Genomic DNA, 56850 nt, shown 5'->3' with positions numbered 1-56850 from the left:
ATGGCCATGAAATTCAAGGGATCGCTCATGGCAATATACAGGGTATTTCCACCCAGCTTTACCGGCACGATGCCATACTTTCGAGCAATGTTCTTCGGCAGCAGTTCCGCCAGCCGGGGCGGAATCTGTATTTGAGACAGATCCACACACTCCACACCCAGTTGCTTTTGCAGGGCGCTCATCAACTGCTGCTCAGTAATGATTTTCTCCTCAATCAGCTCGCTGCCCAAGCGGTTCTTGGTTTTTTTCTGGAACTCCAGAGCGTGCTCCAACTGTTCGGGCGAGATCAGCCCTACGGATACCAGCAAATCCCCCAAGCGGGTATAAGTCATACTTGTTTCTCCTTTATGCCCATTCATCAGCCGTTGAGTGCGCGAAATGTAAATTCAATCGGCTCCGACAACTTCGCCCCGGCAAAATCATACAGCCGATAGATCCCGGAAAAAACGCCGTCGGAATAGTGCAGCGCAAGCGGGCCGCCGATGCCATCGTCATCAGAGTCGAAGTCCTCCGGAACCACCGCCAGCCCCGAATAACCGGGATTGGTCAGCAGCGGTATTTTCTTTGCAGCGCCCGGCGCGTTCAGATAAATTACGCCCCGGTCCCCATCTTCATCCCCCGCGCCCACATAAATCCGCCCTGCCGTGATGCCGTAATTCACATTGGTAAATGCGCTCACCGCGCCTTCTCCGTCCGTCTCCACGTCAGTGGCATACCGCAGTACATCGGACAGCGCCGCTCCAATGGTGTCGGCAACCTGCTGGCTTCCGGAAATAAAGGTGCTTTGCGCCCGAATCCGGACCGCCGCCGCTATGCCTGCGGCGACCATTGTCGTCAGCAGCACCGCCATCAGAACCGCCACAAGCGTTTCCACCAGTGTCATTCCAGATCGGGCTCGCCATGAAAAAGCCGTTTGCTTCACCCGGCTCCACCTCCCCGGGTAGCGTAAGCCGTCAGCTCTCCGGACTGATAATAGCTAACTGAATAGTTCCACTTTTTTTCCGGACTGTCAAGCACAATCGAAATATCTTCTCCGTCAAAACTTCCTTCCCGCTGGCTTTCCACCGCGGACAGCGCGGTTTGGTAGTCCTCGTCCATCTGCCGCGCCTTTTCGTTGATTCGCACAGAAACCACCGTCATCTGCAAAAGCAGAATACTTGCCAGCGCGGCAATCAAAATCGCCGCCAACGTTTCCACCAGCGTCTCGCCGGAGGTCCATCTCTTCCTGCTCATGCCCCGGCCCCCTTTTTAATCACACCCGCACTCCACGAGGTGGTCCGGTAATCGTAGGTTTCGCCGTCCGTATTTTGCGCCGTCCGGGCACGAAACGTCACCGTCATGGTATAATCGCCGGCGGTGAGCACAACCGCAACGTCGCCCGTCTTCTTCATGGAAAGCGTCGCGTTCACGGCGGGCAGGCCCCCCCCCGCCGTGACGGTCAGCGTTCCGCTGTAAGATGCGTCGGTGTTGTAAACTTCGTTGTAAACGCCGGTCAGCAAGTCTGCGTCTGCATCGCTTTCCAGCAAAAACGGGCTCCACGTTCCAAAGGTAACCTCTCCTGTGTCCGGATCCGTTACATCGGGGCTTCGCGTCCTTCCCACAACATGGGCGCTTTTTCCCAGCTCGTCCCTCAGAAGGCGGGCGGCGGACGCCACCGCCAGATAGTTTTGCTGATCGGCATTGCGGCCCTCGCTTTTGGCGGCGCTGGCCGAGGCCCCGCCCAGAATCAAAGAACCCACAGTCAGACAGACCATGAAAAAAAGCAGTGAAATCAGCATGGACGCTCCGCGGCGGCTATGCAGTTTTTGAAAAATCATCCGCATGACCTCCTCCTGCCGCAAACCGGCTGCGTTTCCTGATTTTCTCAATGCCGCCAGTCTCCGTAGAAATCCAGCATCAGAATGCGTGGATACGGATAGGCGCTCCCCTTCAGGGTCTCGGAAAACGGATGCGTCTGTCCGGCGGAGGTATTCAGGGTCCAGCTTCCGCTGCCAGAGTCCCAGTTCCAACCTGAGAAGACGGTCTTGAGCGTCTCCAACTGCGTAAATGTAACAGAGACAACCTTGCCGCCGTCATTGGTCTCCTGAGACACGGCTTCGTTAAATCCGGGCTGCGACACCCAATAGCAATTTACGTACCGATCCTCTTTCGCCGCACCATTGATATAAGCCTTTACATCGTCGGCGGTAAAGCCCTCTGCCGTTCCGCCTGCGTCGACCAAAACCTCCACCGCGGAATAACTGTTCACCACAGACCGGCTGTTCCAAACATGCGCCGTTTTTATAAAGCCCACGGCCATTCCCTTTCCGGCGCTGGCCGTTCCCACAGCAAAGCAATCGGAAACGGTGCCGTTTGTGATGCTCCGGCAGAAGCCCGCCGCTGTTCCGCCTGCGGCTGTTACCGTACCGCTGTAATAGCAGGACGCCACGGTTCCGGATTGCATTAAATCCACAAATCCGACGGCATTGCCCCCTGAGCCGGAAGCCGTTACCGCGGACGCCGAATAGCTCAGACTGATGGTTCCCCGGTTGGTAATCACGCCACCCGACGCAGTCATTCCAGCCTTTTGCGCGGTCACAGGGCCTGTCGCGGAACAGCCGGAAATCAAAGCCGAATAGCCATTGGTGATCGCAAGACCCGCTGCATTCCCTCCCGAGGACAGAATTTTTGCGTCGACGGTGCAGTCTTTTATCCGGGAGTTGCTGTCAGCCAAATTCGTCACCGCCAGACCCGCTGCATCAGCGGCGGCTGTGACGGTTCCGGTGAAGGAGCAGTTGGTTACCGGCGCCTGACTTTTCACCATCAGCCCACCGGCACTGCCGTTTTCCGAAACAACATCGCAATTAGCGGTGCTGCCGTCCATGGACGTAATACTGCCGAGGCTTTCCGTGGAGACAATCAGCCCTGCCGCATCGCCGTATCCTTTAACCGTTCCGGCAAAGGAACAATCCGTAACCTTTGCCTGACTTTTCACCATCAGCCCACCGGCACTGCCATATTGGGAAGTGACGCCGCAGGGAACCGCTTTTCCAACGGAGCAGCTTTCAACAGTGATGCTGTTGCAATACGCGATCAACCCAGCGGCGGCGGTGGTGCTTCCGGTGGCAGATACGGCGGTGTTTTCCACCGTGGAATTTCTGATGCTTCCGGTGGTTGCCGTTGCCACAAGTCCGGCTGCATACTGACCTCCCGCGCGGACGGTCACCTTTTGTGCCGCATCCAAGCCGCCCACGGAACAGTCGATAACATCGGCTCCAATGTCGTTCAGTCCCCCAATCAGCCCGGCGGCATTGCCGCCCGTGCTGACAATGGAGCCGGAGATCAGATGGCAGTTCTGAACCGGCGCCTGACTGATAACCGCAAGCGCCGCAGCATCCCCCGGCTGATTGATGGAAACATCTTTTAAATAAAGATTTGCGATTACCCCAAGACTAGTTTGAAACAGCGGGTTTTTCAGACCGCTAATCAGATTTCCGGCGCCATCATATGTGCAGTTGGTATTATTGATGTAACTTCCTGTGTCCGCCTTTAAAACGGAGATATTATGAGTCTGCTTAAAATACCAGCTTGTCTCAGCAATCAGCCGCCGGTTTCGCAGTTGCTCCTCCGTGCGGATTTGCATGGGACCGGCTTCGTTTACCTTTAACGGTTCCATGGAAATTGCCGCCGCAAACAGCGGGTTTAAATAAACATTCCGATCAGTCTGCGCATCATACACCACACGCGCGGTCTGGTTGTTGTAATTCAGCAAATCACTTCCGCCGTTTCTCAAGGGGTACAAGTCCTGTTCAAGCGTCGAAAGCGCAGTCTTACCATCAAAAACGGCCACGCCCCAGTAAATATTGTTCTTGTCAAATCTCGGCACTTTTACATCTTCCGTCCCTTCCGGCACAAGAACGCCATAGCCGGTCAAGGAAATTGTTTTCGCATTGGCATAATCCAGAGAATCCGCCAAATTTCCGGCCTTGTCATATCCGTAAAAGCCCCACGCCCCATCACTATACTGTTCATAGTAGCATAATCCATACGGCGTCTCAATCTTCTGCGTCGGCTCATATCGAACCGGCCAGTCTCCGTAATACTCCTCCGTCACCATGAGGAAGGGATATGCCTGCTTCAAAAGGTCCTGCCGATACGGATGGCATTTCGCCGCTGCGTTTTTTACGCCTTTCGCAAGAGTGTCATACTCGTAGGCAGAGACGCCGTCAGGTGTTGCGCCTGCATCCGCCACAACCGTATTTCCACTCTGGCTGAGATATTTGCAGTCGGTATAAACCGCGCTGCCGCTGCCCACCAACGGGCCGTATGTTTCCGCAGTTCCGGTAACAACCGTTCCGCAGGCATAGCTGCCGTCAATGCTCAAAGAGCCGGAAGCGGCTCCCACCAGACCGCCGCAGGAGGATGCGCCGAATACGGCGGCTGCGGAAAAGCTGTCGTTCACCTTCACAACACCTGTAGACGCACCAATCAGGCCGCCCGCCGCGGCGCGGTACGCCCCGAATGTCCCCGCAGCGACACTGCCGCTGGCATAGCTGTTTTGAATCTTCACCGGTGCGCCGGACGTCCCTCCGCCGGCTCTTCCAATCAGGCCGCCTGTGGTCTGTTTGCTGTTTCCCACAGCCAGCGAGGAAAAGCAGTTTTGAATCAAAACAGCTTTCCCGCCCGCCTGCACCTCCCCGATCAGACCACCAGTGGGCGCTTCATCTCCGGAAACACCGGTTCCTCCGGTCACAAAGCCTTTCCCTGCGCCGGTGAGGTAGACGCCGCAATTCTCCACCGCAACGCCGCCCCCGGAGCCGATCAGCGAGCCGATCAACGCGCCGGCTCTGGTGCCGCCGGATACGGTCCAGTCCTTTAGCCGCAGGTTCTGCATTGTGGCGGAAACTGTGGTTTTACCGACGAGGCCGGCGTTTCCCGTTTGGAAAATTTTAAAATTGCTGAGAGTATGTATCGTTCCCGCGCCGTCCTGTCCATCAATGGTAATACCGCCCTGCTTTGTGGAATCCGTTAGGAGGATAGGGGTAAAGGTATCCGGCGCGGCGTCCCGGTGCGCCTTCGCAGGCAGCATATTCTCCTGCCGCAAGGTTTTTATAAAATCAATATCTCCCGATTGCACGGCGGCCGCTCTGCCCTGATGATAATACCGCAGATTGCTTAACTGCCGTGCGTAAGCAAACTCCACGCCCCTGCGATGCTTCATGCCGCCGACAGTAACGTCTTCGCCATACTTTTGGGCAAACAGGCTGTTGGCCGTGCCGATCAGGGCGTTCTGATACAGCGGCTTCCCTGCGTAAGAGAGCGTTGCCTTAACGGTAATGTCGTCCCCCGCCGCAAGGTCAGGAAACAGCTCCGTAAACGAGCCGCCCTCCACCATGCTGTCCAGCAAAACATATAGCGTATATGTATTGTCCGAATCGATGCTGCCCCAGAAATGGGAAGCGGAGGTCCCATTCGTATCCGGTGGCTGCCCGTCCACTGTCACCGAAGCCATATCGCCGTTCTCATCTGTCAGCGTAATCATGGCTTTCACCTTTTCGGGATTGGTGGCGGCTGACCCCAAATTCGGATACCTCAGTTCCACATAGAGATCTTCCTGATTGATCAGCTTCAGCATTTCGGTTCCATGAGGCTCTTCGATTTCTTCCTCGACAGACCCCCCAACGGTTTCACTGAGTGTTCCTCCGCCGTAATAACCGATTCCCTCTTTTGACCGAAGGTCGGGGTCATCGGTGCCATCCATCAGCTTTCGCAGCGCATCCACCGCGTCATACGTCAGCGTATCCTTGGAATAATACACATCGGTGATATCTCCCGTCCGGGGATTCAGATACAGCACATAGCTGCCGAACAGTGTAAAAAGAAGATCACCGGTTTTGGGCAGACTGTCTCCCGCCGTAGCTGAATCTATGTAATACAGCGTTTCGGTAACCCCGTCGCCGCTTGCCGTTTCCGGCTGTGCGCTTCCTCCGGCATCCGCCGTCAAGGTTCCCAGCGTACCGGAAACCTTCCGATCCATCAAATCACTCTGCGCCGACATATAGATTTCACGGGCGGTTCCATCCAGATCCGTCAGTTGCAGGCGTTTCCACTGCTGAAACAGAGACGAAGCGGCAAAAGACGCAAAAACCCCTACAATTACGACGACTGTCAAAGTTTCCATCAAGGTAAAGCCTTGAATATTCCTCGTTTTTTGTCTGCTTGTTCCCAGCATGGTCATCCTCCGAAAAGCATAAAAAGCTGCCGTGAGCACGACAGCTTTCAGCACTTTTCCAATGCACTGGTCGTGCATCTTGGCATGTGGCAGCTGGCTGCCGAATGGAAAACCCGCTCCTCTCGGGCAGGAGTTCCACATACGGCCCTATAGCTTTGCGTCGCCGGTTTTCACCGGGTATGCCTTTCATCTGCTTTCTCATCCTATTTTGGGTTTATGTTATCATATTACGCTTTTATTTGCAAGTAACAAAGTCACAAAAATTTGATTTCGGGGCGTTTTTGGAACTTTTTGCCTTGTCTTACTTCCGTGCCCTGAAGTCAATCTACGCCGTATGCGAAGCGATAACGTCTCCTTTGATTCTTTCATTATCCCGCTTGTTTACGGCGAAGGCGCCCGGCATCCGCCTTTTCCTGTGCAATGTCACGCCCCCCCAGCTTACTATAACGGCTTGGGCCTGTCCGAAAGCCGGGCAGGCGTGGACGCAAGCTTTCTCTAAAAAAGAGGCGGCCGGTCAAAAGACCGGCCGCCGAGAAGTAGCACGCGCCATGGAATGTGCGGAAATAGTAATTGTGTAACCGGAATTTGGGTTGCTTACAGCTGGAGCTTTTGTGACTGTTTTCCGTCCAAAGCCTCTTCCAGCGTATGCCACGCCAGCACGGCGCATTTCACCCGGGCGGGCATATGGGAAACTCCCTGCAAGGCAATGGCTTCCTCCAGCTTTTCCAGCCGGGCTTCGTCCGCCACCTCTCCCTTAATCATGCCGAAGAAGAGATGCAGCAGTTCTCTTGCGTCCTCCACCGCCCGGCCCTTGACCAGATCAATCATCAGCGAAGCGGATGCCTGAGAAATTGCACAGCCGTCTCCCGTAAAGCCGGCGTCTTCAATCACGCCCGCTTTTACCCGCAGCTCCAGAATAATATCATCCCCACAGCTTGGGTTCACGCCCTCTAAAGCGATGGTTGCGTCCTCCACCTTGCGGCGGTTTTGGGGCGCGCGGCTGTTTTCCACGATAATCTGATTATACAGGGCGTTAAGCTCCAAGACCCATCCACCTCCTCACCTGTTCCACACTGCTTAAAAAGGCATCCACGTCTTCTTCCGTGTTGTATACGGCGAAGCTAGCACGGGCGCAGGCGGTGATCCCCAGAAACTCCATCAGCGGCTGGGCGCAGTGATGCCCAGCCCGGACCGCAATGCCGTCCGCATCCAGAATCGTGGCGGTGTCATGGGGATGCACGCCGTCCACGTTGAAGGAAATCACGCCGCTCCGTCCCTCCGGGACCGGTTCGCCGTACACCGTCACATGGGGGATCGCGGACAGGCCCTTCAGCGCACGGGCCGTCAGGGCCTTTTCATGGGCTTGGATCTGTTCCCAGCCAAGAGCGTCCATAAACCGGATGGCGGCTTCCAATCCCACCTCGCCGCCCACATTGCGGGTTCCCGCCTCAAAGCAGCGGGGAATTTCGGCGTAAGAAACGCTTTGCTCATGGACCGAGGCAATCATGTCGCCGCCGCTGAGGAAGGGCGGCATTTTTTCCAGCAGCTCCTTCTTTCCGTACAGCGCGCCCACGCCCATAGGGGCGTAGAGTTTATGCCCTGAGAAGGCGGCGAAGTCCACGTCCAGCGCCTTCACATCCACGGGCAAATGGGGCGCGCTCTGGGCGCAGTCCAGCACCACCACCGCACCCACGGCGCGGGCTCTGCGGACAATGGAGGCCACCGGGGCTTCCAGCCCCAGAACGTTTGAAACCTGCGCAATCGCCACCAGCCGGGTGCGGTCCGTAATTTTCCGGTCCAGCTCCTCCTCGCTTAGGCGGCCGTCGGGTCCGGGATAGAAATACACCAGCTTCGCGCCGGTGGCCTTGGCCACCCGCTGCCACGGGACCAGATTGCTGTGGTGCTCCGCCACGGAGAGGGCGATTTCATCCCCCGCCTTCAAAAACTCCAAGCCATAGCTGTACGCCACCAGATTCAGACCCTCGGAGGTATTCTGGGTGAAAATAAGCTCCTCCGGCGTAGCGTGAAGAAAGCGGGCCACCGCCACTCTGGCGTTCTCATGGGCATCTGTGGCGCGAACGCCCAGCTCATACACGCCCCGGTGGGGATTGGCATTGTCCTGGCGGTAGTAATCCTCCACCGCCTTCAAAACAGACAGCGGCTTTTGTGTTGTGGCGGCGTTGTCGAGATAAATCAGGCGCTTCCCGTTTTCCGGCACAGTTAAGATAGGAAACTGTTTTTGCAGTTCGTTCATGGCTGACCCAGCCTCCTTCCAATATTTTCGAGAATTTCCGCCCGCAGCGCCTCGTCCGGGATTTGGTCCAGCACCGGGGCAAACCGGGCTTCGACCATCAGGTGCTTGGCCTGCGCGGGAGATAGGCCGCGTGAGCAAAGGTAGTAAAGCTGCTGCTCTTCAAACCGGCCCACGGTAGCGGCGTGCTGCCCCTCTACCAGCTCCTCCCCGCACAGAATCAACGGCGCGGTGCGGTTGCGGGCGGTGGGGCTGAGCAGCAGCACAGTTTCGTTCTCATGACCTACGGCGCGGACGGCCCCCTGACGAAAGTCAATGGTGCCCCGCAGGATTTTGCGGCTCCGGTCCCCCAGCACACCGGCGGTGCGCAGCTCGCTGTGGGTATCCTTGCCGGTATGAATCACCAGATCATTGAAGTCCAGCGACTGTTCCCCGTCTCCAAAATAGGCGGTGTCCAGACTGTATTCCGCAGCCCGGCCCTCCAGTTGAATCCGTGTTCCGCAGGCGGCCACGCCGCCGCCCAGCACGGCCCGGACTACCTCCACGCGTGCGCCCTCGGCAACCCGCGCACCCACGGCGCTCCAGCTTCGGCTGTCGGTTTCCAGCAGTTGAATCTGAATGATGCGTACCTCTGCGCCCGGCTCCGCGTCAATCTGGGTCAAATCCGCCGCCGCGCCGTGGTCCGCCCCTCCACGGAGCACCTGCACCACGGTGAGGGAGCTTCCCGCTCCGGCGGAAATGCCCCAGTGGGTGACGGCGGCGCTTTGTTTGGAGCTCAGCGTCCGGGTCAGGGTTAAGGGCGCGGCGGTTTTTCCGCCCTGCGCCCGCACATAGCAAACGGTGTCCGCGTGGTCTAAAACGAACCGGTCCACCGCCTCGCCCATACCGCTGGGAATGGACGCGACAGTATCCGGCAAAGCGGAAAGCAGCTCCACGCCCTCCGGCAATTCCCCGGCATAGGGCATGGGCGACAACTTGCGGACGGCCAGCTCCGGCAGCGCCGCGCTGTCCTCCGCCTGATTCACGCCGGTCCAGCTCCATGTTGGAACCGGCAAACGGTTGATTGCACTGTTCATGTTTCGGTTCCTCCTTTCAGCCGATGCTGCCCTTCATTTCAAGATGGATGAGATTGTTCATCTCCACCGCGTATTCCAAGGGCAGCTCCTTGGCAATAGGCTCGGCGAAGCCGCCCACGATCAGGGCGCGGGCGTCCTCCTCGGCAAGCCCTCGGCTCATCAGATAAAAAATGGCCTCTTCGCTGATGCGGCCGATTTTGGCCTCGTGTCCCACGTCCACCTGATCGCAGCGAATGTCCATCACCGGCACCGTGTCGGAGTGGGAACGGCTATCCAGCATCAGCGACTCGCAGGAGACGGAGGACTTGCTTCCCTCTGCCTCCGGGGCCACGGTGACGGCGCTGCGGAAGGTGGAAATCCCCCCATCCCGGGAAATGGACTTGGTGGTGATGTGCGAGGTGGTATTGGGCGCGGCGTGAAGCACCTTCACGCCCGTGTCTAGGTTTTGACCCGCGCCGGCAAAGGTAATGCCGGTAAATTCCATCCGGGAGCGCGCGCCCTTCAAAACGCTCATGGGGTAAAGATAGGACGTGTGGGACCCGAAGGAGCCGGACACCCACTCCACGGTGCCGCCCTCCTCCACCAGCGCCCGCTTGGTGTTCAGGTTGTACATGTTTTTGGACCAGTTTTCGATGGTGGAATACCGCATCCGGGCATTCTTTCCCACATACAGCTCCACGCATCCGGCGTGGAGGTTTGCCACGCTGTATTTGGGGGCGGAGCACCCCTCAATGAAGTGCAGATAGGCCCCCTCGCCCACGATAATGAGGGTATGCTCGAATTGGCCCGCCCCCGGCGCATTGAGCCGGAAGTAGGACTGAAGCGGAATGTCCACAGACACGCCGGGCGGCACATAGACGAAGGAGCCGCCGGACCAAACCGCCCCGTGCAGCGCGGCAAATTTATGGTCGGTGGGCGGAACCAGCCGCATGAAGTGCTTGCGGACCAGCTCGGCGTAGGGGCCGGTAAGGGCGCTTTCCATGTCGGTATAGACCACGCCTTGGGCGGCAACCTCCGCCCGGACATTGTGGTAAACCACCTCGGAGTCATACTGCGCGCCCACTCCCGCAAGGGACTTGCGCTCCGCCTCGGGAATGCCAAGGCGCTCAAAGGTATTTTTAATATCCTCTGGCACGTCGGCCCACTTGCCCTGCATGGCGGTTTTGGGCCGGACATAAGTGACAATATGCTCCATGTCCAACTCGTCCAAAGGAGGACCCCACGCGGGCAGAGACAGTTCGTTATATGTCCGCAGAGCCTTCAGGCGGAAAAGCCGCATCCACTCGGGGTCGTGCTTTTCCTCCGAAATTTTCTCCACGATTGCGGCCGTCAGGCCGGAATCCACTTCAAAGGATGGGTCCACCCGATCCTTAATGTCATAAACACTGCGGTCCATCGCTTCCACGCGGGTCTTTTCCTGATCAAAGCGGCTCATGAACCCCCGCCTCCTTTTTCAGCTCGCCAAAGCCCCCCGCCGTAATTTCGGAAACCAACTCAGCCCCGCCGGTGCGGGCAATTCGTCCGCCCTCCAGAATGTGAACCGCGTCGATGTCCAGTCCCTCCAGAATTTTGGCGCTGTGGGTGATAATCAGCAAGGCGTTTTGTTTAGAGCGGAAGGCCCTGATTCCCTTCGTCACGGTACGCACCGCATCCACGTCCAGACCGGAATCGGTTTCATCCAGCATGGCAAGCTTCGGGTGAAGCATCAGCATCTGCAAAATCTCCGCCTTCTTTTTCTCTCCGCCGGAAAAGCCCACGTTCAAGTACCGGTCGGCATAGGACGCGTTCATGTCCAGCGCGGCCATCTGCTCGCGCAGCTCCTTGCGGAACTGCAAAACCTTGGGCGGCTTTCCGTCCACCGCGCCCCGGGCGGTGCGCAGGAAGTTTTCCAATGTAACGCCGGGAATCTCCTCCGGCGCCTGGAAGGAAAGAAACGCGCCAGCCCGGGCGCGGGCGTCCGCCTTTTCCTCCGTAATGTCACGGCCCTCCAAAAGAATCCGGCCCCGCCGGACCTCATAGCGGGGATCCCCCATCACCGCGGAAACCAACGTGGATTTTCCCGTTCCGTTGGGGCCCATCAGCACATGAAGCTCACCCGGGCGAATCGTCAGATTGACGCCGTCCAGAATCACCTTGTCCTCCACGGACACACTCAGATCTTGCAATTCAAGCAACGGACTATTCATCTATTTCGACCTCCTTACCGCCTGTTGGGCGGTCAAATAGTTAGAAACGCTAACCTTTTCTCTATACTATACTAACTTACTATGAAATACAACTGGTTTGATTTAAAAATTTATCGAAAATTCCACAAAATTATTGAAAAAAGTCAATTGCGTCTTACCTGTTCTGATCAATCGCGGCTGTTTTCCCTGACTAGAATAGTCCGGGCCTGCCCGGTTTCCGGACAGGCCGGACGCATTTTTCCTGCGCTGATCGCCACAGTCCTCTCAATTGCAGAAAATAAATCAGGCGAAGAAACGACTCTCCTTGCGATTTTTCTTACCAGCGTATAAATTTATATGGTATCAAATTGCCGGTTTTCAGCTCCATCGTAAAAATAATTTTCGGGCAGCCCGAGTGTTTTCCGCTTTTTGCCCGTACTATAAGCGACCGGTTAATCAAAAGTCACGGAGGGATGGAAGTGAATGACGCGCAGATTGTTGCCGCCATTAAAAAGGGCGATGAAGCAGTAATCAATTACGCAATTGATCAATATTCCAAGCTGCTGTGGTCAATTGCAGGCACGATATTGAAAAACGTCGGAAGCACGGAGGATATCGAAGAATGTGTCGCTGATGTATTCATACATCTATGGCAAAAGCCCGAAAAATTTGAAGAACAGCGTGGAAAGCTGAAATCTTATCTTGTCGTCGTCGCCCGGAGCCGCGCAACGGACAGATATCGCCAACTCTCAAAACAAGCTGCAATCTCTTTGGATGAAACCCTGCTGCTTGAACATCTGGAGATCGTAGAGGATATCCCCTCGGCAGAAGCAAAGCACACGTTGCTTTCCGCCGTCAATTCTCTGGACGAGCCTGCACGCGAAATCATTGTGCGACGATACTACTACGAGCAAAAGCCAAAGGAAATTGCGTTTTGCCTTGATATGCCTGTCAAGCAGGTGGAAAACCACCTGTATCGTACAAAACAGAAATTGAGGAACATCATTGTGATTCAGGATGGAGGGTTTGACCTATGAAGCACACGGCCTTATCATTCAGCAAAACGAACCTTCAAAATATCAAGGGCATTTTTGAAGAAAAAACCGGGGTGGAGCTTCCCTCCCGCCGCACGCTGCGCCGCCCCGTCAGAGCGGCGGTAATTCTGGCTGCGGCGCTTGTCTGCTGCTTTTCGCTGACGGCTTTCGCAGTCAATCTATTTTCCTCCCTGTCCGGCGACGATGTGGGCTTTTCCGCAGCCTACGAGGGAAACGGCATTGTTTCCCTCGTGGTGGAAAACCGGTCGAATAAAGTCTTTGCCTTCCAGCCCAAGCTCAAGCTGATGCGATGGAGCACCGGGGAGGAAATCGCCCCCATTTCGGACGACGTTGTTTTTACCGGAACAAAAATTGCGGCAAATTCCAGCGGAACAATGACAATTGATCTCTCAAACGCCTATGACATCAACGCATTGGAGGAACCGCTGACCGACGACAATTACTACTTTGTTCTTACAAACAACAATTTCCTTTTTGGTCAGGACTGGATGTGTACCGTATGGTTTTCAAAGCCCATTGTCACTCCCGACGCTCCCACGCCGCCTGTTCAGGCGGATGAAACGATTCTCCGTGCCATTCCTGAAGATTTGCGGGGTTACTTCGAAAATATCACCTTTGATATTAATGAGCGGCGCGCGCTGAATGCGCAGTATGTGCAGAGCTATACCAACCTTTTCGCGCAGTTCGATGGAACCATTGTTCCTTCCGTTTCCCCCCTGCCCCTCTTGGCAGACGTTCCTTCCGACGTGATCTTTGACAGCTCTGTTTCTGAGAAAGACCAGCGCCTGCTGATCGGAGCACACTACTTAGGCAGTGACGTCAATTTTAAGCTGCTGGCCACGAAACCGGAAACCGCGCTTATTGTTTCGGCATTGCTTCCCCTCACAAACTACACGGATCCCGATATGGGAACTGATCTCCCGCTGTTTTATATCTTTATGTACGATAAAGAAAGCATCAATCCAGAACGTGATTACGCCTTTATCCACGGGCAGATAATTCGTTTTTCAGACCTTGCGCAATTTAAGGTTTACGAGGACGAGCAATATGTCTGTTACGAAGTAAGCCCATTGATTTACTCCGATTTGACCGAATATGTGCAGAACTTTGTCAGTCAAAACCCGGATATCCGGTATGACAGGCAGGCGCAAGCCCGTGTTGAGAACATCTACCGTTACTACAAGGAGCACCTTGGAAGCTTGCTTTTCACAAGATAAACCAAGCAATTCTCTTTTCCCTCAGCATATTAAAAGCTCCGCTGTAAAGCCTAAGCGGCGTACGCAAAATAACGGAGCAAAAGACAAACGACGGGTTTGATTTAAAATCAAACCCGCCGTTTTCTGTATTTTGGGCGTTTGGATTCATGCTTCCTTTTCAGGCATCCATCAAAGCCACAAATACTTCATCAGTTCTTTTGTCATTTCAAGGTGTCCGCTGCGGATTGTCCTGCGATGCCTTCAAAATTAGTCTCCGCCATCGGATACCGGGCTTGAAACGCCTCTTTTTTAAACTCGCTGTCCCGGACATGATCCGGGATTGCGTGATCGCTTTTCAGGAAATAATCCTCCGTCTCTAACAGAGCATCCCATGTAGCATCCAAATTGTAATATACTCCGTCCAGCTCCACCAGATTCCATGCGTGCCGCTCGGCGGTTTCGCCGTTGGCCACAGTCCCCGTGACGATGCGGCAATGAACGCCCGCCTCCCGCAGCAGCCGATAAACCGCCACACTGTATCCCTGACAGGTTGCGGCGCCATTTAAAAAGGCCGCATAGGCCGTTGTGTCGAGATGATAGCTTTCATTCTTCTTGTGGATGGTATCATAGGTGACGGTCCGAACCAGATAGTCGTGAACCCCACGGATTTTTTCATAATCCGAGGTACTGCGCTTGAAATCCAGCTCTGCAAGAATGCTTTTTACGGCCTCATCCACCTGCTGTTCCTGCTCCAGGGTTGTGTAATAGATCGGCTCAATCTGAATGGTATACCGGTATTGCACGCCAACCTGCTCATGGCTGTAAAAGAGCGTATAGCCCCCATATTGATATCGGATATAATCCCCATCCATGGGACCGTCGCCCATTGTCAGCGCATTTTTCATCAGGTCGCTCACCAGCACGCTGATATCCTCCATGTATTCCCCCTTGCCGGAAAAGGTCAGCGTGATACGGCGGTCATGCTTTTTCAGGGAAGCCTGAACCCTGCGGAGCACCTTCTCCTCGTTTTCAAATACGACGGAAAGGTTTTCGCTGTGAACATACGCAAGGGGCGAAGCATGCCGGGTAAACGCCGCCATTGCCGCGCCCAGAGCCAGAAAAAACAATACGCCCGCAATGGCAATTCGTCTACATTTTGTCATGCTTCCTCCGGAACATCTGCGCGTTGGTGCGCAGGAGCAGATGCTCTATGTCAATGCCCGCAGGGCAGATTTTGGCGCAGGAAAGAGACTTCCCGCAGCCTTCATAGGCGTGGGAAGCATAGGCCGCGCAAACTCTTTGCTGTTCTTCCCCTGTCATCGAAGCCAATAAACGGGAGGTGGGTACAAACCCCGCCGCGCCAAAAAAGTCGTCCCCCGGACAAAAATTCGGACACACCTCCAGACAACAGCCGCATTGCAGACAACGGGACGCGTCATAGGCTTCAACCGATGCCCGGTCCGTCATAACAATTTCTTTTTCGGCCCAAATTTTCATGAGGGCAAGATTTTCAAGCAGGATGCTCCGATCAACCATCAAGTCGGCAACCACGGGAAACTTCCGCAGAGGTTCCAACGTGACGATTCCCTTCTTCGCCACAGTCTTAAGTACGGTGTCGCAGGCAAGGCACGGCTTTCCGTTGATGACCATGGCGCAAGCCCCGCACTTTTTCTGAAGGCAGGCACAGTCCCAGCGAATCGGCTCCACCGGTTCGCCATGGATATCCCGAAAGCCGCCGCTGTTGAGTTCGTTCAGCGCGGCGGCAACCGTTGTGTTCTCCCGCTCCGTTTCAAACGGAACGCTTTGCCGCCAAGGCGGCGCTTCCGCTGTGGCCCTGCGGAGTATGTCAATCCTTATGTTCATGGTGCTGTCTCCAACGACGTTCGGTAGACGATTTTTACCAGCCCATTAAAATGCGCCACGGTTTGCCGCCGGTATTCTTCTTTTGTCTCGGGAAAGTCCACCCGGAAATGCGCGCCGCGGCTCTCCTCCCGAAACGTCGCCGAGCGGAGCATCGCCAGCGCCAGATATATTCGTCTGCGTTCCCGCTTATTGCGGGTGCGCTCCAGCAAATCTTCAAGGCTTTTTTGTGCGGATTGCAGGGTATTTCCGTCCCGGGCAATACCCAACGCGCTTAGCAGAAGTTCGCTGATCTGCAAAATTGTCTTGGGGTCTGCACAGTTATGGTCCGTCTGTGGTCCGGGAAGCGGTTCCAGCATTCCGGGCAGATGCCCCGCCAGATGCTCCGCCGCCGCCTGCCCGCCATACAGTGCGCCCAGCATGGAGTTTCCGCCCAGCCGGTTTGCCCCGTGATATTGGCAGCAGCACTCCCCCGCCGCATAGAGATTGCCCACATTGGTCCGGTGGAAAACATCCACATCAATGCCGCCCATGAAATAGTGGATTCCCGGCTCCACGGGAATCGGCGCTTTGGCCGGGTCAAGACCCAGATAGTGCTTTACCTCCCCACGCAAATCAGGCAAACGCTTTTTCCATGTCTCGTCGGACAGCTCCCGCAAATCAAGGAACACCTGACCGCCGCAGTCCGGGTCCCGCAGAACAAAGTACATCTCCCGTGAGATCACATCCCGGGGCATCAGATTCCCAAGATCCGGATATTTTTCCTCCATGAAATACCATGGCTTACCATTTCTCAGAGTGTAAAGCCTCCCCCCTTCACCCCTCGCGGCTTCACTGATTAAGCACCGCTTCCCCGGAATGCCGATGGTGGTGGGATGATACTGAAGCATTTCCAGATTTCCAAACCGGACGCCCTGTGCAAAAACCTGCGCCGCCGCATCTCCGGTGTTTGCCGTGGTGCCGGTGGTCATTCCCGGAAAAAAGCCGTTCAATCCGCCAAAGCACAAAATCACAGCTCCCGTAAAGTTAGTTTCCTTGCCAGTATACAAATCCTCCACCCGCACACCGGCACATTCGGATTCCTCCGCCCCGGAAAAAAGCAGGGTGGAAAAAGCATGATGAGAAAGCCGGACCACAAGACCCCGGCTTTCATATTTTCTGCACTCGTCAATCAGGGCGGACATCAGCACCTTTCCGGTGCTGGACTTTGCATATGCCGTCCGCTTTTTCTTCTGTCCGCCAAAATTGCGAAGCTGAATTACCCCGTCCTTCCGGTTAAAGGGAACGCCGATGCCGTCGAGAAAGCGAATGATTTCCGGCGCATACTCCGCAAGGCTCCTCACCGCCGCCGGGTCGGCCAGATAGCACCCGGCCCGCAGGGTATCCGCGCAGTGCGCTTCGGCAGAATCCTGCTCCCCCATGGTATCCAGCGCACCGTTGATGCCGCCCTCGGCCAGCACGGACTGCGCCCGCTCCGAGGGCTGCACAGAAATGAGCCGACAGGGAATTTCCAGCCGCGCCAGATGGATGGCGGCGGAAAGCCCCGCCAGTCCCGCCCCGATAATATTTACAACGCCCGCTTGCGTAGCGTTCACCTCCAAAGCACATTCCATCTGAGAAAGTAAATGACAAACGCCGCCCCGCAAAACAGCAGCACCACGGACAGCACAAGGAGCATGTCCTTTATAAAGGCGCCCACACCTTTCGCCCCGAAGGCGATCAGCAACGGCTTTAGGTTGCTTAGGATATGCACCGCAACCGATATGACTAGCAGCAAGCTTCCGGCAAGCTGAAGCACTCCAAAGGGCCGGAGGCGATAGGCTTCCCCCGTGATGCCGGTCAGAATCACAATATGAAAGGCAATGAAAAGCAGCATGGCAAAGCCGCTGATTCTTCTGGCCCAAAACAGCTTGTTTTCCCGAAAATAGGACACGCCGGACTTTTTGCAGGCCCGCAGTGTTTTCACCGTCAGGCACACGCCCAGAACCACATGGGCCGCAAGCAGCGCCATCATACTCCACGACAGGACCTTCAGCCAGGTCCTGCCGCCCGGCAGCACGCCCAGCAGTTGATATCCCCCCACAATGGCATGAATGAGAAGAAGCGCTATCACAAGCACGCTGATGATTGCATTCCATTTTCTCATGGATCGTCCAATCCTTCCGTCCCAGTCAATGGCAGCACCTGCACCTCATCGGAGCGGGCGCTCTCCGCACGGTAGACATCCGCATACTCTCTGGACAGAATGATGATGTCAAACAACCCGTTATCCGCTTGGGAGCACAGCAAGGATGCGTCTTCCGTATGCAATTTCATCTGATTTTCCGGCAGGCGGGACTGAAAGCTTCTTGCCATACTTACCGCGCCCTGATCTCCCTTTGGCACGGAGCAGGAGATATCCTCAAAGATATAGGCAATTTCACCGCCGGAAAAAAAGGTGATCCAGTCCGCAAGCTTTTCCGCATCCGGGTGCATGGCGGTATTTAACAAAACCACGTACTCACCGGACGGCTGCTCCAGCACCACTGTGGCGCTGGTAAGCGCATCGACGCCTTCCCCGCTCAACAGCTCTTGAAAGGTACCGGAGCGAAGAAACGGAAGCCCCAGCAGCAGAAAAATCGACGAAAGACAAACCGCCCCGTGCCTCAGCGCGTCGCCCGCTTTCATCCCGCCGCTTTTGCCCCGCTCAACGCGTCGTCAACCGCCTCAAGAAACAAATCATGGTTGATGGTCGCGCCGGTAATTGCGTCAACGTCCTTGGCGCTGCCGCTTTGGATGAGCTGGCTGGCATATTCCTCGCAGGCAGCCACAGCCTTCTGGGCTTTATTATAGTAATCCCGGTTGGCGATTTTTCCGCCCTCCATACCGTAGCTCTCGGCTTTCAAAGCCCCGTCCGGCTCGTAGGTCTGATAGGTACACGCGGTAATCGCGCCGTCTTTGATGATGATACTCACCTCTCCGTAGCCATTACCGTCGTCAGAGCCGTCCTCGCTGGTATATACGGAGCTTTTCCCTTCATAAGTACCGTCCTGATAGCTGACATTGCCGTCGCCGCAGGCGGTTAACCCGCCAAGGCTGGCAATCATCATCATCGCTGCAATCCACTGTTTTAACTTCATCACACTTCCACCTCACTCTGTGAATCGAATATGTCCGGTGAAATTTTGATTCACCGTCTGCCGTGCAATTCTGCCGTTGCGCAGAACAATCTGCCGCTGCGCCACATCGCCCACCTCGGGATCGTGGGTGACCACAATCAGGGTCGTCCCTTCTTCGTGCAGCTTGCGGAACAGGTCCACCACAATTTCCTCGTTTGCGTCGTCCAGATTGCCCGTGGGCTCATCCGCCAGAATGATTTCGGGGTGATTGATCAGCGCTCTTGCCACGCAGACGCGCTGCTGCTCACCGCCGGAAAGCTGGCTGGGCAGGTGCTTCGCGCGCGCTGCAAGGCCCACCCGCTCCAGCGCCTCCATGGCCTCCTGCTCATCGGGGATACTGTGGTAATACTGGGCCAGCATCACATTTTCCAGCGCGGTGAGATAATTGACCAGATGGAACTGCTGAAAGATCAGTCCAATTTTATCCCGGCGGATATCCGTCAGTTTTTTAGCAGGCTCCTTGGCAACGTCCACGCCGTCCAGCAGGATATGCCCCTTGGTGGGCTTGTCCATGCAGCCGATCATATTCATCATGGTGCTCTTGCCGGAACCGGAGGGCCCCATAATGGAAATCCACTCCCCCCGATCCACCGTGAAGCTCACATCATCCAAAGCGTGAAGGTCCCCGTAAATTTTAAATACGTTTTGAAACTCTAACAGGCTCATGCATCATTCTCCTTTTAGTACCAACGCCGGGTCCACAGAGGTTGCGCTGCGGATGGGAAGCAGGCAGGCAACGCTGGTTACGGCAATGGAAACGATGATTGTAATTGGTAAAAGAAGCCAGCGGAAGGAAATGTAGCTGCTAAACACATTGATACTGACAAACTGCGCAAACGCAAAGCCCACAAAGGACCCCAGAATGCCGCCAAGTCCGCCCAGTAAAATTCCTTCGCCCATAAATTCGGCAATAATGCCGGAGTCCGAGGCTCCGATTGCTTTTTTCAGGCCAATCTCACTACGGCGCTCGGAAACCACCGCGGTCATAGTGGTCGCCACACAAATCATGGTCAGCGCCAATACGATGACAGTCACCAGCAGCACCAGCGCCTGCAGCTTGGACAGGACCGTGGTTTCGGAGGCCGTGACCCGTTTTACCAGATTCGCGCTGATGTCCGTGCTTCCTGCGTTGATTTCATCCACATAGGTTTGAAGCTGCGCCGACCCGGCAGAGACGCTGATTTCCGCGATATCCACATGGGCCGGAAGCGCGGTCAGCTCCTCCATATCCTCCATGGAGACATAGACGTATTCTTCTTCGGAGCCGCCGGTATTCAGAATGCCGGTGATTTCAAAATCAATGGTAGTGTCCAGCTTGCTTTTATCCTCCGGCGTAAAGCTGACGGTGACGCTTTCTCCAACACTGAGCACCAGACTTTCCGCCACGTTTTTTCCCACCAGAATCTCATGTGCCTTGGCAGGATATTGGCCCTCCACCAGCCAGTAGGGGCTGGTCTTCTGGACGGCCGCCATGTCCGTTCCCGCGGCAAGGATGGGCTGTTCGTGGATGCGTACCGTATTGTATTGATAAGGAGTGGCCCCCACCAGCTCTTTGGACGAGATGACTGAAAGGCTCTCCTGCATATCCGCGTCTGTAAAGCTCTCCTCCGCGGGCATAAAAATCATATTCGCCCCGTAGTTTCGGAACTGGGCGCCCATCTGCTGGGGCACATCCACATAGATTGTCACAAGTCCGGACAGAATCGTAGCCCCGATGGCGATGGCCAGCAGCGCCACCAGCATCCGCGACCTGCGCCGCAGCAGGGAGGCGGTGATCATGCGAATAAGCATTTTTCTTTTTTTCATACCATGGACCCTCCACGCCAAAATGATTTATCTGCCATGCAGCACTTCCGCAGGCTGCAAGCCCAGCAGCATCCGAATGGCCGGAATGCTACCCGCAAGCGTCACAAAGGTCACCAACACGCCCACAATGGGAATCACAACGGTACGAATGGAGATGGTCGAGCCGAAAACGCTCTGCCCTATGATCTGGGCAAACCCAATCCCGGCAAAAAAACCAACAACGCCGCCGATAATGGACGCAATCAAAATTTCCGTCAGCACGAGGGCGGTGACAGAGCGGTTATAGGCGCCAATCGCTTTCATCAGCCCAATCTCTCCCGACCGCTCCATGACGCTGGCGGTGACAAGATTGCTGATGCCAAGCGCCGACCCAACCAGACTCAGGAACATAATCAGCAGCATCAAAAGCTCCGTCTTGTCCAGAATGGCCCCTTCGGAATCCGCCACCTGACGGACAGGAGATGCAACCGAATCCGTGATAACCTCCTGAATCTGATAGCAAATGGAGCTTGCATAGGCGGTGCAGTACCAGACCTCATACTGGGCAACTGTCAAAGAGGAGGGGTCCTTGGCGGCTTTTTTTGCAAGCTCGTTGTCCGGCGTGGTCAGAGCGCTGACCTCTATGCTGCCGATGGAGCCGGACAGATCCGCCAAGCTCTGGGCCACATGTAGGGGAACATAGACCTGATTGTCTTCTTCCCCGCCGGATTCATAGATGCCCACCACGGTAAGCTTTGCGTCACCGGCGGAGCCGCTGAAGCGAATCTGATCGCCCACGCCGATCTGCTCCCGATCGGCCAGTGCCGCGCCCACCATGACTACATCCGTCCCCGCGTCGGACTGTTCGTCAATCCACTGTCCCTCTCGAATATCCCACCAGGAGCGCAGGCTGCTCATGCCCGCGTCCAACTGCTCCCCTGTCGGTAAATCCAAGTGGTGGTTAAACCAGCTTCCCACCACATGTATCTCCGTACCGTCCGGCAGGGCGGCGGAGGTGATGACAAAGGGCGCAAAATCCACAATGTTAAACGCCCAGAAAATCGTCTTGATATTGCCCAGCTCCGATTCCTTCAAATACGCGCTGCCGGACGTTTCATCCTCTACATCGTACAAATTGCTCACAATAGAAGACTGCTTGGGCACCACCGTGATGTTTGCGCCATAGGCCTTCAGCTCCTGATTCACCTTGTCGCCCACATCCATCACCACGCTGATCATGGCGGTGGCCAGAGAGGACCCCAGCGCGATGGTCAGCGCGATCATCAGCATTTTCTTCCACTGGTGGAGAAGTGTACCGCGAATCATTTTAAAAAACATACGACCCTCTCCCCCTTACTTAAATTCCGATTCATATTCCAGCAGTCCCTCAAGAGGGACCACAATATTTCCATTTTCAATTCTGTAATCAATGACGATGGGGTTGCATCCGCCCTTAAAGCCGATGGTATTGATGTTCATGACCACATCGCAGAGATTGCAGACAATTTGACCGTCTTTTTCATAGTATCCGGTTTCGCCGCAGATTTCGCAGGCGTCCAGACCAATGCCATAGGCCGAGGAATTCGGCTTCTGGATGACGATAAAGCGGATCACCACGCCGCTGTCCGACGTATAGCCAAAGCGGTGCAGATGTCCGTCATTCACCTGGTCAAACGGCACAATGACACTACCGTCTTCGATTTTTGCATCCTCAATGGGAGAAAGCTCCACCTCTTGATTGGCATAGGCGCTCACCGCCGTCATGGTAAATATCACAAGCGCAAAGCAAACGAGACTGACTGTGCTCCAACGTCTCCGCCTTCTCCATTTAGCCAGAATTTTTCTGTGCTGGGCGCTGTTTTCATAAGGCTCGCTGACAGAAAGACTTTTTATCAGCAAGATCACCGGGACAGCCGCCGCCATCAGAATTGCGAAATAGATAAACCAATTGCTCAGGTTGGACGCATATTTTGAGGTGACGAACAGGAAGTGATTGCTTGGAATCATCCGCTTGGCCAGAAGAATTCCGAACGCCGCCGCCACCTGCTTGAAGGTGTTCCCCAGCAGCGCCAGAGAAGTCAGCAGCAGGGCGGTCTTTTTTGATATACAAAGCGTTCCCTGATAGATGGATACGCCCATTAAACATGTCAGCAGGAAACCCAGCAGCATGCCCAGCATCTTGACCACAAACGCGGTGGAAGCCACCGTCTCTTCCGTAAGCAAAATCGTATGCGGCATTTCAAGGAAGAAGGGCACAAAATAGAAAAGCAACATTGCAAGCTCAATTGCCATCATGGCGGAAGGCAACAGCACCTCCAGCTTTTTAAGCCGCTTCCCCAAAATCGTGAATACCCAAAACAAAATTAAAGAAAGCAAGGAAACCGCATAGATGTAAAGGTTCCAGATTCCGGTATCCACCTTACTGGTCATGGTTTTAAAAACAGCCATTACAATCGCGCTGATCAGTCCGGCGGCAAATCCCCACCGCATCGCCGTTCCGCCCCTGTCCTGATAGGCAACTTTGATATACGCAAGAAGCATTCCGGCCATGATCATCAAAGAGGCCAGCTGCTCCGTCGATTCTACAAGATATTTTAGCATTCTATATACCTGCCTCTAAATGAAAATCAACCAAACGCCGGGGAAAATTCTTTATAAAGCCACTGCGCAAATACGCACCGAAGCGCTGTGCCGGGAGAGTGAGACTTCCCCGGCACAGCGCAGTGTCTTTAAGACGGAATTACCACTCCTGAGGAGTATAATCCCAGCCTTCATAGGTGTAGCTCAGATTTCCGTTGGCAAAGAACTCGTCGAAGGAGCCGCCCGGGCCGGTCTCCGCATCGGTATGCAGCAGATAGCCGTTCTCCTCGGGGTTGTGCATGGTGAAGGTCACGGAATAAGTATCGGCGTTGGGCAGCTTAATGTTGGCGCCGTAATGGGGACCGTCGGACGCGCTCATCTCCATGCAGGTGCCTTCCGCGGCAACCTTGCCGTCGGAGCCGACAACCTTGTAATCAACGGTCAGATAGGGAACCCAGTCGCCCACGCCGAAGCCCAGATCGTTTTGCAGGGCGGAGATATCAGCTTCCAGATGGATGTCGAAGTCCTCAATGTTGCCGTTGCCGTTGGACATGGGGACGGGCTGGAAGTAAACGGCGGAGAGATTCAGGAAGCCGACTTCCTGATCCTCAAAAATGGGATACTCGGTGAATCCGGCGGCATCGCCGGGGGCCACTGCCGCGTCGGAGCTGATATTGGACTCCACTTCCTCGGGCGCACTCGAGGATGCGGGAGTGGTGTTGCCGCACCCGCTCAGCGCCAGAGCGGTGAACATCGCGCACAACATAAGGGCAAGAGATTTCTTCATAATGTTTCCTCCTAAATATGGATAGTATATTTTAACTCAAGAAAAGCTGAATACGGCTCTCCTGTGAATTAACGAATGAGATGCTCAGCTACGCGCCGCGCTGTCTTTTTCCGCCCGCAGCTCTTCAAGGATTCCTTTCACCTCGGCTTTCAAAGCCTCGTGGGCCGCCTTCTTTTCCTCCGCCTCCAGAATCGCGCGTTCTTCAGCCCGCTTTTTCTCAGCTTCAATATGAATGGCCCGGTTTTTCTTTGTCTGCATGATGAAAAGAACCACCGCAATCGCCAGCAGAATGAGCTGAGGCACCAGTGTCTGGAGCGTCGGGTAGATTCCCAGCACATCCAACAGATCGTTGGTGGGAATCCATGCCAGCCAGTCGGGGGACACCATGGTGATCACGTCGCCCTCAATCAGCTCTTTAATTCCCGCGCCAAGGAACGAGATGGCCATTAAGGACATCAGGATCCCGGTGGCCGTAAAGAAGGGCTTAATAGGAATCTTAATGCTGAGGAAGTGAATGGCCAGATAGACAAACACCAGACAAATGCTGCCAATGATAAAGCCGGCCCACACGCTGCCCGTGTTGCTGTTTGCCAGCATGGGCTGATAGAACAGAACGACCTCAGCGCCCTCGCGGAAAACCGCCAGAAACGCAGTGAAGGTCAGGGCAAGAAGCCCTCCGCCCGCCGTGGACTGCTCGGTCTTGGTCTGAATGTAAGAGGTCCACGCGTCCGATTCGGATTTAGAGAGCATCCAGTTGCTTACATAGAACAGGACACACACTGCCGTCAAAGCGGTGACGCCCTCAATCACTTCCTGCGAGGCGCTGTTCGCCAGCTTTAGCTGATTGAGCAGCCACGCAAGGACAAAGCTTGCCACAATACCAACAACAGAGCCTATGTACACTGGAGTCACAAGCTTTTTGCGGCGCTTGAGGTCGTCGCCCGCGGATTTAATCAGGTATGCCACGATTGCGCCAACAATCAGGATTGCTTCAAAGCCCTCCCGCAGGATGATGGAAAAGCAGGCTGCAAAGGTGGCAGCCGCGGCGGAGGTTCCGCCGGAAGCCCCGGAGCTTTCGGAAGCGTCATCGCCGCCGGTGGTGCCGTCCAGCACATTTGCGTCTTCGCGCAGCATGGAGGCAAGCAGGTCCACCTGTTCGTTAAATTCATCAGTGCTTCCGTTGTTTTTGGTGACGGCCTTGCACCTTGAAAATTGAAGCTCCATTTCCGTTTTCCTGGACCCGGAAATGTAGCCCATGGCAATCCGCTCGAAGCCAGTGGTTTCATAATAGCCGTAATACCCATGGTTCACGCAGTCATACGCGCCCTTGGCGTCTCCGGCGGCATAAAGCTCCTTGCCGGTTTCAAACACGACCTCCATCGCGTCAACCACGTCGTTCCAGGTTGAAGACGGCTGCCCCGACGCCTGATATTCTTCCCAAGTGGCGTAGTAGGCCTCCTCTGCCGAAGCCGTCTGCACCATATTGGGCAGTAAACAGAGCACCAGCATTGCTGCGGCAATTAGCCTATTAAACGCTAATTTTCTTGTCTGCATCGTATCACCCTTCTTTCTTGATCTTTCCGGCGTCCATGTGATAAACCGCGTCGGCATAGCCAAAGGTATCCTTGTCATGGGTGGCAATAAACACAATTTTCCCCTGTCCTGCCACGGTTTTCAGCAGCTTTAGAACAACCTTTGTGTTCTCGTCATCCAAATCTGCCGTGGGCTCGTCCGCCAAAATCACATCCGGATTTCGGATCAGCGCGCGGGCAACGGCCATTCTTCGCATCTCGCCGCCCGACAGCTCTGAGGGTCGAACGTCTCTCAAATCCCCAATCCCCGTTTGCTCCAGCAGCGCCATGGCGCGTTCTTCGGCTTGAGGCGAGGAATCATGAAACAGTGTGCAGGGCAAAAGCACATTTTCCAGCACTGTAAGCGACTGCAACGCAGCCTGCCCCTGAGGGATGACGCCAAAGTGCTCATTGCGGAATTGTGAAAGCGCCCCGTCCTCCATCTGATACAAATTCGTCTCGTCAAGCAGGACACATCCGTCGCTGGGGGCCAACAGCCCGGACAGCATATTGAGCAACGTGCTTTTTCCGCTTCCTGAACGGCCAAATAGCGCAACGAACTGCCCAGATTGGAGCGTGAGCGTTACTTCCTGCGCCGCATAGAAGAAATTGCTGTCATTGCGTTTGCGGAAAAACCGTCTTCCGACTTTTTCTGCTTTCAGAATCATCCGTTGTCACCTCGCAGCACCACTGCCGTGGCAATCCTGCTGATTCGGTATGCACTCAGCGAGGCCGACAGCGTTCCCGCAGCCACAGACACGGCAATTGAGCACGCCGTGATCAGCCCCAAGCCGCCGATTCCCGGGATAAGAAACGGCAAATCCAGCATCGACTCAATGAGATTGCTGAATGCCGAAACAAGCACGATGGCCAAAGCCGCTCCTAAGGCGCTTCCCAGCGCACTGACAAGCACCGTTTCTTTCATCAAAATGGAGATCAGTTTTTTTCGCGACGCTCCCACCATGCGGAGAACGGCAAATTCTTTCTTTCTCTCATTGGAAATCAGGAAGAACGCAACGGACATAATCATGATTACCAGCAGCCACACCACCACAATCAGGCTTCCCGTCATATCCGAAACGCCTGAAAGCTTACCGGCCACGTCCGAGATCATGCTTTGCGTCTGCACGGCCTGCACGCCTTTGACGTGAAGATTGATGTCGTTGAGCACCTCTTCCACGGAGTATCCGTCGTCCACATTGATTAGCACACAGGAAACAATCTGCTGGGGGTCGACGTCTCCAAAGTTGAATATCTTCTTCTCCTTGGCGGCGGAAATCAGCGTTTTAATGGTATCCTCGTTTGCGTATACTGCCGTATCCAGATAGGTCCCCGTATTGTCCAATCTGGCCGCAACCTGCACCGTCGAGCCGTAAAAGGTCAGCTCGTCCCCCTTAAAAGCATTGATGCTGCTTCCCACCAAAACCTCCATGTCGCTCAGCTCGTCTTCATAGGTACGCTGAACCCATGGCAAAATGGTGAAATCCGTATCAGGGTCAAAGCCGATAATCTGCACCTTGTAGGAGCAACAGCTTGCGGTGGAGGAAGCCAGAAAAAACTGCTCTGAAATTTGGCCCACGCCGTTTACAGAGGAAAGGCGGTCTACAACCGACTTGTTCATGTAGAAGTATCCCGGGTTGCCCTGCAAAATCAAACCGGAGAGCGCCGCCTTCGTGGTTGCCTCATAGGGAACCACCATGATATCCGCACCCAGGCGCGTCTCCAGCGAATCCAGCCCATTTCGCAGCCCCGAGATCACCAGAGACCCCGCCAGAACCGAAAAACTCAGAAAAGCGGATAGCAAGATGAGCGCTGATGTTCTGACGGGCCTTCGCACGCAGTTTTGAACGGGTATGCTTTTGAAAACCGGCATGTTACCGTTCCCTTCTGAGATTTAGTACCAGTGCGATCACCGTGAGGACCAGAATGATGCCCCCGACTGTCAGCACGGCAGGCCGCATGACCGCCTGACACCTCATATCCGCCATCATGCACAGCGGAATCAGCCTGCCGGGAATCAGCATGGCAAGAACTGTCACTGGAAGTCCGGCTATCAAAAATGCCGCCCTGCTTTTTGCATCTCTCGCCAGAAGGTGAAAAATATGTAACAGCACCAGCACCCCGGCAATGCCAGTCGTCGCCTGCTGCGCCCAATGACACACCATATGACCGCCGTCCGCTCCCGCATCGCAGGCATGGAACACAAATTGCGTGCCAAGCGTTAAAAAAACACTAAGGGCAAGCAACAGAACTGATAAAAGCTTACTCGCAAAATTGTTGGATTTCATGGTTGAAATCTGCCTTCTTTCTGTCTGTTTCCTGTTTAATCATACCGTGTTTCCTTGCTTCCACGATTCGATCAATCATCATTTTTTTGCCGTCTGCGGATTGTTGTCTTCCTCTTCCAAACCGCGCTTTTTGTTTACCCGGCTTTTTACAAGTTAGGCTCGGAGTTTGATGAAAGCCAACATTTTTATATCCATGCATGCCGCTCCTCCCGTATGACTTTTACAGTAAGGGGAAAATGTTAGTTATAGCTAACCACAGGCCGCAATAATAGGCCTGCAAATAAATGCCTCGATTAGTATATCACATTGACAGTCTGAGGATGTTCTTTTGTTGACTTGTCGGGCGCAAATAATTGTTGCTTATTGACTTTTAAAATCAAGATTCACTAAAATTCTTTCTCTCAGACAGTCTCTGATTTCGGCATCGCCGCATCCAGCCGTCCGCAAATACTTCGAGAGCAGGGTCGCTTTAAGCGTCACCGCGAAAAAAAGGGCAGCAGTTTTCACTGCCGCCCTTAAAATTTTAGTTGTTTACTCTGATTTGGTGAGTTTTTTAGGAAACCATCCTTTTTCCACCCGTTTAGCCTGCTGTTTTAACTCCAAAATGCTCCAAAAGCAGGATGCCGCAAGTATCCCAAGCATAATCGAAACGTTTCCTCGTGTAAAGAGAGATAATATCATAAAAAATATGCCGACAATCAGAAACACCGGCCAAATTTTTGCGGAAAAATGGTATTCACACTTGATCACAATGGGATGAAACAGACCAATCATTAAAAAAACGAACAGCGCCATGAACAGGCCAGATCCATTTATGTACATATCACGCCTCCGACGACCCGGTATAAGACTCTGCCGCTGCTGGATTTAAGATGTAATTTATCATAAATACTCACATTTGTAAACACTTCGCCGCCCTTTCCAGCGCATCAACTTTCTTGAAATGCTTTAAAATAATCTCTTCTATACTGGCAGGGCGTCTTCCCCGCCATCTTTTTAAACAGATGACAGAATTGAGATGAATTGGAAAATCCGCTTTGAACGGCGATGTAAGCAACGCACAGCTCCGACTGTGTCAAAAGGCTCTTTGCATACTCACAGCGCTTCTTATTGCAATATTCAAGCAGTGTCATTCCCGTTTCTTTTTTGAAAACCCTGCATAAATAGGAACGATTCACAAATATCTTATCAGAGATTGCACATAAATCAAATTTCTCAGCAAATGCATGATCTATCAGTTTTTTTGCCTTTAAAACAACCTCCGCCCTTGCACCGAACCACTGCATATCTTCGGGCTTGCACCGCTTACACGGCCGATATCCAAACTTCGCCGCTTCCGCAAGAGATGTGAATATCACTATTTCCTCAGGATTTATGTGGTTTCCTCTATGGCAGGAAGGACGGCACACCACCTTGCCCTTTTTTAATCCATAAAAAAGCTTTCCGTCATAGCTTTTATCATGCTTATGGATTGCTTCCCACTGTTCTCGATTCATTCTCATCTTCTTTTCTTGCTCTAAGTATGTAATTACCTCCAGTATATAATTGCTTTATATTGTAAATATATATAAGTAAACAAACAAGCAATTGTCTATATGATAGCATACATTTTTTTCTCCGTCAACTTCGAGCAGCACACCTACCAGCACTGACTCACGTGGTTTTAAACCAATAGAGTGGCGCCTATTTTCGGTATTCATTTTGTGCCGTATCGATTTGCCTTCCATTTTTTCCATGTAATATACGGGATTGCCATTTGTTGACACAGGGCAACTTAAGCACTATAATGAGATCTAATATGTAAAGATGGCTGACTTGTTGGAGGATTGTATTATGGCAATCAATCAGGACCATGACGCGTTTTGCGGCTGTACCGTAATACATGAGGACATTGTGCGCAATGTGAAAAACGGGCTGACAGAACAAACTCAGCTCGTAAAAATGGCAGAATTGTTTAAGGCCATGAGCGACCCTACCCGCCTGAAAATCGTCAATGCGCTGATGCTGTCCGAAATGTGCGTATGTGACATCGCTTTCCTTCTTAAAATGACCGGCCCCTCGGTTTCTCATCATTTGAAGATGCTCCGGCAATGCCAGTTAATTAAATACCGGAAAGACGGGAAAATTGTCTATTATTCTTTGGATGACGCGCATATCGCGCCGCTGTTTAAGCAGGGATATGAGCATGTTTCCGAAAAATAAGAACAGCTTGTCCCCGGCGATTCAGCATCGCCGGGGCATGATTGGAAATCGGCATGCACACAGGTCGGTTTGTATATCAGCTTAATACTGACGGAGCCTTGCACCTGCACTTATACAGTAGTAACACGGCTGTCTATTTGCAAAATTTGCAGTCAGGTCAATCATTTCAAAACAGAGCGCCCTTACGGATTTGATGATCCCGTAAGGGCGCTCCGGTTATTCGTTTTTCGCGATATATTCGGGCACACCCTCTAAATCCGATTCCCTGTAAATGTGATACGCCGGGTAGTGGGTATCGACAAACAGCTCAAGCCCAAGCGCCGCCGCTCGGACGCAAAAAAACCTGTCCTCGCCCTTGAGTATCCGCAGATTTTCGATCTGTTTAAACTTCACGCCCTTCAGCAGGGCAGCGCGCGAGATCAGTGTACAAGCACCCAGCCCTCCAACCTTATACAGGCCCGGAATTTGCAGCTCGCTTATAAACATCAGCCTTCTGAGCGCCTTTTCACTTTCACCGAGGTTCTCTGCCTGCTGAGACGGCACAAGCGTATACTGGTCATACAGCCACACATTGGGCAGCGGCGCTGATTGCGGCTTCCATTTTGTCCAGAATATCTCGCTTACGATATCCTTGCCGCTGGCAAGCAGATGCTTAATCAGCCGTTTATTAATCAAAAGGTCGGAATCAATAAAGAAAATATAGTCGAACTCATTCTTTATGGCATACTCAATGATCCTGTCTTTATATTCCCCCACCGTGTTCATAAGCTCGTTATTCCAATAATGAGAAACCTCGGTGCATTGATACTTATTTAGCTGCTTTCCCGGAATCGTCTTTACATTGTCGTTTCGTTGCCCGAAGTCTGCCAGCAGCGCCTTTGAAGCTTCATTCGTATTGTCGTCCACAAACAAATACTCGATATGCAGGTCTTCCTTATCCGCCCTGTCCAGCGACTCTAAAAATTCGTGCAGAATATTTGGTTTTTGACAGATCGGCGACCCTATTAGTATTTTTGATTGAGCGATATCCATTTAAAACCTCATTCCACCGCAATGCGTCAGCGCAAGCAATCCCGAAAAGGTGCGGACGGCGGTATTTACAAAAATAAATTGCCTGTCGTAAATTATTATATGTTTGGCCACCTCTTCTGGTCACTGTATCTGCTGTTTTGGCTCGGTGAAGCAATCGGCTTTCCCAAAAATCAGATTATTTAGCATTTTCCAATGGGAAAGTGACCCGCCACTTCCCCTCCGTTTTCATTCCCGAGGTTACAAAATCTCCATACAATGAATATTCTGCAAGCTTCCCCCGGGGGATGTCAAAGACGTATTCATGATAATCAATGCGCCCGGGCTGTTCATATTGGTTGGAGAAAGAAAAGCTGTAATTGCCGTCAGTTTGAGTGCCGGTTTTGTCTTTTAAATAAAAAAACCCATGATTATCGTTATCCAGCGGCTCTTTTACGGCAGTTTGAATATGCAGCTTTCCGTCAATATAGGCAATTCCAGTCAGGTCGATTCCGTCAACAGGAAATGCATCCATGGGCGCTACGGGAATCAAAGCAATGGGATTCTTCTCAAACTCCATATAGCCTTGGTTATCCCTGCCACCGCCCCCGTTGGGCGATACCGTTTGCGTTTGTTCGGCAGCAGGAATATCGGAAAGCCGGATTGGGATTTCAAGACCCTCATAGCTACTTTTATGGCTTAAAAATTCCCGCACGGAAAACGTAATTTTATTACCTGCGATGTTTTGGCCGCCCCACTCATCAATTGTAATTAAAAACATAGCTGTTTTGGTATCTTCTTCATACCCTGCCAATTCACAATGGGCGGAGCTGTCAAAGGGCCGGTTAATGGAATAGCTGTCAAACAGGTCAGTGGTTTTATCAATACGATCTCCGGTCAGGTCCTGCATGGTGACATATATTTCCGCTGTCTCATCATGAATATATGCGGAAACCACCTCCATCTTGATCCCGTTGTCTTCGCTTGATGTTTGTACGGGCATAAAAAACTGGGCCGTGCCCGGAGACACCAGATACATCAGCCGATAGATGGGGTCCACTGTTGCAGCAAGCGCAGGCATTGCCAACGTCAGGCAAATGCACAGAGCTGTCAAAGCCACGGCAGACCTTTTCAGACGCAATGCGTTCCTGCTTTTCTGGCGCTTGCTGCCATAAGCCGCATTTAAAACAGCTTGCAGCACCTGGGCACTCGGTTGAATCTGCGCATTCATATGACTGTATCTTTCCTTAAACATCGTATTCCTCCTTAAGAAGGTTTTTGAGCAGCGCCCTTGCACGGGTAAGCTGCGTCCTTACGGTGGCGCTTTTCCGCTCCAATACCCGGGCAATTTCTTCGGTAGACATCTCTTCATAGTAAAACAGATGAATCACCTCTCGATATTTGGGCGGCAATTTCTGCAATTCGTTATAAAGGTCTGTGTCTTCCTTTGTCTCAAATTGCAGGGTTTCTTCCAAGGGAACCGTCTTCCTTTTCCAAGCGGAGCTCCACAGCTTTTTGGAGCAGTTGACCGTCACTTTGATAAACCATGCTTTTCTGTGGTCTTCATTTTCAAAGACCCGCCGCTTTTTTATATAGCGCAGAAAGACTTCCTGAAATATTTCATCCGCATCGTATGTTGTCCCTGTCCGAGCAAAGGCAAGGCGGTACACCAGATTGCTGTAAACTCTGATGACTTCTTCGGCGCAATTCTCCCCACGCAATAATTGTGGCTTCATATTTACCCTCCCTTCTTTCACTATAAACACCCCCGCATTATCCGAAATGCTACACGGTTGGGTAAGAAAATTCAGCTTGCAATCAGTTTCCTGAACTTTACTGATTATAGCATCTTAAAAGCCCACATAGGAACTGACGAGATTTCCAAACAGCAAAAGCCGCCATTCCACGGCAGTGGAATGGCGGCTTTTCAGCCCAAAGCGGTTTCAAGAATTGGCTGGTACCTTGTGTCCCAAGTGGTGAAATCAACAAGGATGTATCCCAAAATCAGGGGCACCGGTCTATTCCGGTTGCATAGGAATGCCTCACGCCACGGAGCAGCAGTTCCGGCAGTCCTTCCGGACATCACCCTCAGCGCGTTGAAAAGCGGTACTGCGTGGTCTGGCGATATGTTTCGCCTTTGTGCAGCACAGCGCTGGGGAAGCCGGGATGATGGGGCGCATCCGGGTAGCCCTGCGTTTCCAGACAAAAGGCCCAGCGTTTTGTATAGGGGGCGCCCCCCTTCCCCGTCGGACAGCCGTCCAGATAGTTTCCGGAGTAAAATTGAATCCCGGGCTGGGTGGTCAACACCTCCAAGACGATGCCGGTTTCCGTTCCGTAAGCCGTGGCGGCGGGGCGCAGGGAGCCGGGTTCTCCGTCCACAGCCCAATTGTGGTCGTACCCCTTCGCGAAGGCAAGCTGCGCAAAGGAATCATCCACCAACGCGCCAATCGGCGTGGAGGTACGCAAATCCATAGGGGTGCATTCCACTGGGGCAAGCTCGCCCGTGGGAATGGAGTGCGCATCGGTGGGGGTATAGCGGGAGGCGGCAATCTGAATCTCCTGATTCAGCACCGGCCCGCTGTCGTGTCCGCCCAGATTAAAATAGGCGTGGCTGGTCAGATTGCAGAGCGTATCCCGGTCACATTCCGCCTGATATTCAACGGTTAAACCGCTGGACTCTAAACGGTAGGTCACCTGAACGGAAAGATTTCCGGGGTAATTTTCCTGCCCGTCGGGGCTGAACAGAGAGAGAACCAGTGTGTCGGCAGAAGCTTCCTCCACAGTCCAGACCTGCTTATCAAAGCCGGTCTGGCCGCCGTGAAGATGATTCTCCCCGTCGTTTGCGGCCAGCGGATAGTGCGTTCCGTCCAATTCAAAGGCCGCACCGTCGATGCGGTTGGCGAACCGACCGATAAGCGCACCGATATATTTGTCCTGCCTGCGATAGTCCTCCAGCGTGTCAAAGCCCAGAACCACGTCCACAATGGCCCCGCTGCGGTCCGGCACACGGAGCGTGCGCAGTGCGCCGCCGTAGGTCAAAATCTCGCAGGACAGCGCCCCGCAGCTCAGTGTGTACTGCTCCACGTCCGTGCCGTCCGGCATTTTGCCGAAATGCTGTTTCATCGGTGCATTCATCGCAATCCCCTCTTTTCAGCCCTGCCCGTAGTAGGCATTTTCGCCGTGCTTGCGCAGATAGTGCTTATCCAGCAACTCCTGCTGCATAGGGGCAAGGCCGGGGGTGAGGGCCATGGCGTGGAAGTCCATGAACGCACACTCCTCCAGTACCACCGCGTTGTGCACCGCGTTGAAGGAGTCGGTCCCCCATACAAACGGCCCGTGGCTGTGAACCAGCACGGCGGGCACCTGCGCAGGGTCGATGCCCCGACTTTGGAAAGTTTCCACGATGACATTGCCGGTCTCCAATTCGTACTGCCCGGCAATCTCGCGCTCGGTCATCTTCCGCGTGCAGGGAATCTCGCCATAGAAATAGTCCCCCTGCGTGGTTCCAAGGGCGGGAACGCCCCGGCCAGCCTGCGCAAAGCTGGTGGCCCAGCGGCTGTGGGTGTGGACAATGCCCCCCAGATTGGGAAAAGCCTTATACAGCACCAGATGGGTGTCTGTGTCGCTGGAGGGCTTATAGCGGCCCTCCACCCGGTTCCCCTCCAAATCCACCACCACCATGTCCTCCGCTTTCATCTCGCCGTACTCCACGCCGGAGGGCTTAATGACCACAAGACCTTGACTCCGGTCAATGCCGGAGACATTTCCCCATGTGAAGGTCACCAAATGGTGTTCCGGCAGGAGGAGATTGGCCTCCAGCACCTGCTGTTTCAGTGCTTCCAGCATACTTTCAGCTCCTTATTTCAACTTCCAGGCCAGATCACTGAGAAACAGGTCGTGTTCCAGCCGTTCCACCGTGGTGTCCTTGCCGATATGGACAAATTCAATGTCCATCATGGCGCACCAGTCCTTCATCTGCCCGGCGGTCACGTCGTAACTGAGCACCGTGTGGTGAGCTCCTCCGGCGGTAATCCAGCATTCCACGCCGGTGGTAAGCGACGGTTCGGCCTGCCACATAACCCGGGCAACCGGCAGATTGGGCATGGGCAGAATCGGCTTGACGCAGTGAATATCCTGACAAATCAGGCGCAGGCGGCCCCCCATATCCACAAGGCTGACCACGATGGCGTCCCCTGCCTTGCCCTCAAACACCAGCCGGGCCGGGTCCTTCTCATTCATGCCGATGCCAAGATGGTGGGTTTCAATACGGGGCTTTTCCGCCGCGCAGCAGGGGCAGACCTCCAGCATATGCGCGCCCAGACTGTATTCCTGCCCCTCCGCCAGATGATAGGTATAATCCTCCATGAACAAAGACGCGCCGTTTCCGTTTTCGCCCATGGCCTTTAAAATGGCGGTCATAGCGGCCACCTTCCAGTCGCCCTCGCCGCCGTAGCCATAGCCTTGAGCCATCAAGTGCTGGGATGCAAGACCCGGAAGCTGCTCCATGCCGTAAAGGTCCTGAAATGTGTTGGAGAAAGCCGTGCAGCCCTCTGTGTCCAGCATTTTTCGGATGGCGATTTCCTCCCGCGCCTGATAGCGCACAAGGTCCATGTCGTCGGTGTCCATGGTGTACTGGCTCTCATAGACAGCCATCTGCGCATCGATCTCTTTGTCGGTGACGGCGTTCATCACCTGTACAAGATCACCCACGGCCCAAGTATTCACCTGCCAGCCAAGCTTCGCCTGCACCTCCACCTTGTCGCCCTCGGTGACGGCTACCTCCCGCATGTTGTCTCCAAAGCGCATTACTTTCAACCCTCTGGAAACGGCAACGCCCACAGCGGACTTCATCCAGCTTCCCATCCGTTCCCGCACGGCTTCGTCCTGCCAGTGGCCCGCAATTACCTTCCGGGGCATGCGCAGCCGGGCGGCGATGAACCCGTGCTCCCGGTCACCGTGGGCGGCCTGATTCAGGTTCATGAAGTCCATGTCAATCTCTTCATTGGGAATCTCCCGGTTATACTGGGTGGCAAAGTGGCAATAAGGCTTTTGCAGGTCCACAAAGCCGTTGATCCACATTTTAGAGGGACTGAAGGTGTGGCACCAAGTGACGATACCAGCGCAGAGGTCATCGTAATTGGCCTCTTTCACCACATCGGCAATCTCCCGGTTGGTCTTGGCGGTCAGCTTATAGACCAGAGGGTACGGCAGCACCCGGCTCAGCTCCGCCGCCATCTCAGCGGCGCGGGCATCCACGGTTTCCAGAACCTCGGGCCCGTACAGAGACTGGCTACCCACCACAAACCAAAATTCATATTGTTTCATCGTATTATGTTCTCCTTTTACAAATGGCTCACCGCAGTGCGCTCTACTGCAAGGCCCACGCGAAAACGCTCGAGATAGGTGCGAAAGCCGATTATGTCCTCTTCGTCGGGCTTTTGAACGGAGCCGGGGATTCCCTCGAAGACATCCCGGGCCAAAAATTCCACCAGCGTTCTTCCCTGCCCGTTATGGAGATAGGCCGCCAGCAGCGCCATCCCGTAAGGTCCGCCCTCCCCAGCGGTTTCCATACAGGTGACGGGGGCGTTGCTGGCGGCAGCCAAATACCGCTGCCCTACCACCGGGGTCTTGAAAAGGCCTCCATGTCCCGTCAAGGTGTCGATCATCACGCCCTCAGATGCCAGAATGTCCATGCCGATTTTCAGGGTGGCCATGGTGGCGTAAAGCTGAGAGCGGAGAAAGTTAGCTAAAGTGAAGGAGCTGTCCGGGCGGCGGACCACCATGGGCCGCCCCGCATCCAGATGGGTGACGCCCTCTCCCGCCAGATAGTTGTAGGTCAGCACGCCGCCGCAGTCCGGGTCCCCCTCAAGACTCTTCTGATAAAGCTTGGTAAAAAGCTCTCCGGCGGAAACCGACGCCCCGAAAAGCTCCGCAGTCTCCCCCAGTATCCCTGCCCACGCGTTCATATCGCCCGTGCAGTTGTTGCAGTGGACCATCGCCACAGGCGCGCCCGCGGGGGTGGTGACCATATCAATTTCCGGATAAACCTTGGAAAGCGGCTTCTCCAGAACCACCATGGAAAAAATGGACGTACCGGCGGAGACATTGCCGGTGCGGGGAGCCACAGCGTTGGTGGCCGCCATGCCGGTTCCCGCGTCCCCCTCAGGGGGAGCAAAGGGAATCCCCGGAGAAAGCAATCCGTCCAGCAGGCGGGCGCCCTCTTCGGTCAGCTCACCGGCAAGCGTTCCGGCGGGCAGCACGCGGGGCAGCAGATCCCGGATGCTCCAAGGCTGCTCCGCTGTGAGCTTCTCAAATTTTCGAAGCATCTCTTCGTTGTAGTTACGCACCGTGCTGTCAATGGGAAACATTCCGCTGGCCTCACCGATGCCCACGGCGTTGACGCCGGTGAGCATAAAGTGGACATACCCGGCCAGCGTGGTGATGTGGGCGATCCGCTCCACATGAGGCTCCTGATTTAGCACCGCCTGATACAAGTGGGCAATGCTCCAGCGCTGGGGAATGTTGAAGTCAAAAAGCGCCGTCAATTCCTCCGCCGCCTGCGCGGTCATGGTATTCTGCCATGTGCGGAAGGGCGTGAGCAGCTTCCAGTTTTCATCAAAGGCCAGATAGCCGTGCATCATGGCGGAAACGCCCATGGCCTGCACCTGTCGGCGGTCCTGAATGCCGCCCAGCGCGGCTTTCAGCCCTGCCCAGACCTCTTCCAGAGGATATGTCCAGACGCCGTTTTCATATCGGCTTTTCCATGTGTAATCCCCGGAGAAAACGGGGACACAGGCCGTGTTCACGGACACCGCCTTAATGCGGGTGGAACCCAGCTCGATGCCAAGAAATGTGTTCATACGCACAAGCTCCTTCCGCTTACTGCTTGCTCTTGTTTTTTCGCAGGAGAACCACGCTTTGAATCACCAGGAACAGGCAGATCATGGCCGCCACGGTAATGTTGGTCCACCACGCCTCGTCCAGCCCCAGGGAGGAAACAATATTCTTGATGGTACTCAGAGACAGCACGCCGAAAAACGTGCCCGCAATGTTGCCCACGCCGCCGGTCAACATTGTTCCGCCGATGATGGAGGAAGCAATTGCGTTCATCTCCGCGCCGCTGGCGTGGGAGGGAGAACCGGAACCCACATGGAGAAAGTACACAAAGCCGCCGATGCCCGCCAGCAGGCCGCAAAGCAGGTAGGCCATGAACTTGGTGCGCTTGGCGTTGATGCCCAGCATGTTGGCGCTTTGGGTGTTGCCGCCCACGGCGTAAAAATTGCGGCCCAATCTGGTCCAGCGCAGCAGGCAGAACAGCAGGATTGCCGTGACCACCGCCACCACCACGCCGATCTCCACATAAGCTGGCACGTAAGCGCCCAGCTTGTTGACAGAGCCCATGCCCGGCACATAGAGCCGGGTGGCCTTCAGCGCCCGAAACGCTTCATTTTCCACATTGAACTGGGTGGCGTTGACGATGGTGGTCATCCCCTTGGCGAAAAACATACCCGCCAGAGTAACGATAAAGGGCTGAATCTCCAGATAGGCAATCAAAAAGCCCTGAACAACCCCGAACGCCAGCCCGATGCCCAGTGCCAGCAGAAGCGACGAGAGCACGCTGCCGCCCTGATAGTCCAGATGGACGGCGCAGCTCATGCATACCAGCGCCGTCAGCGTACCCACGGAGATGTCGATGCCCCCGGTAATCATAACGATGCTCATGCCGCAGGAGAGAATTATGAGACTGGCATTTTCATTGAGGATGTTGAAAAAGGTCTGGGGCTTCAAGAAACCGGAGCCCAAAAACAAAATCGCGCAGATGTACATGGCAATGAATACGGAAATGGTGATCAGCAGAAGCAGGTTCGTGTCGGAAATGCCTCCGCGGCTTTTCAGCCGGGGCGTTTTCCCCGCCGTCACAATGTTTGCGGTCGGCATATTAACCCACCTCCTTTGCCGGTTTGGCAGGCGAGAATCTCTTGGCGAGAATCCCCAGCCTCTCCCGGACCACGGGGGCGCTCAAAACCACCAGCAGGATGACTACCACGGCCTTATATGCCGGCAGCGCGCTGGATACCACGTTGAACTTGAACAGCGTGGTGGTAAGGAACTGAATGACGTACGCACCCAGAATGGACGCGGTCATGTTGAATTTGCCGCCGCTGAGGGCGCTTCCGCCCAAAGCCACCGCCAGAATCGCGTCCATCTCGATATCCTTGGCCACCACGGAGTAATTGATGGTGGAAAAGCGGCTGACCTTGATAAAGCCCGCCACGGCCACGCAAAGCCCCATAATCACATAGGTGATAAACTTGATGAAGGCGGGGTCAATGCCGTTGAGCCGGGAGGAATGGGCGTTGATGCCCACCGACTGGGTATACAGCCCCAGATTCGTAAATTTCAATGCGGCTGCAATGATCAGCATACAGACGACGGCGATAAAGACCGGCGTTGGGATTGGAATGCCGGGAATAAAGTTGCCAAAATAGCCGAAGGTCGCGTCACTGATAATGGGCAGCTCGTTGTTGTTGATCCATGCGGCAATGGAGCGGCCCGCCGTAAACAAAATCAGCGTTGCCACCATGGGCTGAATTTTAAAATAGGCCACCAGCACGCCGTTGAACGCGCCGAAAAGCATGGAAACAAGGCAGCACACGAGAAAGGCCACGATAATGGGTGCATGGAGCACCTCCGGCCGGGAGTCCGTCCCGCACAGCACCCGCAGCACCACACTGCCACCGATGGCAATGGCTGCACCCACGCTGATGTCCTGTCCGCCGGAGGCAGCCGTCACCAGCGTCATGCCGATGGCGAGGATTACCAGCTCGGAGGCATTATCTAAAATCGTGATGAGATATCCCGACAGGACCGGATTCCCGGCGCTGTTGTGGTCCAATGAAATGGCGAAAAAGGACGGGTCGGCAATCAAATTGAATACCACCAGAATCAGCAGCGCCGCAATGGGGATAAAGATTTGATGCCGGGTCAGGCGGGAGAGCAGCGACCCTGTTTTCACGCGCTGCGGCGGCGCTTGAATGGGTGTTTTTGTAGATGTTGTCATGGATTCTCACCTCCGGCGATGGTCGTCATGATCTTGTTCTGTGTCAGGTCATCCCCGGTCAGTTCGCCTACCACTTTGCGGTCACGCATCACAATCAGGCGGGAGCAGGTGCGCAACATCTCGTCGATTTCCGAGGAGATGAAGGTGACGCTCTTGCCCTGCGCCGCCAGCTTCAGCACCAGCTTTTGAATTTCCAGCTTGGTGCCGATATCAATGCCCCGGGTGGGCTCGTCAAGAATCAAGAACACTGGATTGGTCAGCAGCCAGCGGGCCAAAATGACCTTTTGCTGATTCCCGCCGGAAAGGGATTTGACCGGCGTATCGGCGGAAGCCGTCTTAATGTCCAGCAGCTTGATGTACTCATCGGCAAATGCCTCCGCCTGCGCCCGGGTAAAGGGACGGAAGAACCCCTTCATCACCTGAAGGGCCAGAATAATATTGTCCCGGACGGACAGATCGCCCACAATGCCGTCCCGTTTGCGGTCCTCGGGCAAATAGCCGATGCCGTGCTTCATGGCATCCAGAGGCTTTGAAATCCGCACCTTTTTTCCGTTCATGGACAGCGTGCCGCCAGTGGCCCGATCCGCGCCGAACAGCGCCCGGACGCATTCGCTGCGGCCGGAACCCAAAAGGCCCGTAAACCCGTTGACCTCGCCCTTTTGAATGGAGAAATCAAAGGGCTTGATTCCCGCCGTGCTGGCAAGCTGAACAGCCTCCATCACACAGACGCCGTCCGCGTCGTATCCGACCTGCGTCTCCGCCTTGCCAACGCCGTCCAGATCGTTCAGTTCCTTGCCCAGCATTTTGGAAACCAACAGGACCCTGGGCAGGTCCTCTATGACATATTCTCCGACCAACTGTCCGTCCCGCAGGACGGTAATCCGGTCGCAGACCTCGTATACCTGATCCAAAAAGTGGGTGACGAAGACAATTCCCACGCCCTTGGATTTCAAGTTTATCATCAGATTAAATAGCTTGGCGACCTCCTGCTCGTCCAGAGAGGAGGTGGGTTCGTCCAGAATCAGCACCTTGCACTCCATATCCACCGCACGGGCGATGGCAACCATCTGCTGCACGGCAATGGAGCAGCTTGCAAGCTGCTGTGTGGGACTTGCCGGGATGCCCAGCGTGTTCAGAAGCTCCCCCGCGTCCCGGTTAATCTTTTTCCAGTTCGTCAGCGAACTCTTTGTCCGCCCGATGTACATGTTTTCCGCCACAGTCAGGTTGGGACAAAGAGTGATTTCCTGATAGACCGTGCTGATTCCCATTTCCTGCGCGTCCTGCGGGGATTTAATGACGGCCGGGCCGTCGTACCCCCGAATGTATATGGTCCCCTCGTCTTTCGGGTACACACCCGTGAGAACCTTGATCAATGTGGATTTTCCCGCACCGTTTTCGCCCATCAGAGCATGGATTTCTCCCTCGCGCAGGGTAAAGTCCACATCCTGCAGGGCGCGTACGCCCGGAAAATTCTTGCAGATACCGCGCAGTTCCAATACGGCGCCCTCTTGCATAGCTTCTTCGCCTCCAGTCAAGGATGAGATACTTGAAAATAAAAGGGGCGCGCGGCGCGGCTACAAGGATCAAGCATCCAAATATGCCGTACCGCGCGCCCGGGTTTATTTGAGATTTAACTCTGCCGGAGCTTAGATACCGTAGGTATCCACGTCGGCCTGCGTGATGGTGGAGGCGTCAAAGCCCTTCTCGTCCATGATGACGACCTTCTCGGCGGGGGCGTTGCCCTTCTCCAGCTCATGGATGATGTCGTTGATGTAGGAAGCCTGGAACGGATTGCACTGTCCGTCATAGTTCCAGTTGCCGGCCAGCAGCTCTTCAAGAGCCCACTTGTTGCAGTCGAAGCCCATGACGATGACGTCGCCGTTCACGCCGTGAGAAATGTTGGCCTTGTCCAGCGCGGCCACGGCGCCCTTGGCCATGTCGTCATTCTCGGCATAGATGACGTTGAAGGACTTGCCGGAGTCGATGACGGACTGCACAATCTGCTGTGCGGTTTCCGCGTTCCACTCGGCGGTCTGCTGGGTAATCATGTTCCAGTTGTCGTTGGCGGCCACCATCGCGTCCAATGCGCCGGTGCGCCCGATCTGAGCAGCGGAACCCATCACGCCCTGAATATGGATGACGTTATATGTATCCAGCTTCTGGCCAGCCAGCCAATCCACGGCGGTCTGGCCTTCCTTGGCCATGTCGGAGACGATGGAAGCCACATACAGGCTCTCATCCGCGTCAATGGTACGGTCGAACAGAATCACCTGAATACCGGCGGTCTGCGCATCCTGCAGGACGGAATCCCAGCCGGAGGTGCCTGCCGCGGAGATCAGCAGATAATCCACCTCGTCCTGAATGAACTTCTGGGCGGCGGCGATCTGCTCGTCATTTTTCAGGCTGTACGCAAAGGAAGCCTCATAGCCGTTGGCCTCGGTAAAGGTGGCCTTCATATCCTTATCATTGGCGGTGCGATAGCCGGATTCGTTGGGGTCGTTGTTGATGATACCGACTTTGATCAGGTCGCTGCCGCCCGCGGGGGCGGAGGAGGCGCTTCCGGCGGAACCGGCGCTCCCGGCGGGAGCGCTGCCGTTGCCGCCACAGGCGGCCAGAGCGAGAACCATGCAGAGAGACAATGCAAGACTAAGCAACTTTTTCATGTTTCATCCTCACTTTCATTCATCGCGTTTGGTGTAGTGCGAGAGCCGTCATCCAAAGGTACTTCCTTCCTCCGTCAGGCTTTCTTGTCTGCATTAAACCTGATTCTAGTCATAAAGTCAATATGCGCTTGTACTATTTCACCATATTTGTATGCATAAACAAAACAAATTTTGCGAAAATCAAAAAGCAACGTACAATCTTTCAGGAGTACTTGCTTTTTATTGATTTTTTTGTTTAATATTTTACTGTAAAACTATATATTTGTTCAAAATTTTATGATTCCAGCCATGTCCTTACAAGCCGCAAAGACTATACATACTTGCCCATTTCATGCCTGAGGGCGGGAACTTCCTTTTGAAAGTGGATTATTTTATGGTCTGCATGTCCAATTTCTTGTACAAAGATGGGATAAGTTTCAAAATTTGTTTTGGGCACATTGCGAAAAACGCAGAAAAATTAACTTAATTTTTTAGCTATATTATGGTAACTCTGGTATAATCAAACTATTGATCATAGAGACAGAGGTGGATACAATGGCGTCAAAGTACAGTATTTTAGCCGGCATCCTGCGGGAGGAACTGCTCCGCGGGGGCATTTCAGGCGGCTACAAATTTCCCACGGAAGCGGAGCTGGCCCGGCGATACCGGATGAGCCGACAGACCGTGCGGCACGCGATTCAGCTTCTGGCGGAGGAAGGTCTGGTGGCAACCCGGCAAGGCAGCGGCATCTATGCCACCGGAAAACCGGTGGATATTGCCTCCCGTCAAGTTGCGGTGATTACATCCTTTTTGGACGACTACATTTTCCCGACGGTGCTCCATGATGCGCAGACTGTTTTTGCGCAGGAGGGCTATTCCACGCTGGTGTTCTCCACGGAGAATGAAGTTATGCGGGAACGGGAAATCCTATGCAAGCTGCTTTTGGAGCCAGTACGGGGAATCTTGGTGGAGGGCGCGAAAACAGCCTTGCCCAGCCCCAACATTGATTTGTATGAAAAGCTGCGTCAGGCGGATATTCCCATTGTCTTTCTTCACGGCGCTTATGCCGAATTGGCCGGCGTCCCCTGCGTCTCCGACGACAATTACGGCGGCGGCTATCAGTTGGCCCGTTATCTCATCGGAAAAGGGCATAAAAACATCGCCGGAATCTTTAAAAGCGACGATATTCAGGGCCCTCAGCGCTACCACGGTGTGGTCTGCGCCCTGCGGGACGCAGGCCTTCCCATCCGTGACGACAGCTTCCGCTGGTATGATACCCACGACCGGACCGTGCTGCTGGACCAACGTGATCCACAATTGCTCCGGCATCTTTTGGAGCCGCAGGCCTCCGCCTCCACGGCAGTCATCTGCTATAATGATGAAATCGCCCACCTGCTGGTGCAGGCGCTGCTCTCCATGAAGATCAGAGTTCCGCAGGATATGGCTGTGGTCAGCTTTGACAACAGCTATTACAGTCAAATCGGCTCCACGCCCATCACCTCCCTGTGCCATAGAAACAACAAGATGGGGCATGTCGCCGCCGAACAGTTGATTCATATGTTTCAGGGCTTGGGCGGCTCCTCTCATGCGCTGGGTTGGGAGCTGATAGAGCGCGCCAGCAGCTAAGCTCGACCAAATCTAGTATTTTAAAACCGCGATGGAAGTTTTCCGGCGGATATGGTATTCTGTTAAAAAAGGCGGCGGAGACCGTCTGGGGGAGGGACCGTTTTGCTGCGCGTATTTTTGGTGGAGGACGAGAGCATCATCCGGGAGACTCTGCGGGACACGGTGCCTTGGGGGCAGTATGGATATACGTTTGCGGGGGAAGCCGGCGATGGTGAGCTTGCCCTGCCCATGATCCGCCAGACAAAGCCGGACGTGCTGATTACCGATATCCGGATGCCCTTTATGGACGGTCTGGCCCTAAGCAAGCTGGTACTCAGCGAGCTGCCAAAAACAAAGGTCATCATTATTTCCGGCTATGACGACTTTGAGTATGCCCATCAGGCCATCGACATCGGCGTGGAGCAATTTTTGCTCAAGCCCGTTACCAAAAGTAAGCTTTTGGAGGTACTGGAGCATATCCGCGAAAAGATTGAGAGCGAGTGGGTTCAGGGCGGCTACCTGACGCAGTTTCATGTGGAGGCACAGGAATACGAGCAGTATGCCCGCCGCCGCTTTTTTGAGCAGGTAGTGGCTGGGCAGCTCTCCATCCAGCAGATTTACGAGCAGGCCGACCGGATGGATCTGGACCTGCGGGCCCAGTGCTATACCATTGCCTTTTTCTCGATCCTTCCGGAAAAGCCAGGGGAAGCAGAACAGTACTCGGAGCCGGGGGCGCAAATTCGGGACGCGCTGCTGGAGCATTTTCTAAAATATCCGGAATATACCCTCCTGCGCTGGAATCTGACCACCTATGCCGTGCTGCTCAAGGGGGACACCGCCCGGATGCCGGACTATATACGGCGGTGCATCGGCACTGTTCAGGGCCTATATGAGTCAGGCCCTTCGGGAATGAGTTGGTATGTGGCGGTAGGAACCCCCACACAACGGCTCAGCACGCTGCCCGCCTGCTTTGAAGAGGTATCCCGTCTGTGGGCGTACCGGCACATTGTGCCGGAGCGGCACGTTCTGACGAAAGACACTGTGGACTTTTTTGTCGGTACCGGCGGCGACGGCAATTTGACGCGGCTGGACGCAGCCAAGGTCAATCCTTCTATTTTACTGGGGGTAATGCGCAGCGCCGGTGTGGAGGAAATCCCCAATTTTGTGGACGAGTATCTGGGCGGCATTGCGGAGGCCCTTGAATCAAAGCCCTTTTGCCAGTACCTCATGCTGAGCGCCCGCTTCACCGCCGCAGAGTACGCCCAGACGCTGGGCTGCAACCAGGAGACGTTTTTAGACAGCCTCGGCTGTCTGGAGCTGGTGGGCCGGAACGTCACAGCAGAGGAACTGAAAGAATACCTGAGCGAGGTTTTAATCGCCGCGGCGGACCTGCGGGACAAAACCTCCAACCGCCAGTACCACGGTCTCTTGCAGCAGGCGGTCCGCTATCTGGACCAGCACTATATGGAAAACGAGCTTTCGCTGAACCGGGTGGCTCAGCAGGTCAATATCAGCCCCAACTACCTCTCCGCCGTGTTCAGTCAGGAAATGGGCTGCACCCTGACGGAATACCTGACGGAAAAGCGGATGGAAAAGGCAAGGGAGCTGCTGCGTTCCACCGCGAAGCGCTCCGGAGAAATCGCCTTTGAAGTGGGGTACAAGGACCCCCACTATTTCAGCTTTCTCTTCAAAAAAGCGCAGGGTTGCACCCCCCGGGACTATCGCGCCGGGAGGGGCAGGCCATGAAGCTGTTTGCCCGTGCGGACCAATCGCTTTCGGTCCAGAGCAACATGCGCCGGCTTCTGGTGTCCTTCGCCATGCCCGCCATCGTGATACTGGCGGCTATTTTGGGGCTGCTCACAGCCTACAACCGGCACTACGAGGGTCTTTTGCACAACGTGACCACGGCTTCGGAGTTCAATCAGGATTTCAAGGAAACCATCGACCTTAAGATGTATTACTATGTCATTGAAAGCCAGTATTCCGAAGGTCTTCCCATCGGAGAGGTGGAGGACGCCCAGCTTCTGGCCCGAAGCCTTCTGCGCACCACCACCCAGAAGGAGAGCCGTCTTGCAATTTCCAGCGTACTGGACCTGTGTGAAAATCTGGAGGAAAAGATTTTTCAGATTGAGACAATCCAAAGCTATGACGAGCGGCAGGCCCAGCTTGAAAACAACATCTATGTGCTCACCGCCCTAATTCAGGAATATATGTATACCTACCTCTATCACGAAGCAGTTTATCTGAACACCCTGCAAACGCAGTTCTCCCACCAGATTTTCGTGGAGGTTGTGCTTGTGACGATTCTCATCATCGCTCTGGTGCTGCTTTCCACCCGGCGAAGCTTCCGTCTGGGGCAATCCATCACAGGGCCGATTGTAAATCTGTGCGACCGGGTGGAGGCCATCAGTACGGGGGACTTAAACGCCCACACGCCGGTGCAGTCCGAAATGTACGAGATTCAGACCCTCAGCGTGGGCGTGGAGCAAATGGCAAGCCGTCTCAACGCCCAAATCCGGGAGAACACACAAAAGCAGGCAACGCTGCGGCGAACGGAGCTGGCGCTGCTTCAATCTCAGATTAACCCCCACTTTTTGTACAATACCATGGATACCATTATCTGGCTCATCGAAGCGGACAAGACGCAGGAGGCGGTGGAGATGGTTTCCAATCTCTCCGACTTTTTCCGCCATTCCCTGAGCAAGGGCCGGGACGTCATCTCCTTGCAGGAGGAGGGCCGCCATGTTTGCAGCTATCTTCAAATCCAGCAGGTGCGCTATAAGGATATTCTGCATTACACCGTCAACCTTGCCCCGGAGCTGGGGGAATTTCTGATTCCAAAGCTGACGTTGCAGCCGCTGGTGGAAAACGCCCTCTATCACGGGATCAAAATGAAGCGGGGGCTGGGCCACATCTATGTGGTAGGCCGGGCGGAGGACGGCGACGTGGTGCTTCAGGTGACGGATGACGGCGTGGGGATTCCGCCTCAGCGGCTGGAGGAACTGCGTCAGGCTATGGCCCGGGGCGAGCGAGTGGGATTCGGTCTCTCCACGGTGCATGAGCGTATCCGGTTGTTCTTCGGCCCGGGCTACGGGCTGACGCTTACCAGCCGTGAAGGAATCGGCACCACCGTGACAGTTCGGATTCCGAAACGCTTTTTGCAGGAGGAAAGCACGCCATGAAGATACGATGGATACTGCCCGCGTTGATTTCGGCGATGATTTTGTCCGGCTGCGCCGGACAGACGCCTTCTTCCCCGCCCGAGAATGCTTTGATTGTCGTGGGCATTTCTCAGGTGGGGGCCGAATCTGACTGGCGGGTGGCCAACTCCGAATCCATGAAAGCGGTTTTCACCGAGAGCGGCGGCTATCGCCTTCTGTTTGAGGACGCCAAGCAAAAGCAGGAAAACCAGATCACTGCTATCCGCAAATTCATTCAGCAAAAGGTGGACTATATCGTGCTGCTGCCCCTGCGGGAAACCGGCTGGGATTCCGTGCTTCAGGAGGCCAAAGACGCCGGAATTCCCGTGATTGTGGCTGATCGGATGGTAGATGTGAAGGATGAAACTCTTTTTGTCGCCCATGTGGGGTCCAACTTTCGCATGGAGGGGGAAAAAGCGGTGGCCTGGCTGGAGGACTACGCCCACTCCGGAGGAAAGGAAACCCTGAATATCATTCATATTCAGGGCACAATGGGCTCCACCGCCCAGATTGGCCGCACAGCGGCGCTGGAACAGGCATTGGAAAGCCACGCTGACTGGACGCTGCAAGCCCGGCTGGACGGGGATTTCACGCAGGCCAAGACCTATGAAGAAGTGAAACAATACTTGTCCGAACAAGAAGTTCCCCCGGAGATTGATGTGGTCTACTGTGAAAATGACAACGAGGCCTTCGGCGCCATTCAAGCGCTGGAAGAAGCCGGATATACCTGCGGCGAAGGCGGCATCGCCGTCATCTCGTTTGACGCCACCCGCAACTGCCTTACCCAGTGCCTGAACGGAAAAATTTCTCTGGCGATGGAGTGCAACCCCCTGCTTGGCCCGCTGACAGCAGGCGTTATCCGGATTCTTGAATCAGGGGGAACCCCTGAAAAGGAGCACTATATCGAAGAACGTTCCTTTACAAAAGAAACGCTGACGGAGGAAATGATCGCCGCTCGGCTATATTGATTTCGGCACATACGGCTGCCGCTGCCCCGCAATTTGGCTGAAAGATTCATGAGTCAGGCAACCCCCGCAAAAAACGGCAGTTCCCCCTGAGACTTCTCAAGGGGAACTGCCGTCGCTTTATTGATACAAAACTAAGTGCAGTCATCATTCCACGCCGCATCAATGCCTGTGAGACTTGGTCTTCCAGCAGGCTTCTTTGCCCGCTTTTGGTCACTTCAACAAGCTGCCCTCGCCGCCCATTAAGGCCACCATCTCCTCTATGCGTTCCAGCGGAAACGGCGGTTCGCACAGAGGCTTCCTCGCAATGCTCATAAGCTTCATCAGATTATCGTCCGCCGCAACACGGTTAGAAGAAAGAGCGCCGCAAACACGGCATCGGTGAATCACCGCCCATTCGCCGCCCTTGCGCACCCAGACAGCCACAGAAAAAGAAAATCTTTTTGTCGAATCTTGTCCGACATATCCTCTTCATCCCTCAGTATGCAATCTCTTTTTGCAGGAAGGTCCCCCGGTCCAGATCGTCAAACGCCTTCTGCAATTCGGCCTTCGTGTTCATGACAATCGGGCCGCCCCAGGAGACAGACTCATCCAACCGCACAGAGCTGATAAAGAGGACCTGCGCGTTTTCTGCGCCCGCCTTAATTTCCACATGGCTTCCCGCTGTAAGCTTTACCGCGGTTTTTTCCTGAATCAGCTCTCCGCCCACGGTCGCGCTGCCCAGCAGCGTGAAAACCATGACGGAACGCGTATCTTCCGTATTGATCACGACGGAAGCCCCGGCATTCAAATGAATATCGTAATAGTCCAGCGGCAGATAGTTGCTTGCATAGCCCTTTTTGTCTTCATATTCCCCGGCGAGCAGCCTTAGCTTTCCGTTTTCCAGCGGAATCTCTTCGATTTCGGTATTTTTGATACTGTGATAGGCTGGGGGACACATCTTGTCCTTCGCCGGGAGATTCAGCCAGAGCTGCACACCCAGCATTCTTTCAGCCGCAGGCAGTTTTTCCTCGTGCAAAATCCCCGAGCCTGCCGTCATCCACTGAACCTCTCCGTCTCCAATGGTATCCGAGTTTCCAAGACTGTCTCTATGGGTCATTTGTCCGCGATAGACGTAGCTGACGGTTTCAATTCCTCTGTGGGGATGCATGGGGAAACCGGCGGTGTACTCATCCGGGTTTATACTGTCAAAGGAGTCAAGCATCAAAATCGGGTCGTATTCCTCAACGGTCCCATGTCCCAAGACGCGAACGAGACTCACTCCGGCTCCGTCCTGAGTTCGGAATCCCTGCACCTTCTGCTGAACTTTTCTTTCCATATACTTTTCCTCCTGCGTAAATAAATCGACTTCTCTGCCTTTGTGGCCTTTTTCTTTAGGGATAGCAAATACGTCCCCCAATTCTGTGGGTTTGATGGCACTTCAGTCATATCTTAATCATACCACACATCTTTTCACAAAAAAAGCCTCAACCCGCGTTCATTGAAAATCTCCATTATGCCGACCTACTGTTCATCTTATGGGCACCATGAGATACTCTCCCGGCTGAACCTGAGAAAGCACGGCCTCCGAAATAGTGGGTGCCGCATCAAGGCCGAAGCCCACGCAGCAGCCTTTTTTGCCCGTCAAAGGAGACTTCCACTGACTCATCCCCTATTCTTTCTCTATAATCCTCAAAACATTGTATTGACTTATTGCTCACATAGGCGTATGCTAATTACGTCGCCGAACAGGGCGAACTAATTTAAAAGAGGTATCTCATGTTTCAAGACAAAACCATCGTTTGCAAGGACTGCGGCCAGGAATTTACTTTTACCGCCAGAGAGCAGGAGTTCTTTGCGGAGAAGGGTTTCACCAATGAACCCCAGCGCTGCAAATCATGCCGCGACGCCCGCAAGGGGAACGTCCGGGGCGGCAATGCTCGCCAGATGTTCGACGCTGTTTGCTCCGAGTGCGGAAAGCCCTGCAAAGTTCCCTTTGAGCCCCGGGGAGATCGCCCCATCTATTGCAGCGATTGTTTCCGTAGATAACCCTTGCACCCAGGCGCCTCTTCGGAGGCGCCTTTTTTTATTACTATCGCCCTCATTCACTCATTAGACGTTTCATAAAGTCATTTTTAAGCGCTTTTTATAATTATTTGCGGTTGATTTTACCACAATGTGGTATTATGCTTAAAAGTATCATAAATGAGGAATGCACCCAATCTCACGGGGAAGCTGCACTTCAGATTCATTTGCCGGAGCCGACAAATGCAAAATGGAAATTTATAGCCGCTCTCGCCCGGAAGACGCTATCGCAAGCGCCAGCGTGAGATTTCAAAATAGCGTCCCAGCTTGAAAGGCTCAATTCGGGCCAGAGTAAGCCAATCTTGCAATAGCACGCGGAAGGGAGTTATTTATGGGATCGTTTTATAGCGGACTGTTTACTATCTTGCAGACGCACATTGTCGCTGTGCTGGGCGGATACTTTATCGGCGGGTTAATCTTTGGGCTTGCCTGTCGGACAGTCGTAAAAAACAAAGGTCATTCAAACGATTCGTGTATCCGAAATGCAATCGGAGGATTTTTCCTTTGGTGGATATGGCTCATCGTTTGTGTCTGTAAACCCGATGCAAGGCCCATACGATACTCGGGCGCTGATGTTGTCAGGCTTGATGGCACGTCGGACACGCACTTCTGGGGCATGCTGTTATCCGGCGGCGCAATCCTTCTCATCGGCTGCGCGTTGCTTTTTAAGACGTGGTGGGGGCTTGCCGTGGCGGCAACCGGCCTTGTTTGGTGGATCACAATGTACGCAACCGCAGGCAAATAGACCGTAAAAAACCGCCCCGGTGCGGAATGAAATAGAAAGAAGATGTTTTTATGAGTTTTATGGACAATGCACGCAAAGAATCCTCCTATTCCGTGGCTTCCGGAAGTGATCTGCCCTATGTTGTTTTGCAGGTGACACTTAAAGAAAAGTTTATTGGCACCGGCTCCGGCAATTTGACAGAGCTGGAACATGTAATTAACACCCAGGCAGCAAAGGGATATCGTCTGCACACCATTTCCACAGCATCGGGACAAAGCGGCGGTTTGCTCGGCGGCGACCGCATTCAGGCCACCCTTGTCTTTGAACGCTTATAAATAAGAAAACCGCTGCGGCTTAAAGCCGCAGCGGTTTTTACAATTCTCACATTTTGCTTCTCAAAAATAACCATCCCTATATCCTCCTTTTATTTAATGGGTATCGTGGTAGTCTCCAGTACCGCTCAAATTCGTGGCCCATATTTAACTATTTAATTCACTGAATCTGTCTCATTTTTTCGCATTTCGTTTGGTGTGCAACCGAAGGTTTCCGCGAACGCCTTATAAAAATTCCCCTTGCTTTGATATCCCACTTCTTTGGCGATGTCATCAATGGTTTTTGTCGTATCAGTTAAAAGGAAAACCGCCTTTTCCATACGTATTGCCTTGATATATTCGTGGATAGACTGACCGGTAAGCTGCTGAAAAGCTCTTTGAAGCGTTTGTTTGTTAATGCCAATTGACTTTGCCATATCCTCAATAACAGGAGGCTGGACAAAGGATTGGTTTAAGATTTGTAATGCCGACTTCGCCGCATCCCTCGCTTTAGTAGTTAGACTTGGCGTCCTTTCCAAGCCAAAAGAAAGCGTGTAATCTACCAGCAATCCGGCGGCTTCCAAAGCTTTCCCCTGCAAAAACAAGAAGAAAGCTTCCCCGCTCATCTCAGCGGACTTGATTTCTCTGCAAATATCGGCCAATAGCGGAAGTGACACATCCCTGTTGTTCACTGCATGCGCTGTGCGATTCCAGAGATTGTCCGAAAATACTGCTCCGGCGCCTTCAAGAAATTGATCTGTTATATAAATCGTGGATGCTTTTTGCACTTCACCGGAAGAAAATCGCTTATACCATGGTCGCGGAAGATTATTTACATAACAGAACACTCCAAACCGGGCCTCATTGCGCTCGGTTTTTTTCTGGTAATAGCTCAAAGCCATATCCTCAACAAACGTGATTTGAATGCTCTTTGCCTGATAATAATACCGCTCCATCAAATCCGCATGAAAAACGATATCTGTATCAATAAAACAACAAGTTTCCGGGTTTCCCCATGCCTGAATATGCCCGGACGCAACTTCGGCCGGCGGCTCAAGGCAACTCCCATAGCGGATACCGGTTCGTTTCCATCCACACGCTTCATATTGACGCAGCATGTCTGATACGCTGTAAAAGCATTGCATATACGCACCCCTTTCCGGGTTCTGTTTCGGAATATATAGTTCTATTTAGGACAATTGAATAAGCACACTCTCAAATAAATCCCCTGTGCTTTCAGTATAAGAAGGCAAGTGCAAAATGTCAATAGTATCTATAAAGTCCTGCTTTTGAGGTCTTGAATCACACTTTGTCCAATGCTATACTTTTTTTGGTTAGATTTTGCTAACTCAAGAAAAGGAGGCACCTACATGAACAAAAAAAAGCCTGTTTTATTCAGGCTCTTTGATATCGCGGCCGAAGGAAAAGGCAAGCTGTTGCTTAGCTGTACCTTCATGTCCCTTGGCACGCTCTGCGGTATGATTCCCTACTTATCTGTTTATCATATCGCCCGGCTGCTACTTCCGGCGGCAAGGCAAGGCGGTCTCTCCGGCGGAATTTTACTGTGGAGCATTGCAGCCGCTATCAGTATATTGCTCAACACGGTATTATCCTTTTTCGGAAGCTTTGGCGCACATAAGGTTGCTTTCCGTGTGCTGTACGGAATTCGCATCCGTGTTATGGAGCATATGGGGCGCTTGCCGATGGGGTTCTTCACGGAGCATACCAGCGGAAGCGTACAAAAAACCATGGATGACAGCATCGAAAAAATCGAGATATTCATCGCACATCTGCTGCCTGATCTCGTCGGATCGGCGTGTGCTGTCTTGGCGCTGCTGCTTGGACTTGGCCGCTTGAACTTGTGGCTGGCTCTGGCGGTTGTTGCCGCCGTCATCCTTGCGTGCGCTTTGCAGCTTTCCGTATGGGGCGGAAACCGGGGACAGGATATTCTGACCGGGCTTGCAGCAGTATCGGGACAAATGACGGGTGCCTTTTCAGAATATGTCCGCGGAATTGCCGAGGTAAAGCTGTTTGGTCTGACGGGCACCATCACCAGAGGCCTCGGCGATACCACAAAGAAATACGGCAATTGGGAAATGAAACTTTACAAGCGGGTGGCTCCGTTTTATGAAGGCTATAAAACGATGATACTTTCCCTGCTGGCCGTCGTGGTTCCGGTGGGGACATTTCTCATTTGGCAGCATCCCGGAAATACATCGGTTTTACTGTCGGTCATTATGGGGCTTATCTTGACGCCCGCTATTTGCGCCCCGCTGATGGAGCTGGTCAACTACGGCACCCGCATGGGGGAAATCACTGTTGCACTGCATAATATCGACGAAATCATGCGCATGGAGCCGATGCCCGAACCGGTCACCCCAAAGATTCCGGAATCGTTCGATGTCAAGTTCCATGACGTATCCTTTTCCTATCAGGACACCGCCGATCCCTCTCATACGCTGGCACTGAGCCACATCAGCTTCACCGCGCCGCAAAAGCAAATGACCGCTTTGGTGGGGCCGTCCGGCGGCGGCAAAAGCACTATCGGTCAGCTCATTTCCCGGTTTTGGGATGTGACTTCCGGAAAAATCACCATTGGCGGCGTGGATATCCGGGATATCTCACCCTCGCGCCTGATGGAATATGTTTCGTTCGTATTTCAGGATACAACCATATTTTCAGATACCGTATACGGCAACATCACCATGAACAGGCCCTTGGAAAAGGAACAGGTGATTGCCGCCGCGAAGGCTGCCCGGTGCCATGAATTTATTATGCGGCTACCAAAGGGATACGACACCGTGATCGGCAGCGGCGGCGTTGGGCTTTCCGGTGGCGAAGCGCAGCGTTTAGCGATTGCACGAGCCATTCTCAAGGATTCTCCCATCGTTATCTTAGATGAAGCATTGGCCTATTCCGACGCAGAGAACGAAAACCTGATTCAGCAGGCAATTGACAAGCTGATTGAGAATCGGACGGTAATCATTATCGCCCACCGGCTGCCAAGCATTCAAGGTGCGGATCAAATTCTGGTGCTCAGCAGGGGCGAGATTCAGGAAACCGGCACACATGACACTCTAATGCGGCGGGACACTTTGTATCAGGAGCTTTGGACACTCCAAAACGAAGTGGACTCCTGGAGTATTAAAAAAGGCACCACCAATCGGGAAAGGAGCGAAGCCATATGAAACAGGTTCTAAAAAAGTTGACCTTTGGTCATCCAAAGCATTTGGCCCGCCCTGCCATGTGGCTTTTCTTTGAGGATTTTTTCAATCTGTTTCCCGCGATCATTATTTATGTCATCATCAACATGATTGCGGGCGCCTTTGGGGCGCCACACTCTCTGAACTTCCGCATGCTGTGGATTACATCGGGTGCTTTAGGGGTTCTGGCTCTAGCTCAGTTCGTGATCGGATACTTTGCTTACAGCAACAGCTTCCTGCCGTCGGCGGAGCATACGGCGGAGAATCGTATTTCCTTTGTAAAAAAACTGCGCCGCCTGCCCCTCGGGTTTTTCTCCAACAAGGAAAAGGGCGAGCTGATCAATAACTTTGCCGGAGATTTTTTAAGCATTCAGCAGGCCATGACCGGCACGCTTTCGGGACTTTTTAGCGTAGTGCTCTCCTGCGTGCTCACCTCCATTTTCATGTTCATTTTTAACCCTCTGATGGCGGCGGCATTTTATATCTCTCTGCCTGTCGCGGCAATCATTTTAACGGCTTCTATGAAAACGCTGGATCGAAATGCCACCCGCATTGCGCTGGCACGAGATAAGGCGGCAACCAATCTGGGTGAGTATTTAGGCGGTATGAAAACGCTGAAGAGCTATAACCAGACGGGAGAGGGCTTCGGAAAGCTGAAAACCGCATATCATCACCTGATGGAAACGTATATCCAAGTGGAAAGCGGCTCCGGCAGTTTGATGCGCCTGTGCACCTCTATCGTGCAGTTCGGTCTTCCCCTGATGTGTATGGCGGGGGGCTATCTGCTGATGGGCGGTTCCCTCACAGCCGTGGAATTTATCAGCATTATTATTATCGGCACGAAAATTCTCACGCCGGTGATTACGGCCGTCAACAATATGATGATGCTGAGAAATCACTATGTTTCGGCAAAAAGGCTGGACAGCACCATGCAGGCGTCGGAAATGTCAGGAGATGGTAAGCCGGGAAACGACCCCGAAATCTGCTTTGACCATGTGGGCTTTTCTTATACCGCGGGCGCAGGGCGGGTTTTGAAGGACACTTCCTTTGCGATTCCTCGCGGCGGCTTAACAGCCATCGTAGGGCCTTCGGGCAGCGGAAAATCCACCATTCTGCGGCTGATTACACGGTTTTGGGATGTGAGCGAAGGTGCAATTCTCATTGACGGAAAGCCTCTTTCCTCCCTGTCGCCGGAGCTGTGGCAGGAGAAGGTATCCATGGTGTTGCAGGATGTCTATCTGTTCAACGAAACCATCCGGGAGAATATCCTTTTCGGCAGAAAGGACGCCAGCGAGGGAGAGATGGCAGAAGCCGCCAAAAAAGCGGGCTGCCACAATTTCATTATGGCTCTGCCCGACGGGTATGACACTATGGTAGGCGAAGGCGGCAGTACCCTGTCAGGCGGCGAAAAACAGCGGATATCCATTGCGCGGGCGCTTCTCAAAAAAGCCCCGGTTCTTCTGCTGGATGAACCGACCGCCAGTTTGGACGCCCGAAACGAAGCTCTTGTGCAGCAGGCCATCAGCGAGCTTGTAAAAGATACCACGGTGATTATGATTGCCCATCGACTGAAAACAGTGCAAAACGCGGATCAAATCCTCGTGCTGGAGGATGGGCAGCTAAAGGAACAAGGCACGCACCAGAGGCTTCTTTCACAGGAGGGCTTGTATGCAAAGCTTTGGAATATGCAGCAAAAATCCCTGAACTGGAACTTTCGCGGAAAAGACTCTGCAGCTATACAGGGTACAGGCCGATGAGCGAGGTCTGGAAAAGGCGCGCAATAAACATTTAAGGCTTAACAGTTGCAGAAATTTCCCTCGATTCGTTCTGATGTTGTATAAATAAAGTTGACACCCTATTCTCAAGGATTTTGATATATAAT

At 53.8% G+C, this 56850-nt stretch carries 57 protein-coding genes and 1 riboswitch (1 of these 58 only partly in view); of the genes, 14 read left to right on the top strand and 43 right to left on the bottom strand.

The window, feature by feature from the left end:
- The 5 genes in view from RTU96_RS10965 to RTU96_RS10945 are tightly spaced (at most 47 nt apart) and all read right to left on the bottom strand, a layout consistent with a single transcriptional unit that may run on beyond the window.
- Positions 1 to 332 carry the beginning of a GspE/PulE family protein gene (locus RTU96_RS10965; protein WP_312636654.1) on the bottom strand. The gene continues 1384 nt to the left of window position 1, outside the view, so 332 of the gene's 1716 nt are visible here — the first part of the coding sequence; it begins with the start codon at positions 330 to 332; its stop codon lies beyond the left edge, outside the window.
- A 26-nt stretch (positions 333 to 358) separates the two neighbouring features.
- On the bottom strand, positions 359 to 883 hold the full coding sequence (locus RTU96_RS10960) for a hypothetical protein (protein ID WP_312636653.1): 525 nt from the start codon (positions 881 to 883) through the stop codon (positions 359 to 361).
- Between the two features lie 35 nt (positions 884 to 918).
- On the bottom strand, positions 919 to 1233 hold the full coding sequence (locus tag RTU96_RS10955) for a hypothetical protein (protein ID WP_312636652.1): 315 nt from the start codon (positions 1231 to 1233) through the stop codon (positions 919 to 921).
- On the bottom strand, positions 1230 to 1817 hold the full coding sequence (locus RTU96_RS10950; protein WP_312636651.1) for a hypothetical protein: 588 nt from the start codon (positions 1815 to 1817) through the stop codon (positions 1230 to 1232). Before RTU96_RS10950 ends, RTU96_RS10955 begins: the two co-directional genes overlap by 4 nt.
- Positions 1818 to 1864: 47 nt before the next feature.
- Entirely contained in the window at positions 1865 to 6211 is a 4347-nt protein-coding gene (locus RTU96_RS10945) for a prepilin-type N-terminal cleavage/methylation domain-containing protein (protein WP_312636650.1), read from the bottom strand.
- A gap of 85 nt (positions 6212 to 6296) precedes the next feature.
- A riboswitch (cyclic di-GMP riboswitch) is annotated at positions 6297 to 6405 on the bottom strand.
- Here RTU96_RS10945 and RTU96_RS10940 point away from each other — a divergent pair.
- The gene (locus RTU96_RS10940) at positions 6391 to 6789 is read left to right on the top strand and encodes a hypothetical protein (protein WP_312636649.1); all 399 of its coding nucleotides are present in this window, start codon (positions 6391 to 6393) and stop codon (positions 6787 to 6789) included. (Overlaps the previous riboswitch by 15 nt.)
- Before the next feature lie 16 nt (positions 6790 to 6805).
- Here the strand turns inward: RTU96_RS10940 and sufU are convergent, their stop codons facing one another.
- Genes sufU through sufC form a run of 5 tightly spaced genes read right to left on the bottom strand, consistent with a single transcriptional unit; the run spans position 6806 to position 11724 of the window.
- Positions 6806 to 7255 (bottom strand): Fe-S cluster assembly sulfur transfer protein SufU, encoded by a 450-nt coding sequence (gene sufU, locus RTU96_RS10935; protein ID WP_312636648.1) that lies wholly within the window; start codon positions 7253 to 7255, stop codon positions 6806 to 6808.
- A complete protein-coding gene (locus RTU96_RS10930) occupies positions 7245 to 8465 on the bottom strand; it encodes a cysteine desulfurase (protein WP_312636647.1) in 1221 nt (406 codons plus the stop codon). Before RTU96_RS10930 ends, sufU begins: the two co-directional genes overlap by 11 nt.
- Positions 8462 to 9538, bottom strand: a complete 1077-nt coding sequence (locus tag RTU96_RS10925) for a SufD family Fe-S cluster assembly protein (protein WP_312636645.1) — start codon at positions 9536 to 9538, stop codon at positions 8462 to 8464. Before RTU96_RS10925 ends, RTU96_RS10930 begins: the two co-directional genes overlap by 4 nt.
- A 16-nt stretch (positions 9539 to 9554) precedes the next feature.
- The gene (gene sufB / locus RTU96_RS10920; RefSeq protein ID WP_312636644.1) at positions 9555 to 10973 is read right to left on the bottom strand and encodes a Fe-S cluster assembly protein SufB; all 1419 of its coding nucleotides are present in this window, start codon (positions 10971 to 10973) and stop codon (positions 9555 to 9557) included.
- On the bottom strand, positions 10960 to 11724 hold the full coding sequence (gene sufC / locus RTU96_RS10915; protein WP_312636642.1) for a Fe-S cluster assembly ATPase SufC: 765 nt from the start codon (positions 11722 to 11724) through the stop codon (positions 10960 to 10962). Before sufC ends, sufB begins: the two co-directional genes overlap by 14 nt.
- An 81-nt stretch (positions 11725 to 11805) precedes the next feature.
- On the opposite strand from sufC, the gene RTU96_RS10910 reads away from it, so the two are divergent.
- From RTU96_RS10910 to RTU96_RS10900, 3 genes are all read left to right on the top strand, one after another.
- A complete protein-coding gene (locus RTU96_RS10910; RefSeq protein WP_312636641.1) occupies positions 11806 to 12054 on the top strand; it encodes a hypothetical protein in 249 nt (82 codons plus the stop codon).
- Between the two features lie 122 nt (positions 12055 to 12176).
- On the top strand, positions 12177 to 12740 hold the full coding sequence (locus tag RTU96_RS10905; RefSeq protein WP_312636639.1) for a sigma-70 family RNA polymerase sigma factor: 564 nt from the start codon (positions 12177 to 12179) through the stop codon (positions 12738 to 12740).
- Entirely contained in the window at positions 12737 to 13975 is a 1239-nt protein-coding gene (locus RTU96_RS10900) for a hypothetical protein (RefSeq protein WP_312636638.1), read from the top strand. The genes RTU96_RS10905 and RTU96_RS10900 overlap by 4 nt, the downstream gene beginning before the upstream one ends.
- A 200-nt stretch (positions 13976 to 14175) precedes the next feature.
- Here RTU96_RS10900 and RTU96_RS10895 read toward each other — a convergent pair whose 3' ends face one another.
- From RTU96_RS10895 to RTU96_RS10810, 18 genes are all read right to left on the bottom strand, one after another.
- A complete protein-coding gene (locus RTU96_RS10895; protein WP_312636636.1) occupies positions 14176 to 15117 on the bottom strand; it encodes a transglutaminase domain-containing protein in 942 nt (313 codons plus the stop codon).
- Complete coding sequence (locus tag RTU96_RS10890) at positions 15104 to 15817, bottom strand: 2Fe-2S iron-sulfur cluster-binding protein (protein WP_312636635.1); 714 nt, start codon at positions 15815 to 15817, stop codon at positions 15104 to 15106. Before RTU96_RS10890 ends, RTU96_RS10895 begins: the two co-directional genes overlap by 14 nt.
- Positions 15814 to 17409 (bottom strand): FAD-binding protein, encoded by a 1596-nt coding sequence (locus tag RTU96_RS10885; RefSeq protein WP_312636634.1) that lies wholly within the window; start codon positions 17407 to 17409, stop codon positions 15814 to 15816. Before RTU96_RS10885 ends, RTU96_RS10890 begins: the two co-directional genes overlap by 4 nt.
- Positions 17406 to 17960, bottom strand: coding sequence for a pilus assembly protein PilX (locus tag RTU96_RS10880; RefSeq protein WP_312636633.1), 555 nt, complete (start codon positions 17958 to 17960; stop codon positions 17406 to 17408). Before RTU96_RS10880 ends, RTU96_RS10885 begins: the two co-directional genes overlap by 4 nt.
- Complete coding sequence (locus RTU96_RS10875; RefSeq protein WP_312636631.1) at positions 17957 to 18481, bottom strand: hypothetical protein; 525 nt, start codon at positions 18479 to 18481, stop codon at positions 17957 to 17959. The genes RTU96_RS10880 and RTU96_RS10875 overlap by 4 nt, the downstream gene beginning before the upstream one ends.
- The gene (locus tag RTU96_RS10870) at positions 18478 to 18933 is read right to left on the bottom strand and encodes an FMN-binding protein (RefSeq protein ID WP_312636630.1); all 456 of its coding nucleotides are present in this window, start codon (positions 18931 to 18933) and stop codon (positions 18478 to 18480) included. Before RTU96_RS10870 ends, RTU96_RS10875 begins: the two co-directional genes overlap by 4 nt.
- A gap of 12 nt (positions 18934 to 18945) precedes the next feature.
- The gene (locus RTU96_RS10865; RefSeq protein ID WP_312636628.1) at positions 18946 to 19638 is read right to left on the bottom strand and encodes an ABC transporter ATP-binding protein; all 693 of its coding nucleotides are present in this window, start codon (positions 19636 to 19638) and stop codon (positions 18946 to 18948) included.
- 3 nt (positions 19639 to 19641) lie between these two features.
- A complete protein-coding gene (locus RTU96_RS10860; protein ID WP_312636627.1) occupies positions 19642 to 20778 on the bottom strand; it encodes an ABC transporter permease in 1137 nt (378 codons plus the stop codon).
- A gap of 27 nt (positions 20779 to 20805) precedes the next feature.
- On the bottom strand, positions 20806 to 22095 hold the full coding sequence (locus tag RTU96_RS10855) for an ABC transporter permease (RefSeq protein WP_312636626.1): 1290 nt from the start codon (positions 22093 to 22095) through the stop codon (positions 20806 to 20808).
- 15 nt (positions 22096 to 22110) lie between these two features.
- Positions 22111 to 23358, bottom strand: coding sequence for a Fe-S-containing protein (locus tag RTU96_RS10850; protein WP_312636625.1), 1248 nt, complete (start codon positions 23356 to 23358; stop codon positions 22111 to 22113).
- A gap of 139 nt (positions 23359 to 23497) precedes the next feature.
- Positions 23498 to 24124 carry an iron transporter gene (locus RTU96_RS10845; protein ID WP_294856239.1) on the bottom strand — a complete coding sequence of 209 codons (627 nt, stop codon included), beginning with the start codon at positions 24122 to 24124 and terminating at the stop codon, positions 23498 to 23500.
- 84 nt (positions 24125 to 24208) lie between these two features.
- A complete protein-coding gene (locus RTU96_RS10840) occupies positions 24209 to 25678 on the bottom strand; it encodes an FTR1 family protein (protein ID WP_312636624.1) in 1470 nt (489 codons plus the stop codon).
- Positions 25679 to 25682: 4 nt separating this feature from the next.
- On the bottom strand, positions 25683 to 26363 hold the full coding sequence (locus RTU96_RS10835) for an ABC transporter ATP-binding protein (RefSeq protein WP_312636623.1): 681 nt from the start codon (positions 26361 to 26363) through the stop codon (positions 25683 to 25685).
- Positions 26360 to 27499, bottom strand: a complete 1140-nt coding sequence (locus tag RTU96_RS10830; protein WP_312636621.1) for an FtsX-like permease family protein — start codon at positions 27497 to 27499, stop codon at positions 26360 to 26362. Before RTU96_RS10830 ends, RTU96_RS10835 begins: the two co-directional genes overlap by 4 nt.
- Before the next feature lie 70 nt (positions 27500 to 27569).
- Positions 27570 to 27983: a DUF4418 family protein gene (locus RTU96_RS10825; RefSeq protein ID WP_312636620.1), complete on the bottom strand. Its 414-nt coding sequence runs from the start codon at positions 27981 to 27983 to the stop codon at positions 27570 to 27572.
- Positions 27958 to 28182: a hypothetical protein gene (locus tag RTU96_RS10820; RefSeq protein ID WP_312636619.1), complete on the bottom strand. Its 225-nt coding sequence runs from the start codon at positions 28180 to 28182 to the stop codon at positions 27958 to 27960. The genes RTU96_RS10825 and RTU96_RS10820 overlap by 26 nt, the downstream gene beginning before the upstream one ends.
- Before the next feature lie 332 nt (positions 28183 to 28514).
- Positions 28515 to 28805, bottom strand: a complete 291-nt coding sequence (locus tag RTU96_RS10815) for a DUF4491 family protein (protein WP_312636618.1) — start codon at positions 28803 to 28805, stop codon at positions 28515 to 28517.
- Between the two features lie 107 nt (positions 28806 to 28912).
- On the bottom strand, positions 28913 to 29479 hold the full coding sequence (locus tag RTU96_RS10810) for a helix-turn-helix domain-containing protein (protein WP_312636617.1): 567 nt from the start codon (positions 29477 to 29479) through the stop codon (positions 28913 to 28915).
- Positions 29480 to 29816: 337 nt separating this feature from the next.
- On the opposite strand from RTU96_RS10810, the gene RTU96_RS10805 reads away from it, so the two are divergent.
- Positions 29817 to 30185 carry a metalloregulator ArsR/SmtB family transcription factor gene (locus RTU96_RS10805; protein ID WP_312636616.1) on the top strand — a complete coding sequence of 123 codons (369 nt, stop codon included), beginning with the start codon at positions 29817 to 29819 and terminating at the stop codon, positions 30183 to 30185.
- A gap of 216 nt (positions 30186 to 30401) precedes the next feature.
- On the opposite strand, the gene RTU96_RS10800 is transcribed toward RTU96_RS10805, so the two are convergent.
- Positions 30402 to 31217, bottom strand: a complete 816-nt coding sequence (locus RTU96_RS10800; protein WP_312636615.1) for a hypothetical protein — start codon at positions 31215 to 31217, stop codon at positions 30402 to 30404.
- Between RTU96_RS10800 and RTU96_RS10795 the strand changes: the two genes are divergently transcribed.
- Positions 31203 to 31400 (top strand): hypothetical protein, encoded by a 198-nt coding sequence (locus RTU96_RS10795; RefSeq protein WP_312636614.1) that lies wholly within the window; start codon positions 31203 to 31205, stop codon positions 31398 to 31400. The two genes, RTU96_RS10800 and RTU96_RS10795, sit on opposite strands and share 15 nt — an antisense overlap.
- Here RTU96_RS10795 and RTU96_RS10790 read toward each other — a convergent pair.
- The 10 genes from RTU96_RS10790 to RTU96_RS10745 all read right to left on the bottom strand — a co-directional run bounded on the left by RTU96_RS10790 (position 31393) and on the right by RTU96_RS10745 (position 42917).
- Entirely contained in the window at positions 31393 to 32490 is a 1098-nt protein-coding gene (locus tag RTU96_RS10790; RefSeq protein ID WP_312636613.1) for a hypothetical protein, read from the bottom strand. The genes RTU96_RS10795 and RTU96_RS10790 overlap by 8 nt on opposite strands.
- Positions 32441 to 32929, bottom strand: coding sequence for a sigma-70 family RNA polymerase sigma factor (locus RTU96_RS10785; protein ID WP_312636612.1), 489 nt, complete (start codon positions 32927 to 32929; stop codon positions 32441 to 32443). Before RTU96_RS10785 ends, RTU96_RS10790 begins: the two co-directional genes overlap by 50 nt.
- A 352-nt stretch (positions 32930 to 33281) precedes the next feature.
- Positions 33282 to 34316, bottom strand: coding sequence for an aldose epimerase family protein (locus RTU96_RS10780; protein WP_312636611.1), 1035 nt, complete (start codon positions 34314 to 34316; stop codon positions 33282 to 33284).
- Positions 34317 to 34343: 27 nt separating this feature from the next.
- Positions 34344 to 35039 carry an L-ribulose-5-phosphate 4-epimerase gene (gene araD, locus RTU96_RS10775; protein WP_312636610.1) on the bottom strand — a complete coding sequence of 232 codons (696 nt, stop codon included), beginning with the start codon at positions 35037 to 35039 and terminating at the stop codon, positions 34344 to 34346.
- 12 nt (positions 35040 to 35051) lie between these two features.
- Positions 35052 to 36518: an L-arabinose isomerase gene (gene araA / locus RTU96_RS10770; RefSeq protein ID WP_312636609.1), complete on the bottom strand. Its 1467-nt coding sequence runs from the start codon at positions 36516 to 36518 to the stop codon at positions 35052 to 35054.
- Positions 36519 to 36535: 17 nt separating this feature from the next.
- Positions 36536 to 38053 carry an FGGY-family carbohydrate kinase gene (locus tag RTU96_RS10765; protein WP_312636608.1) on the bottom strand — a complete coding sequence of 506 codons (1518 nt, stop codon included), beginning with the start codon at positions 38051 to 38053 and terminating at the stop codon, positions 36536 to 36538.
- A gap of 19 nt (positions 38054 to 38072) precedes the next feature.
- Positions 38073 to 39131: an ABC transporter permease subunit gene (locus tag RTU96_RS10760; protein WP_312636607.1), complete on the bottom strand. Its 1059-nt coding sequence runs from the start codon at positions 39129 to 39131 to the stop codon at positions 38073 to 38075.
- Position 39132: 1 nt separating this feature from the next.
- A complete protein-coding gene (locus RTU96_RS10755) occupies positions 39133 to 40254 on the bottom strand; it encodes an ABC transporter permease (protein WP_312636606.1) in 1122 nt (373 codons plus the stop codon).
- Entirely contained in the window at positions 40251 to 41768 is a 1518-nt protein-coding gene (locus RTU96_RS10750; protein ID WP_312636605.1) for a sugar ABC transporter ATP-binding protein, read from the bottom strand. Before RTU96_RS10750 ends, RTU96_RS10755 begins: the two co-directional genes overlap by 4 nt.
- Before the next feature lie 132 nt (positions 41769 to 41900).
- Positions 41901 to 42917 (bottom strand): ABC transporter substrate-binding protein, encoded by a 1017-nt coding sequence (locus tag RTU96_RS10745; RefSeq protein WP_312636604.1) that lies wholly within the window; start codon positions 42915 to 42917, stop codon positions 41901 to 41903.
- Between the two features lie 534 nt (positions 42918 to 43451).
- On the opposite strand from RTU96_RS10745, the gene RTU96_RS10740 reads away from it, so the two are divergent.
- The 4 genes from RTU96_RS10740 to RTU96_RS10725 all read left to right on the top strand — a co-directional run bounded on the left by RTU96_RS10740 (position 43452) and on the right by RTU96_RS10725 (position 48669).
- The gene (locus RTU96_RS10740; RefSeq protein ID WP_312636602.1) at positions 43452 to 44522 is read left to right on the top strand and encodes a GntR family transcriptional regulator; all 1071 of its coding nucleotides are present in this window, start codon (positions 43452 to 43454) and stop codon (positions 44520 to 44522) included.
- A gap of 102 nt (positions 44523 to 44624) precedes the next feature.
- On the top strand, positions 44625 to 46247 hold the full coding sequence (locus RTU96_RS10735) for a response regulator (protein ID WP_312636600.1): 1623 nt from the start codon (positions 44625 to 44627) through the stop codon (positions 46245 to 46247).
- Complete coding sequence (locus tag RTU96_RS10730) at positions 46244 to 47683, top strand: sensor histidine kinase (protein WP_312636599.1); 1440 nt, start codon at positions 46244 to 46246, stop codon at positions 47681 to 47683. Before RTU96_RS10735 ends, RTU96_RS10730 begins: the two co-directional genes overlap by 4 nt.
- Positions 47680 to 48669: an ABC transporter substrate-binding protein gene (locus RTU96_RS10725; RefSeq protein ID WP_312636598.1), complete on the top strand. Its 990-nt coding sequence runs from the start codon at positions 47680 to 47682 to the stop codon at positions 48667 to 48669. The genes RTU96_RS10730 and RTU96_RS10725 overlap by 4 nt, the downstream gene beginning before the upstream one ends.
- A 210-nt stretch (positions 48670 to 48879) precedes the next feature.
- Here RTU96_RS10725 and RTU96_RS10720 read toward each other — a convergent pair whose 3' ends face one another.
- The 3 genes from RTU96_RS10720 to RTU96_RS10710 form a co-directional block, all read right to left on the bottom strand.
- Positions 48880 to 49092 (bottom strand): RNHCP domain-containing protein, encoded by a 213-nt coding sequence (locus RTU96_RS10720; protein ID WP_397356870.1) that lies wholly within the window; start codon positions 49090 to 49092, stop codon positions 48880 to 48882.
- Positions 49093 to 49144: 52 nt separating this feature from the next.
- Positions 49145 to 49984: a pirin family protein gene (locus RTU96_RS10715; RefSeq protein WP_312636597.1), complete on the bottom strand. Its 840-nt coding sequence runs from the start codon at positions 49982 to 49984 to the stop codon at positions 49145 to 49147.
- 192 nt (positions 49985 to 50176) lie between these two features.
- Positions 50177 to 50314 carry a hypothetical protein gene (locus RTU96_RS10710; RefSeq protein WP_312636596.1) on the bottom strand — a complete coding sequence of 46 codons (138 nt, stop codon included), beginning with the start codon at positions 50312 to 50314 and terminating at the stop codon, positions 50177 to 50179.
- A 110-nt stretch (positions 50315 to 50424) separates the two neighbouring features.
- On the opposite strand from RTU96_RS10710, the gene RTU96_RS10705 reads away from it, so the two are divergent.
- Positions 50425 to 50694 (top strand): zinc-ribbon domain containing protein, encoded by a 270-nt coding sequence (locus tag RTU96_RS10705; protein ID WP_293010144.1) that lies wholly within the window; start codon positions 50425 to 50427, stop codon positions 50692 to 50694.
- Positions 50695 to 51525: 831 nt separating this feature from the next.
- Positions 51526 to 51789, top strand: a complete 264-nt coding sequence (locus tag RTU96_RS10700; protein WP_312636595.1) for a DUF4177 domain-containing protein — start codon at positions 51526 to 51528, stop codon at positions 51787 to 51789.
- 152 nt (positions 51790 to 51941) lie between these two features.
- Here the strand turns inward: RTU96_RS10700 and RTU96_RS10695 are convergent, their stop codons facing one another.
- Positions 51942 to 52883: an AraC family transcriptional regulator gene (locus RTU96_RS10695; protein ID WP_312636594.1), complete on the bottom strand. Its 942-nt coding sequence runs from the start codon at positions 52881 to 52883 to the stop codon at positions 51942 to 51944.
- Positions 52884 to 53135: 252 nt separating this feature from the next.
- Between RTU96_RS10695 and RTU96_RS10690 the strand changes: the two genes are divergently transcribed.
- Together RTU96_RS10690 and RTU96_RS10685 are read left to right on the top strand one after the other, a co-directional pair.
- Entirely contained in the window at positions 53136 to 54953 is a 1818-nt protein-coding gene (locus RTU96_RS10690) for an ABC transporter ATP-binding protein (protein WP_312636593.1), read from the top strand.
- Positions 54950 to 56725, top strand: a complete 1776-nt coding sequence (locus tag RTU96_RS10685) for an ABC transporter ATP-binding protein (RefSeq protein ID WP_312636592.1) — start codon at positions 54950 to 54952, stop codon at positions 56723 to 56725. The genes RTU96_RS10690 and RTU96_RS10685 overlap by 4 nt, the downstream gene beginning before the upstream one ends.
- Positions 56726 to 56850 lie beyond the last annotated feature (125 nt).

The organism is Oscillibacter sp. (genome assembly GCF_032018205.1).
Classification (GTDB): domain Bacteria; phylum Bacillota; class Clostridia; order Oscillospirales; family Oscillospiraceae; genus Oscillibacter.
Note: the sequence above shows the minus strand (reverse complement) of the source record. Positions and strands in the feature narration are given on the sequence as shown.

Bases quoted from the DNA above. Each gene is read 5' to 3' on its own strand.
- RTU96_RS10755 (WP_312636606.1), bottom strand. From the start codon at position 40,254: ATGACAACATCTACAAAAACACCCATTCAAGCGCCGCCGCAGCGCGTG.
- RTU96_RS10820 (WP_312636619.1), bottom strand. From the start codon at position 28,182: ATGCATGGATATAAAAATGTTGGCTTTCATCAAACTCCGAGCCTAACT.
- RTU96_RS10930 (WP_312636647.1), bottom strand. From the start codon at position 8,465: ATGAACGAACTGCAAAAACAGTTTCCTATCTTAACTGTGCCGGAAAAC.
- RTU96_RS10905 (WP_312636639.1), top strand. From the start codon at position 12,177: ATGGAAGTGAATGACGCGCAGATTGTTGCCGCCATTAAAAAGGGCGAT.
- RTU96_RS10750 (WP_312636605.1), bottom strand. From the start codon at position 41,768: ATGCAAGAGGGCGCCGTATTGGAACTGCGCGGTATCTGCAAGAATTTT.
- RTU96_RS10840 (WP_312636624.1), bottom strand. From the start codon at position 25,678: ATGCAGACAAGAAAATTAGCGTTTAATAGGCTAATTGCCGCAGCAATG.
- RTU96_RS10910 (WP_312636641.1), top strand. From the start codon at position 11,806: ATGAAATACAACTGGTTTGATTTAAAAATTTATCGAAAATTCCACAAA.
- RTU96_RS10725 (WP_312636598.1), top strand. From the start codon at position 47,680: ATGAAGATACGATGGATACTGCCCGCGTTGATTTCGGCGATGATTTTG.
- RTU96_RS10715 (WP_312636597.1), bottom strand. From the start codon at position 49,984: ATGGAAAGAAAAGTTCAGCAGAAGGTGCAGGGATTCCGAACTCAGGAC.
- RTU96_RS10825 (WP_312636620.1), bottom strand. From the start codon at position 27,983: ATGAAATCCAACAATTTTGCGAGTAAGCTTTTATCAGTTCTGTTGCTT.
- RTU96_RS10870 (WP_312636630.1), bottom strand. From the start codon at position 18,933: ATGAAGTTAAAACAGTGGATTGCAGCGATGATGATGATTGCCAGCCTT.
- RTU96_RS10835 (WP_312636623.1), bottom strand. From the start codon at position 26,363: ATGATTCTGAAAGCAGAAAAAGTCGGAAGACGGTTTTTCCGCAAACGC.
- RTU96_RS10890 (WP_312636635.1), bottom strand. From the start codon at position 15,817: ATGAACATAAGGATTGACATACTCCGCAGGGCCACAGCGGAAGCGCCG.
- RTU96_RS10805 (WP_312636616.1), top strand. From the start codon at position 29,817: ATGGCAATCAATCAGGACCATGACGCGTTTTGCGGCTGTACCGTAATA.
- araA (WP_312636609.1), bottom strand. From the start codon at position 36,518: ATGAAACAATATGAATTTTGGTTTGTGGTGGGTAGCCAGTCTCTGTAC.
- RTU96_RS10895 (WP_312636636.1), bottom strand. From the start codon at position 15,117: ATGACAAAATGTAGACGAATTGCCATTGCGGGCGTATTGTTTTTTCTG.
- RTU96_RS10855 (WP_312636626.1), bottom strand. From the start codon at position 22,095: ATGTTTTTTAAAATGATTCGCGGTACACTTCTCCACCAGTGGAAGAAA.
- RTU96_RS10760 (WP_312636607.1), bottom strand. From the start codon at position 39,131: ATGCCGACCGCAAACATTGTGACGGCGGGGAAAACGCCCCGGCTGAAA.
- RTU96_RS10875 (WP_312636631.1), bottom strand. From the start codon at position 18,481: ATGAAAGCGGGCGACGCGCTGAGGCACGGGGCGGTTTGTCTTTCGTCG.
- RTU96_RS10730 (WP_312636599.1), top strand. From the start codon at position 46,244: ATGAAGCTGTTTGCCCGTGCGGACCAATCGCTTTCGGTCCAGAGCAAC.
- RTU96_RS10785 (WP_312636612.1), bottom strand. From the start codon at position 32,929: ATGAAGCCACAATTATTGCGTGGGGAGAATTGCGCCGAAGAAGTCATC.
- RTU96_RS10865 (WP_312636628.1), bottom strand. From the start codon at position 19,638: ATGAGCCTGTTAGAGTTTCAAAACGTATTTAAAATTTACGGGGACCTT.
- RTU96_RS10690 (WP_312636593.1), top strand. From the start codon at position 53,136: ATGAACAAAAAAAAGCCTGTTTTATTCAGGCTCTTTGATATCGCGGCC.
- RTU96_RS10815 (WP_312636618.1), bottom strand. From the start codon at position 28,805: ATGTACATAAATGGATCTGGCCTGTTCATGGCGCTGTTCGTTTTTTTA.
- RTU96_RS10945 (WP_312636650.1), bottom strand. From the start codon at position 6,211: ATGCTGGGAACAAGCAGACAAAAAACGAGGAATATTCAAGGCTTTACC.
- RTU96_RS10810 (WP_312636617.1), bottom strand. From the start codon at position 29,479: ATGAATCGAGAACAGTGGGAAGCAATCCATAAGCATGATAAAAGCTAT.
- RTU96_RS10860 (WP_312636627.1), bottom strand. From the start codon at position 20,778: ATGAAAAAAAGAAAAATGCTTATTCGCATGATCACCGCCTCCCTGCTG.
- RTU96_RS10745 (WP_312636604.1), bottom strand. From the start codon at position 42,917: ATGAAAAAGTTGCTTAGTCTTGCATTGTCTCTCTGCATGGTTCTCGCT.
- araD (WP_312636610.1), bottom strand. From the start codon at position 35,039: ATGCTGGAAGCACTGAAACAGCAGGTGCTGGAGGCCAATCTCCTCCTG.
- RTU96_RS10880 (WP_312636633.1), bottom strand. From the start codon at position 17,960: ATGAGAAAATGGAATGCAATCATCAGCGTGCTTGTGATAGCGCTTCTT.
- sufB (WP_312636644.1), bottom strand. From the start codon at position 10,973: ATGAGCCGCTTTGATCAGGAAAAGACCCGCGTGGAAGCGATGGACCGC.
- RTU96_RS10940 (WP_312636649.1), top strand. From the start codon at position 6,391: ATGCCTTTCATCTGCTTTCTCATCCTATTTTGGGTTTATGTTATCATA.
- RTU96_RS10780 (WP_312636611.1), bottom strand. From the start codon at position 34,316: ATGAAACAGCATTTCGGCAAAATGCCGGACGGCACGGACGTGGAGCAG.
- RTU96_RS10955 (WP_312636652.1), bottom strand. From the start codon at position 1,233: ATGAGCAGGAAGAGATGGACCTCCGGCGAGACGCTGGTGGAAACGTTG.
- RTU96_RS10900 (WP_312636638.1), top strand. From the start codon at position 12,737: ATGAAGCACACGGCCTTATCATTCAGCAAAACGAACCTTCAAAATATC.
- RTU96_RS10800 (WP_312636615.1), bottom strand. From the start codon at position 31,217: ATGGATATCGCTCAATCAAAAATACTAATAGGGTCGCCGATCTGTCAA.
- RTU96_RS10695 (WP_312636594.1), bottom strand. From the start codon at position 52,883: ATGCTGCGTCAATATGAAGCGTGTGGATGGAAACGAACCGGTATCCGC.
- RTU96_RS10850 (WP_312636625.1), bottom strand. From the start codon at position 23,358: ATGCTAAAATATCTTGTAGAATCGACGGAGCAGCTGGCCTCTTTGATG.
- sufC (WP_312636642.1), bottom strand. From the start codon at position 11,724: ATGAATAGTCCGTTGCTTGAATTGCAAGATCTGAGTGTGTCCGTGGAG.
- RTU96_RS10925 (WP_312636645.1), bottom strand. From the start codon at position 9,538: ATGAACAGTGCAATCAACCGTTTGCCGGTTCCAACATGGAGCTGGACC.
- RTU96_RS10960 (WP_312636653.1), bottom strand. From the start codon at position 883: ATGACACTGGTGGAAACGCTTGTGGCGGTTCTGATGGCGGTGCTGCTG.
- RTU96_RS10705 (WP_293010144.1), top strand. From the start codon at position 50,425: ATGTTTCAAGACAAAACCATCGTTTGCAAGGACTGCGGCCAGGAATTT.
- RTU96_RS10710 (WP_312636596.1), bottom strand. From the start codon at position 50,314: ATGAGTCAGTGGAAGTCTCCTTTGACGGGCAAAAAAGGCTGCTGCGTG.
- RTU96_RS10700 (WP_312636595.1), top strand. From the start codon at position 51,526: ATGAGTTTTATGGACAATGCACGCAAAGAATCCTCCTATTCCGTGGCT.
- RTU96_RS10740 (WP_312636602.1), top strand. From the start codon at position 43,452: ATGGCGTCAAAGTACAGTATTTTAGCCGGCATCCTGCGGGAGGAACTG.
- RTU96_RS10845 (WP_294856239.1), bottom strand. From the start codon at position 24,124: ATGAAGAAATCTCTTGCCCTTATGTTGTGCGCGATGTTCACCGCTCTG.
- RTU96_RS10685 (WP_312636592.1), top strand. From the start codon at position 54,950: ATGAAACAGGTTCTAAAAAAGTTGACCTTTGGTCATCCAAAGCATTTG.
- RTU96_RS10765 (WP_312636608.1), bottom strand. From the start codon at position 38,053: ATGAACACATTTCTTGGCATCGAGCTGGGTTCCACCCGCATTAAGGCG.
- RTU96_RS10950 (WP_312636651.1), bottom strand. From the start codon at position 1,817: ATGATTTTTCAAAAACTGCATAGCCGCCGCGGAGCGTCCATGCTGATT.